Source organism: Bradyrhizobium sp. th-b2, assembly GCF_000426785.1.
In the GTDB taxonomy this organism is placed as follows: Bacteria; Pseudomonadota; Alphaproteobacteria; order Rhizobiales; family Xanthobacteraceae; genus Bradyrhizobium; species Bradyrhizobium septentrionale.
In genome coordinates this window covers 111,882-167,538 of sequence record NZ_AUGA01000015.1, presented here as the reverse complement: position 1 = coordinate 167,538, position 55,657 = coordinate 111,882, and the positions used below count along the sequence as shown (strand labels likewise).

The following is a 55,657-nucleotide window of genomic DNA, read 5'->3' as shown; positions in this document are numbered from 1 at the left end:
GCCTCATCGACGGTCGGCACGTCGGGCGCATTGGCGACCCGCTTGGAATCGGTGACCGCATAGGCGCGGATATTGCCGGCGCGGACCTGGTTGATCGAGTTCGATGTCTGGTCGACGATGATGTCGATCTGGCCGGCGACGAGGTCGTTCAGCGCCGGCCCGGTGCCGCGATACGGCACGTATTGCAGCTTGATGCCGGAGACGTTCTCGAAATAGAGCCCGGCGATATGGCTGCCGCTGCCGGCGCCGGCGGTGCCCGCGGTCGGCGGCGCCGGCCGCGACTTCAGCCACTCCAGCAATTCCTTCAGCGACTTCGCCGGCACGGCGTTCTTGCTGACGATGATCATCGGATTGCTCGGCAGCAGCACCACGGGCTCGAGGTCAGCGACGAGGTCGTAGCCGAGCTTGTAGATCGCGCCGTTCGCGACATGAGTGCCGAGATGGCCGAACGAGACGGTGTAGCCGTCGGGCGCCGCGCGCACCGCGCGGCCGACGCCGATCGAGCCGCCCGCTCCGGTCACGTTCTCGATCAGCAGCACCTCGCCGAGCGACTGCTTCATGCGCTCGCCGAGGATGCGCGCCATCGCATCCGACGGACCGCCGGCGGCGAACGGCACCACGATGGTGATCGGATGCGCCGGATAGGTTTCCGCGAAACTGGCCCCCGTGAACGCCAACATCGCCAACACGGCCAGAACCAGCTTCCGCATCATGCTCTCCCTCAATCTTCTTTGTTCTATCATTTTTGAAGGGCCACCTTTCGACAAGATGGCCCTTCGGATGAGGCGTCAGAACTGCGCGAAGTCGATCGGCTTGTGCCGGTCCAGCGTGCGGGTGACCGGCGGTAGCGGGTATTTCAGGCCGCTGGCGCAATTGAACAGCATCACGCGGTCGCTCTTCGAGACACGGCCGTCGGCGAGGCTCTGCGTGTAGGCGGCATAGGTCGCGGCGCCCTCGGGGCACAGCAACAGCCCCTCCTCGCGCGCGACCTCGTTCAGCGCAGCGGTGATCTTGTCGTCATCGACGGCGATCGCAAATCCCTTGCTGTCACGCACCGCGCGCAAAATGAGGAAGTCGCCGATCGCCTGCGGCACGCGGATGCCGGAAGCGATGGTATGAGCGTCCTCCCAGCGCGCCGCATGCTCGGTGCCCGCCTCATAGGCCCGCACCATCGGCGCGCAGCCGGAGGCCTGCACCGCGACCATGCGCGGGCGCTTTGATCCGATGAAGCCGATCTTCTCGAGCTCGTCGAACGCCTTCCACATCCCGATCAGGCCGGTGCCGCCGCCGGTCGGATAGAAGATCACGTCGGGCACGTCCCAGCCGAGCTGCTCGGCGAGCTCGAGGCCCATCGTCTTCTTGCCCTCGATCCGGTACGGCTCCTTCAAGGTCGAGGTATCGAACCAGCCGACCTTGGCTTTCCCCTCGCCGACGATCTTGCCGCAATCGTCGATATAACCGTTGACGCGATAGACCGTCGCACCCTGCAGCTCGATCTCGCTGACATTGACCTCCGGCGTATCCGCCGGGCAGAAGATCGTGGTCTTGATGCCGCAGGAGGTGGCGTAGGCGGCCAGCGCCGCGCCGGCATTGCCGTTGGTCGGCATGGCCATGTGCTTGATGCCGAGCGCCTTGCCCATCGACACCGCCATCACGAGGCCGCGCGCCTTGAACGAGCCGGTCGGCAGCCGCCCCTCATCCTTGACGATGATCTCGCCGCCGCCAAGCTTGGCAGAAAGCCTCGGCAACCGGATCAGCGGCGTCGTGACTTCGCCGAGGCTGACGATGTCCTTGCATTGGCGCACCGGCAGCAGCTCGCGATAGCGCCACAAATCGGCCGGACGCCCGGCCAGCGCGTCTTTCGTCAGCGCCTTCTTCACGCCGGCCAGATCGTAGCGCACCAGCAGCGGCTTGCCGGCCTTGGACAGGTTGTGCACCTGGTCGGCCGGATAGTGATCGCCCTCCATCGCGCATTCGAGGTGGGTGACGAAGGTCGGACGTTCGATGGTGAGGTTGTCGTTGTCTTTCACTGGATCTCCTCTTTCTTGTTCTTTGTGAATTCTTCACTGCCGGACCCGTCACCCTGAGGAGGCCGCGAAGCGGCCGTCTCGAAGGGCGACAGGCCCCGCCGCTCGATCCGGGCCGTGCATCCTTCGAGGCTCGCTGCGCTCGCACCTCAGGATGACGGGAGTTCCATCTGCGACGCGTCCGCTTGTTAGATATTCAGCACGCGCCCGTAGGCGTCGAGCACCGCTTCCTTCATCATTTCCGACAGGGTCGGATGCGGGAACACAGTGTGCATCAATTCCTCTTCCGTGGTCTCCAGATTCATCGCCACGACATAGCCCTGGATCAGCTCGGTGACTTCGGCGCCGATCATGTGCGCGCCGAGCAGCTGGCCGGTCTTCTTGTCGAACACCACCTTGACGAGGCCCTGGTCCTCGCCGAGCGCGATCGCCTTGCCATTGCCGACGAACGGGAAGCGGCCGACGCGGATCTCGCGGCCGCCTTCCTTGGCCTTGGCTTCGGTCAGGCCGACCGAAGCGACCTGCGGGTTGCAGTAGGTGCAGCCCGGAATCATCAGCTTGTCCATCGGGTGCGGATGCAGGCCCTTGATCGCCTCGATGCAGATCACGCCCTCATGCTCGGCCTTGTGCGCGAGCATCGGCGGTCCCGCGACGTCGCCGATCGCGTAGATGCCGGGGATGTTGGTCTTGCCGAGACCGTCGATCACGATACAGCCGCGGTCGGTTTTGACGCCGAGCTTCTCCAGCCCGAGATTCTCGATATTGCCGACCACGCCGACCGCCGAGATCACGCGCTCGAATTCCTTGGCCTGCGGCGGGCCCTTGCCGTCGTCGATGGTCGCGACCACGCTGTCGGCCTTCTTCTCGAGTTTTGTCACCTTGGTCGAAGACATGATCTTGATGCCCATCTTCTCGAAGCGCTTGCGCGCGAGGCCCGCGATCTCGGCATCCTCGACGGGGAGGATCTGCGGCAGCACCTCGACCACGGTGACGTCGGCGCCCATGGTGTGGAAGAACGAGGCGAATTCGATGCCGATCGCGCCCGAGCCGACCACCAAAAGCGACTTCGGCATCCGCTCCGGCACCATTGCCTCGAAATAGGTCCAGATCAGCTTCTTGTCGGGCTCGAGCCCCGGCAGCACACGCGGCCGCGCGCCGGTCGCGATGATGATGTGCTTGGCCTGATAGCTGCCCTCGCCGCTCGTGCCCTTCGGCGCCTCGACCGCCGACTTCTTCACCGTGATCTTGCCGGGCGCATCGATCGTCGCATCGCCCCAGATTACCGTGACCTTGTTCTTCTTCATCAGGAAGCCGACGCCGTCGTTGAGGCGCTTCGAGACGCCGCGGGAGCGCTGCACCACCGCCTTCGGATCGAACGAGACATTGTCTGCCGACAGCCCGTAATCCTTGGCGTGCTGCATGTAGTGGTAGATCTCGGCCGAGCGCAGCAGCGCCTTGGTCGGGATGCAGCCCCAGTTCAGGCAGATGCCGCCGAGATAGGATTTCTCCACGATCGCGGTCTTGAAGCCGAGTTGCGCGGCGCGGATCGCGGTCACGTAGCCGCCGGGGCCGGAGCCGATGATGATGACGTCGAAAGATGTGTCGGCCATGGCGGCTCCCGTTCAACTCAACCTGTGGCGCCGCGGGCGCGGCTTCTTGCGATCAATGTCCTGACCAGCCATTCGAGCCCGACCACCACGGCCATGATGACCAGGGCCGTCAGCACGATGGGCTGGGCGATGTTCCGCGCCAGCTGTTCGCCGGCGAAGAACGCAGAGTGCAGCAAATCCAGCCCGACCGGATTGAGCACCAGCGCGGCGGACAACAGCAGCGAGATCCAGGGCCAGCGCGTGCGAACCGTGCCGGCCATTCATCTGTACTCCTGCCATACCGCGCCGAGCACAACGGACCACACCAGCGCCAGCACGCCGATGCCGATCATCATGATCCGAAACTGGATCGTCGATATCAGGTCGCGGTTGACCGCGACGAGCAACGCGACGGCGATGGCGGCGAGCAGGACGTACGGACCTGACATCACGTACATGGCTGATGCCCGTTACACCATCATCATCACGGGATTCTCGATCAGCTGCTTGAAGGCGCCGATCAGCTCGGCGCCGAGCGCGCCGTCGATGGCGCGGTGATCGCACGACAGGGTCACGCTCATCATGTGCGCGATCTCGATCTTGCCACCGCGCACCACCGGACGCTCCTCTGAGGTGCCGACCGCGAGGATCGAGGCGTGCGGCGGGTTGATCACCGCGGTGAAGTGGTTGATGCCGTACATGCCGAGGTTGGACACCGCGGTGGTGCCACCCTGATATTCTTCCGGCTTCAGCTTGCGGGCGCGGGCGCGCGCGGCAAAATCCTTCATCTCGTTGGAGATGGTCGAGAGCGTCTTGGTCTCGGCCTTGCGGATGATCGGCGTGATCAGGCCGCCCGGCATCGCCACCGCAACGCCGACGTCGGAATACTTGTGCTTGACCATGCCTCCTTCGGTCCAGCTGACGTTGCAGTTCGGAATCTTCTGCAGCGCGACCGCCATCGCCTTGATGACGAAGTCGTTGACCGAGATCTTGTAGAGCGGCTTCTTCTCCTTGTCCTTCGGTGCTGACGCGTTGATCTCCTCGCGCGCGGCGAGCAGCTTGCCGATGTCGCAGTCGATGGTGAGGTAGAAGTGCGGGACGTTCTGCACCGAGGCGGTCAGACGCTGCGCAATGGTGCGGCGCATGCCGTCATGCGGCACGATTTCGTAGGAGCCCGGCTCGAACAGCGCGAGGATCTGCTTGTCGGACATCGACGGTGCGATGCTCGGCCCTGCGGCGGCGGGCGCGGCCGCCGGCGCCTTCAGGCCCTTGCCGGACTTGGCCTCGTCGACGTCGCGCGCGATGACGCGGCCGTGCGGGCCGGTGCCGGTGATGCGCCCGAGATCGATGCCGGCTTCTTTTGCCAACCGGCGCGCCAGGGGCGACGAGAAGATGCGGGCGTGACCGTTGGCCTGCGCGGCCGGTGCGGCGGGCTGAGGCGCCGCTGCCGGCTGCGGTGCGGACGCAGCCGCCGGTGCGGGAGCCGCGGCAGGCGCGGCAGTTGCCGCAGGCGCGGGCTGGGCGGCGGGCTTCGGCGCCTCGGCAGGCTTGGCCGCCGGGGCCGCGCCACCGCCGGCGCTGGCGGCCGCCTTCACGTCCTCGCCGTCGCCGGCCATCACCGCGATGACGTCGTTGACCGGCACGTCCTGCGTGCCCTCGGGCACCAGGATCCTGGCGATCGTGCCTTCATCGACCGCCTCGACTTCCATCGTCGCCTTGTCGGTCTCGATCTCCGCGATCACGTCGCCGGACTTGACCTTGTCGCCCTCTTTCTTGAGCCACTTGGCGAGATTGCCCTTTTCCATCGTCGGCGACAGCGCGGGCATGAGAATATTGATCGGCATTGTCAGTGACCTTGTTGCGACCGCGGTTTGGTTTGGCCCATGTCGGTCGGCCGGGCGATTTCGGCTTCGAACATCTCGACGATGCGCGCGAGCGCCTCGTCCTCGGTGTATTCGCTCTCGCGCGCATAGGCGCGTGCGGCGTGGCGGGCGATGTCGACGAGCATCAGCCCCCACATGTCCGGCTCCTCGAAGGCGCGCTGGAACGCGATCGACAGGCCGCCGTCGACGACAAAGGCGCGCAGCACCTCGATGGCGTCCTCGCGGCCCATCACGTCAGGCGGCAGCGGCTGCTCCTTGGGACCGGCCATCGGCGTTACCGGTAGGACACGGCCTTGGCGGCCGCGACCACCTCGGCGACGGACGGCAGAGCGAGCTTTTCCAGGTTGTGGGCATAGGGCATCGGCACGTCCTTGCCGGAGACCCGCGCCACCGGCGCGTCGAGATAGTCGAACGCGTGCTCCATGATGCGCGCCGCGACCTCGGAGCCGACGCCGCTCTGCTGCCAGCCCTCCTCCACCGTGACCGCGCGACCGGTCTTCTTCACCGAATTGATGATCGTGTCGGTGTCCATCGGACGGATAGTGCGGAGATCGACGACCTCGGCCTCGATGCCTTCCTTGGCGAGTTCATCGGCGGCCTTCAGCGCATAGGACATGCCCATCGCCCAGGAGACGATGGTGACGTCCTTGCCGGCGCGCGCAATCCGCGCCTTGCCGATCGGCAGCACGAAATCGTCGAGCTTCGGCACCTCGCCGGTGTGGCCGTACAGCATCTCGTTCTCGAGGAAGATCACCGGATTGGGATCGCGGATCGCGGCCTTGAGCAGGCCCTTGTAGTCGGCTGCCGAATACGGCGCGATCACCTTCAGACCCGGGATCTGCGAGTACCAGGCGGCGTAGTCCTGGCTGTGCTGGGCGGCGACGCGCGCGGCGGCGCCGTTCGGACCGCGGAACACGATCGAGCAGCCCATCTGGCCGCCGGACATATAGAGCGTCTTGGCGGCGGAGTTGATGATCTGGTCGATCGCCTGCATCGCGAAATTCCAGGTCATGAATTCGACGATCGGCTTCAGGCCCGCCATCGCCGCGCCGACGCCGATGCCGGCAAAGCCGTGCTCGGTGATCGGGGTGTCGATCACGCGCCGGGCGCCGAACTCCTGCAGCAGGCCCTGCGTCACCTTGTAGGCGCCCTGATACTCCGCGACCTCCTCGCCCATGATGAAGACGTCGCCGTCGCGCCGCATCTCCTCGGCCATCGCATCGCGCAGCGCCTCGCGGATGGTCTGCGTGACCATCTCGGTGCCTGCGGGAATTTCCGGATCGGGCAGCGCCTCGCTGACCGGCGCGGCCGGCGCCTTCGCCGCGGGCTGCGGCGCTTCCGCCCTGGCTTCGGCAGCAGGCGTCGCCTCCGCGGCCTTCGGCTGCGGCGCGGGAGCTGCGGGCACCTTGGCGAGGTCGGCGGCGCTTTCGCCGTCGGCCAGGATGGTGGCGATCGGCGTGTTCACCGCGACGTCGGCGGTGCCTTCCGGAATCAGGATTTTGCCGAGCGTGCCCTCGTCGGTTGCCTCGACCTCCATCGTCGCCTTGTCGGTCTCGATCTCGGCGATGACGTCACCGGACTTGATGGTCTCGCCTTCCTTTTTCAGCCATTTGGCGAGGTTGCCCTTCTCCATGGTGGGCGACAGCGCAGGCATCAGCACTTGAATGGGCATATCGGCTCCCGAAATCGGTCTTGAAATTTAGTCTGCGCGGATGAGGTCAGCGGTAGATGTCGGTGTAGAGCTCGGACGGATCGGGCTCCGGATCGTGCTGCGCGAAGTCGGCGGCTTCGTTGACGATCTCGCGCACCTCGGCGTCGATCGCCTTCAAGTCCTGCTCGCTGACGCCGGCGGCCAGCAAGCGAGTGCGCACCTGCTCGATCGGGTCCTGATCGTGACGGACCTTCTCGACCTCCTCACGGGTGCGGTACTTCGCCGGATCGGACATCGAGTGGCCGCGGTAGCGGTAGGTCTGCATCTCCAAAATCATCGGACCATTGCCGCCGCGACACCAGGCCGTGGCCTCATCGGCGGCGGCCTTCACCGCGCGCACGTCCATGCCGTCGACCTGCTTGCCGGGAATGTTGAAGGAAGCGCCGCGCTTGGAGAAGTCCTGCTGCGCCGATGCGCGCGACACCGCGGTGCCCATCGCATAGCGATTGTTCTCGATGACATAGATCACCGGCAGCTTCCACAGCTCCGCCATGTTGAAGCTTTCATAGACCTGGCCCTGGTTGGCCGCGCCGTCGCCGAAATAGGTCACGCTGACGGCATCGTTGCCGCGATAGCGGTTCGCGAACGCCAAGCCGGTGCCGAGCGACACCTGCGCGCCGACGATGCCGTGACCGCCGTAGAAATTCTTCTCCTTGCTGAACATGTGCATGGAGCCGCCCTTGCCGCGGGAATAGCCGCCGCGGCGTCCGGTCAATTCAGCCATCACGCCCCTGGCTTCCATGTCGCAAGCCAGCATGTGGCCATGGTCCCGGTAGCCGGTGATGACCTCGTCGCCCGGCTTCAGCGCCATCTGCATGCCGACCACAACGGCTTCCTGACCGATATAGAGATGGCAGAAGCCGCCGATCGCACCCATGCCGTAAAGCTGACCGGCCTTCTCCTCGAAGCGCCGGATCAGGAGCATGTCCCGCAGCGCCTTGAGCTCCTGCTCCCTGGTGAATTCGGGCGGCGAGCCAGCCTTCTCCTGCCCTGATTCTTTTGCGACGCTTTTCTTGGGTGCGGCCATGGCAATTCCGGGTGAGAGAAGTCGAAGAACCCTCTCTAACCCAACTCAAATCGCCTTGGAAGGATTGCGTTCGCCGGATGGAATTTTGCTATGCCGCACTGCAACGCAGCGCGACATTTTTGTGATAGCGCGCGGGTGTTTTTGAAATTTGAGAACGCGTCAGTTCGACTTGTTGATCCGAACCAGATCACGCGGATTTGCGTAGTCGAGCTGGAAGCGCGCACGCTCGTCCAGCATATCGGGATCGACCCGGTCCGAGCGCAACAGCGACACCCGCTGCTCGCCCTCGGCCCGCTCCTTCTTCAGTCGCGCCAGCTCCGAGGTCAGCGCGATGATTTCCTGGTCGAGCTCCTGCCGCGCGTTCAGGCCGTATTTGCCGGTGTAGGCGTTGACGCCGAAATAGCCGACCATCAGCGCTGCCAGCGTGTAGAGGGCAAGGCCGGACAGAATCGATTTGAGGCGCGTGCGGGAAACCATGGCCGCGACGATGCGGCCATGGCGGTTAATGGAATGCTAAATTTGATTAGCCGTTCTGCTTCTCGACGAAGGCTGCGAAGGCGACGAGGTACTGCTGCAACACCGTCTTGAGCGCGTCCTTGGTCAGCTCGCCCTGGTCGTCGAAGGCATCGCCGACGCCGTTGAGGTAGGTTTCCGGCTGGCCGAGGATCGGGCCGGAAATGCCCGGCAGGATGTTCTGCAGGTGCTTCGCCGCGCTGACGCCGCCGAGCGTGCCCGGCGAGTTGGAGATGATGCCGGTCGGCTTGCCCTGGAATGAGCTCTTGCCATAGGGCCGCGATGCGACGTCGATGGCGTTCTTCAGCACGCCCGGGACCGAGCGGTTGTATTCAGGGGTCACGAACAGCACGCCGTTCGACTTCTGCAGCTTTTCGCGGAAGGCCAGCCAGTCCGCCGGCGGCGCCGCCTCGAGGTCCTGGTTGAAGAAGGAAATGCCCTCGAGGGTCGTCACGTCGAGCTTCAGCGAGGCCGGCGCGAGCTTGGCCAGCGCATTGGCGATCTTGAGCGAGAAGCTCTGCTTGCGGATGCTGCCGACGATGGTGACGATGTTATAGGCCATAGCTAATCCCCTGGGGTGCACGTGAAACCGGATTGGTGGTCCTCACCTACCGGTGCGGCGAGAAAGATGCAAGTGCATGAAACGCCCAATTCTGGAAACGCAGCGTTTGCAAAACTGACCTGAACACCGGGACCTCGCCCATCCAGGCGGCCCTGAAACGCCGGTCTGGAGCATGTGTAGCAAATTGTCGACATCTTCGTCCGAGCATACTGCCGCGGGTTCCTGCATCACCTGCCTACCGCCGAGAGGCTGAACAATGCCAGAGCGCAAGACACGGGTCGCAATCCTGTTCGGTGGCCGTTCCGCCGAGCACGACGTCTCGCGGGCGTCGGCAGCGAACGTGCTTCGCTCGCTCGACCCGGATCGCTATGACGCCACGGCGATCGGCATCACCCGCGATGGCCGCTGGATTGTCGCCGATGCGGGAAACGGCGCCGGCGCAGGTGGCGGCGCGTTGACTATTCCGGACCATGGACCGCAACTCGCGCTGTTGCCGGGCGGACAGGGCCGCGTCGTGGTGCTTCAGGGACAGGCGGCGGGGCCTGCGGAATTGCCGGCCTTCGATGTCGTCTTCCCGGTCCTGCATGGCCCGAACGGCGAGGATGGCACGGTGCAGGGCGCGCTGGAATTATCCGACGTCGCCTATGTCGGCTCGCGCGTGATGGGCTCGGCGGCCGGAATGGACAAGGACGTCGCCAAGCGCCTGATGCGCGAGGCGGGATTGCCGATCGTCCCCTTTGTCGCGATGTCGGCCGCGGCTCCCATCAGCTACGAAGATGCGGTCCGCGCGCTGGGGTCGCGGGAGGTCTTCGTCAAGCCCGCCAACATGGGATCATCGGTCGGCGTGTCGAAGGCGCGCACCGCGGAGGAGTTCGAGGCGGGCTGCAGCTTGGCATTGCGCTTCGACACGAAGATCCTGATCGAGCGCTGTGTCGCGCCGATCCGGGAGGTCGAATGCTCCGTGCTCGAGGATGCCGAGGGCCGCATCCGTGCCTCCCAGCTCGGCGAGATCGTTCCGTCCGACAAGCACGGCTTCTACTCCTACGACGCGAAGTATCTCGATGCCGATGGCGCGCTGCTTCAGGTGCCGGCCAAAGTGCCGGCTGCCGTCGCCGAAACCATCAGGGAGCTCGCGATCAAGACGTTCGGCGTGCTCGGCTGCGAAGGCATGGCGCGGATCGACTTCTTCCTCCACGGCGAGCAGGCATTCGTGAACGAGGCAAACACCCTGCCCGGCTTCACCAACATCAGCATGTATCCGCGGCTGTGGGAGGCCAGCGGCCTGCCGCAATCCGAGCTGATGGATGTTCTGATCGGCCACGCCCTGGAGCGCCACAAGCGCTCCAGGAAGCTGGCATTCGAGCGCGAATAGACGCCGCTGCGTTACGCACCCTTGTTCGGATTGATCAGGAATTTCTCGCCGGTCGCGCGCTTGCCATAGACCGCGATGTTGTCGAGCTGCAAGGTCTCCTGCAGTGAGACCACCTTGGTGTAGTGGCTGGCGAAAGTGGTCTTCAGCTCCGCCACCACGCGCTGGCGCAGCTTGTTGCCGGCCTCCGGACCGATCTTCATCAGGAACGGGAATAGCAGCCAGCCGCCGACGCCCCAGGCCATGCCGAAGCCCCGCGGCAGCTCGATCGGACGGGTATCGAGGCCGCCATAGACGTAGACCTGCTTGTGCACATTCGAACCGTAGCGGCTGTAGGCCTTGGCGGTCTTGTTGATCGCGGTCTCCATCGCGATAAGGATATCGCCCGCCAGCTTGCCGCCGCCGATCGCATCGAAGGCGATCGTCGCGCCGGTCTCGACCAGCGCGTTGGTGAGCTTATCCATAAAATCGGGCGCACTGGAATCGACGACATGCTTGGCGCCGATCCTGTGCAGGATCTCGGCCTGCTCCCTGTTGCGCACGATGTTGACGAGGCCGATGCCGTCCTTGAGGCAGATCTTGTTGAGCATCTGGCCGAGATTGGATGCGGCGGCCGTGTGCACCAGTGCCTTGTGTCCCTCGCGCCGCATCGTCTCGGTCATGCCGAGCGCTGTCAGCGGATTGACGAAGCAGGACGCGCCTTCCGCCGGCGTGATGCCGTCGGGCAGCGGCAGGCATTCGTTGACGCGCAGCGTGCGGTACTGCGCATACATCGCGCCGCCGATCATCGCGACCGTGCGGCCCATGAGCGCTTTCGCCGCGTCCGACGAGCCGGTCCTGATCACGACGCCGGCACCTTCATTGCCGACCGGCATCGACTCGTCGAGCCGTGCGGCGAGGCCAGACAGCGCCGCTTCCGGCACGCGCGCGGTCACGACAGGCAATTCCCTGCTGCCGGAGGCCTTGGCGGCCGCCATGTCGGCCGGGCCGATCAGGAGCCCGAGGTCGGACGGATTGATCGGGGCCGCCTCGACCCGGACCACGACCTCGTCGGGGCCGGGCTCGGGGGTCGGGACATTGACCAGCGATATCTCGAGTTCGCCATTCTTCTTGAGCAGCGAACGCAGCTGCAGACCGCTCTTGCCGTCACTCATCCCGACCTCCCTTTTTTGCGTTTGTTAGATCCCGATCAAGTTGGGGCGCTAGGCCAGCGCCTTCAAGGCCGCCCTGCCGGCGTATTTCGCCTGGGTGCCGAGCTGCTGCTCGATCCGCAGTAGCTGGTTGTACTTGGCGGTACGGTCGGAGCGCGCCAACGAGCCGGTTTTGATCTGCCCGCAATTGGTCGCGACCGCGAGGTCGGCGATCGTGGAGTCCTCAGTCTCGCCGGAGCGGTGCGACATCACGGCGGTGTACCCGGCCTTGTAGGCCATCTCGATCGCCGCAAGCGTCTCGGTCAGGGTGCCGATCTGGTTGACCTTGACCAGGATCGAATTGCCGCGGCCATTCTTGATGCCGTCGGCAAGCCGCGTCACGTTGGTGACGAACAGGTCGTCGCCGACCAGCTGGCACGTCTTGCCGATCGCATCCGTCAGTTCCTTCCAGCCGTCCATGTCGTCTTCCGACATGCCGTCCTCGATGGTGACGATCGGATAGCGGCTGACGAGATCGGCGAGATATTTCACCTGCTCCGAACGCGAGCGGGTCTTGTTCTCGCCGCCATAGACGTAGGACCCTTCCTTGAAGAATTCGGTGGAGGCGCAGTCGAGGCCGAGCAGGACGTCGCCGCCGGCCTTGTAGCCGGCCTTGCCGATTGCGTTCATGATGAACTCGAGCGCGGCGTCGGCCGACGGCAGGTTCGGCGCAAAACCACCCTCGTCGCCGACATTGGTGTTGTGGCCGGCCTTCTTCAGTTCGCCGCGCAGCGTGTGGAAGATTTCCGAACCGCAACGCAGCGCTTCGGCAAACGACGTGGCGCCGACCGGCAGGATCATGAATTCCTGGAAGTCGATCGGATTGTCGGCATGCACACCGCCATTGATGATGTTCATCATCGGCACCGGCAGCGTCCGCGCCGAGGTGCCGCCGACGTAACGATACAGCGGCATGTCGAAGGACTCGGCGGCCGCCTTGGCGCAGGCGAGCGAAACGCCGAGGATGGCATTGGCCCCAAGCCGGCTCTTGTTCGGCGTGCCGTCGAGATCGATCATGATCTGGTCGATCGCGACTTGCTCCTCGGCGGCCTGGTCGCTAAGTGCCTCGAAGATCTCGCCGTTGATGGCGGCAACCGCCTTCTCGACGCCCTTGCCGAGATAGCGCGACTTGTCGCCGTCGCGCAGTTCCACCGCCTCGTGGGCGCCGGTGGAGGCGCCTGACGGCACCGCCGCGCGACCGATCGACCCGTCCTCCAGCACCACATCGACCTCGACCGTGGGATTACCGCGGCTATCCAGGATTTCGCGGCCGATGATGTCGACGATGTCAGTCATGAGAACCTCTTGTGGCAGTGAGGGGGGCGGATGGCGGTGCTTCTAGCGCAATGCATCGAGGGGGAAAAGGCCGGGTGACGGGGGCGCCATCATTGGCTAAGAGGACGCCACGGAGACCCGAATGGCGAAGAAATCCAGCAAATCAACGACCTCCCCCGGCCTGCAACTCGGCCGTGCGGTGGAATGGCCCGACGCGCCGGAAAAGGCTCAGCTCGACCGCGTGCCCAATCCGCAGGCCGGTACCGATTATCTGGTGCGCTTCACGGTGCCGGAATTCACCTCTATCTGCCCGGTGACGGGACAGCCGGATTTCGCCCATCTGGTGATCGACTATGTGCCGGGCCACTGGCTGCTGGAATCCAAATCGCTGAAGCTGTTTGCGGCGAGTTTCCGCAACCATGGCGCATTCCATGAGGACTGCACTGTCATGATCGGCCGACGGATATCAGACGAGATCAAGCCGAAATGGCTGCGCATCGGCGGCTACTGGTATCCGCGCGGCGGCATCCCGATCGACGTGTTCTTCCAGACCGGCCGGCTGCCCAAGGGCATCTGGGTTCCCGATCAGGGCGTCGCGCCCTATCGCGGGCGAGGCTAGGTCGGGCACACGTTAATTTCGGCACCCCTGCCTGCCCTTGGAAAGGCGACGAGAATGCATGTCGGTCTTGGGCCGGAAGCGGACCTCTCCGCATCATCCGCATCTGATCGAGGTCAGGCGTCGCTGTCGTGGTCGGATACATCGCCGCCGCTGGTCTTAGGCCTGGAAATCGGCGGGATGCAGCTACCGAAGCGCGGATCGAGCGGATCGTAACGCGACCTCGTTCTCGCGACGATATACAGCACCGCCAGCGCGAACGAACCGAGCAGCAGCACGATCCACGCAGGTGGCCGACTTGCGATCAAAAGCACCGTTGCTCCGACCAGTATCAGCGCGACAGTGCCCAAAGACAGCTTTGAAGCCATGACCGGCTCCGCAGTAAGCTCGAGGACGGGACATTACTGTTGAAATCGATACATTTGTCAGAGACCGACTGCGACACTCCAGCGCAGCTATCCGCACGCACGATCGACCAGGTGACTTCGGTCGTTCGCGCACAGGGACGTCACGAACCTCGCGCTCCCAAGCCGCATCCCGCAATCGCAATGATGACGCGGTGGATGTCGGCTTCGGATCAAACGCCGTCGCTCGCGAGCTGACGCTATTGAGTACAGGTCCTGGAGATCGCCATGGCTCGACGTCCTCGCCTCGTCCGGCGTCAACGCCCCTCACCAAATTTCAACTAGATCAGCGAATGCAAAGCCTTGACCGCAGCATCTCGGCTCTCCACCGGAACAAAGAAACTTACGGAATGCGACGACAAAACATACTTGTCGGCGATAATCCCGTGATGTTGCAGAATCTGAATCGCCTTATATGGCAGGTCTGACGAAATGCCGCCGAAGCAAGTGAGGCTCACCGAGCTCAGCGTCTCGCGCTGCTTGCGCAAGTCTTTGCTGCTTTCCAGCGTGCGAAGCAAGGTGTCGAGTGTCTCCGAATCGCAAGTCATCATGATGCGGGTTTTTCCGGCGGTGAAAGCCGAGGCGAGGAGTTGCGGCCAAGGCAAGCCATTCTGCTTGAGATGCTGCGCGAACTTCTCAAAGCCTTGATTGAGGTCCGCCGAATCGATCTCGACATGCTCAATGCGAGCCATCGAATTGACGGCCAAGACTTTTCCGTTCTCCATGTCCGCAACCTCCTGCATCACTTGCGTGCTGTGCCGAGCGCCGCCCCACTTTCTCAAGACCAAAGGGACATTTTGGCTGTGGGCCAGCTCCACGCTGCGAAAATGCAAGACCTTGGCGCCCCAGAAACACATTTCGGATAACGATGCGAAATCCAGCTGACGCAAGGGTTTTGCATCCGAGACGATGCGCGGATCAGCCGAGCAAACTCCGTCGACCTCCTTGATAATTTCACAGCACTCCGCTTTGAGCGCCGCAGCCATGGCGACCGCGGTGGTATCGCTGCCGCCCCGGCCCAGCGTCGTGATTTCTTTGGTCACCGGATTCACGCCCTGAAAGCCTGCCAAAACCACGATGCGTCCGCGATCGAGCTCTTCGATCACGCGAACGGGCCGCACATCCAGAATGCGTGCGGAGGAATGGGATTCGTCGGTCATCACTCCGGCTTGACTGCCGGTAAAGCTGATCGCCGGCACGCCGAGATCAGACAGCGCCATGCTCATCAAGGACATGCTGATGCGCTCGCCGGTGGTCAATAACATATCGAGTTCCCGGCGATTGGGATGCGGGCTGACCTGATAGGCCATCCTGACGAGTTCGTCGGTGGTCTTGCCCATCGCTGAAACGATCGCCACGACACGATGACCACGGCCATGCAAATCGGCGACACTGCTCGCGACTGCGCGGATTTTTGCCGGTGTTTCGAGACAGGCGCCGCCGTATTTTTGCACGATGATGGGATTGCTACGCATTCTTGCCCGCGTCGTGTTGAAAGGCGCAGCTGAACCGGATCAGATCGTTCTCCCCTTCGACACTTTGGCGGTTTTTCGTTGTTTCGCTACGACCCGCAGAGCGACCCGGTTACGCTTCTTGACATCCGCTGCCGCTTGTTGAGCTTTCGTCCCGCCGCGACGGGCGGTGTATTCCTTGCCGTCTATCGGTGCGACATGCGGCGGATCTCGATCGAGATAGGGTCGCCCGATGCCAAAATCCGATCCGCGCGCATCGATCCATTTCCAAAGGGCCTCAGTGGAAACCCAACGCTGCGCCCGTGTCGCGCCGTTGACGCTGACGACATCGGCGGCAAGCCCGTGGCCATAGCCGCCGCGGAAGCTCCCTCCATGGTATGACTTGTCGCTCGCCGCCTTCAGGCCGCTCGCGATCGATTGACGGTAATCATCGCGGAACGCGCTGGTTATGCCGGGCGACAGCCCGGCCTGCTCAGCCGCGTAAAGCGCATGAAAGAGCTTGAGCTTGAAGCTCCGATCCATTCCTCCAATCACGTAGTCGATCATCGGCATGCCCATTCTTTCCGCAGCCTTCGGATCCTTCCACGTGAAATCGTTATCGACGCGCCTGGTGAAGGTCCTGGTGACAGTCACCGTCTTGCGCTTCCTCTTGACCGTCACCTTCCGCCGCTCTTGCACACTGATGGTGTCTTCCTTGGGCGTCCGCTCGTAGAGCGCCCAAAGGTACCGGTCGATGCAGACATCAACGACGAGGCATTCATCGAAAATTTCGAGGCGGCTCGTGGCCTCCTTGGTGTCGCTCGACACTGGAGGCGCGCTCGCTGTCGCCGCCTGCACCGGCGATGTTTCGACCGGCAGCATCTGCGACGAATCCGGCAACGCAGCCACGACAACTGATTTTGGCTCGCTCGAGATCGCCGCCGCATCAGGGGCCGTCGCTGGCATCGATTCGACCGCCATCGCCCCTTCGGCGCTGGCGACAGCGACGGCGTTGCCCATGACGGCTGCCTGCGGCGTGTCCGTCGTGGCGGAGGCCGATCCCGTCACCGGTTCAGCAGCCATCCCCACGTCGGCGTTCAAGTTGGCGACCTTGCCGATTGCGGTTGCCTGTGGCGTATCAACCAGTTCGGCGTCGGCGGTGAGAGATGGTGCGCGGCTGCCCTCGATCGACATTGCCGCGGTGTTCTCGATGCCGACAGAGCCAGCAAGCCAGGCAAAGAGCCAACCTGCGAGAATAACCGTCCCGCACAACTCCGGCGTCACCGTCGCAATTCGCCGCGGGTCCATCATCCCGTAGCCTCCAAACGGCTCGATCCGAGCCCTGCTGCACAGCCAAGCACGCGACAGCATCGATCATTCGGATCAAAATGAAGCCGCGCAATGGCGGAAACCATTGGCCCTGCGCTTTCCAAAAAAGTGTTGCTCGAACGCAACGCACGGCCGCTACGAACCTGTTGTGCATTCTCCGAGGTAAGCGTGTTCAGCCATCGCGCCGACGTCGGGTTGCGCCGCGTTGTCCCAAAAACTGACGTTTATGAGTACATGACCAAAGGGATCGCTTAGGGCTCGACGTCAAGCCGAGCATCGGCATCGGCCGGTCGCCGCTGCTTCAGGAATCTTGCGCAGATGAAGCCGAGCACGACCATCACGGCGGCGGCCGAGACCAGCGTCGCAGTCTTGCCGGCGTGTTGCAGGCCGAAGCCATAGGCGATCGGGCCGACGGTCTGGCCCATGAAGAAGAAGAACGAGTGCAACGACAGCGCGGTGGCGCGCGCCTCGACCGACAATTCGCTCGCAAACACCTGCAGGCAGCCGTGGATCATGTAGAAGCCGAGGCCCATCACCAAGAGGCTCGCCATCTGCAGCTTCCAGTGCAGCCCGAAGGCCGCGCCGGCCAGTTGCATGGCGACTAGCGTCGCGCCTGCGATCATCATGCCCCTCACGCCGAGCCACGGCAGCATGCGCGACACCGTCAGCGTGTAGAGCAATCCGCCGATGGCGAATCCCGCGATCACGATGCCGGCGATCGACAGCGAGGTCTCACCGAGCTCGAACAGGAACGCGGCGACGAAGGGAAACAGCCCGAGCACGCAGCAGCCTTCGATGAAGACAGCCGAATAGCAGATGCGCGCGTTCGGATTGGTGAAGATGGTGCGATAGCCGTGGCGCAGCGCCTTCAGGCTGGTGCGCGGCGGACGGTTCAGCTCAGCACCGCGGAAGCCGGCCGCGACCGCGAGCGCGACGATGATCACGAGACCGCCGAGCACCGCGAGCACGCCGCGCCAGCCGAGCAGATCGCCGATCAGGCCGGAGGCCGTGGCGCCGAGCAGATTGCCGGTCATCGAGCCCGCCAGCGTTCGCCCGATCGCGAGCTGCCGCTTGTCCGGACCGACCAGATCGCTGGTCAAGGACAGCGCCACCGGAAACACACCGCCCGAACCGATGCCGGCAAGGATGCGGGTCACGAATAGCATCGGGAACGAGGTCGAGAACGCGCCGAGGATGTTGGCGATGCCGAGCAGCCCGAGGCAGATCGTCATCAGCCGCGCCTTGCCGAACAGATCGGCGGCGGCGCCGATCGCCGGCTGGACCGCGGCAAAGGTGAAGGCGAACACCGCGGCAAAGCTCGCCGCAGTCGCGATGCTGACACCGAAATCCTCCGCGACATGCGGCAGCACCGGATCGAGCGCACGCACCGACAGGCTCGCCGCGAACGTCGCCAGCGTGATGACATTGAGGGCCGGCGGCATGCCGCTGGTTGCGGTCATGTCGTTGTCCGCCGGTCAGGCAGCCGTCTTGGCGAGCGCGTCGAACTGCATCAGCCGCTTGACGAGGGATTCGAATTCGCGGAGCGGCACCATGTTGGGGCCGTCGGACGGCGCGTGATCCGGATCGGGATGGGTCTCGATGAACACGCCGGCGATGCCGACCGCGACCGCGGCGCGCGCCAGCACCGGGACGAATTCGCGCTCGCCGCCCGACGAGGCGCCTTTGCCGCCCGGCTGCTGCACCGAATGGGTGGCGTCGAAGATGACCGGCGCACCGGTCGTGCGCGCCAGGATCGGCAGCGCGCGCATATCTGACACCAGCGTGTTGTAACCGAACGACGCGCCGCGCTCGGTGACCAGCACCTTGGCGTTGCCGGCGCCGGTGATCTTGCTGACCACATTCGTCATGTCCCACGGCGCCAGGAACTGGCCCTTCTTGACGTTGACGACCTTGCCGGTCGCGGCCGCCGCCAGCAAGAGATCGGTCTGCCGGCACAGGAAGGCCGGGATCTGCAGCACATCGACCGCCTGCGCCACGTCGGCACACTGGTCAGGTTCATGCACGTCGGTCAGCACTGGCAACCCGAGCGAGGACCGAATCTCGGCGAAGATCGGCAGCGCCTGCTTCAGCCCGATGCCGCGCTGGGCCGACGCGCTGGTGCGGTTCGCCTTGTCGAACGAGGTCTTGTACACCAGACCGATCTTGAGCCTGATAGCGATCTCCTTCAGCGCCGACGCCACCTCAAGCGCGTGTGCACGGCTCTCGAGCTGGCAGGGACCTGCGATGATGGAAATGGGCAAGGCGTTGCCGAACTTGGCTGATCCGACGGCAACGATCGGCGCGGCGGCGGGCGCGGAAACCTGATTGGTCAAAATGCTGCATCCTTTTGGCGGCGACCATGCAATCCCGCGCCGGATGGATCAAGCCATCCAGCACGATGAGGGGGTTGCGCTGACGCCGTGGGTGCGCCGTGCTATCACAATCCTGCCCCAGCCGCCCCTTCTAGAGTGTTTTCGAGCGAAGTGGGTACCGGTTCACGTGAAGAAAACGCGTCAAAACAACAAATCCAGAGCCCGTTCCGATTCAATCGAAGGGGAAAAGGCTCTAGACTGGGCCGGAATAGATTCCCAAGGGGAACGACGAGAGGACGACATGCGCATTTCGCTGATGATCGGAGCCGTGGCCGCCCTGTCGGCGACGTCGGGCCTTTCGCACGGTCAGGCCAGCAGCCAGCCCGGGGTCGTCACCAGCGGCGCCGCAGGCGTCACCATCAACGGCAAGCCGGCGGCGCGCAGCGGCGACACCACCAGCAACGGCGGCCCGCTGGTCGAAGGCGTGCCCAACGTCCTGATCAACGGCAAGCCGGCGGTCGTGATCGGCGACCGCACGCATTGCGGCGGCAAGACCACCTCGGGCAGCCACGGCGTTTTCATCAACGGCAAGCCGATGGTCCGCGAAGGCGACCAGACCTCGGGCTGCGCGGACTAGGCGTCCCGCGGTCAGGCGCGACGAGATGTCGTCATCACGCCCCTCACCCCCGCACTGGCCTCATTTGACCGCCGAAAACGACGTCGGCACCAGCAGCTGGTTGACGATGTTGAGAACGATCTGGCCGTCCTCCTCGGTCTTGGCGCGCGCGGTGATCCATTCCGGATCGCTCTGGAACGCGGTCCACTTCTTCTCGCGCTCGGCGAGCGATTCCCATGCGAGCAGATAGGTCAGTTCCTGGTTGGATTCCCCGACCAGCGTCGTGAAGAAGCCGGCCTGCTTGATGCCGTGCTTCTCCCACAGCTTCAGCGTGATGGTCTCAAAGCGCTTGAGCAGCGCCGGCAGCCGGCCCGGCAGGCAGCGATAGACGCGGGTCTCGTAGATCATTGGCGGTCCTCCCAGATTTGTTGTGCGGGGGGTTATAGCCAGCCGGTTCCGGGCTGTCTTGAGGGGGTGACAACATGGCAGCGTTGCCGACCCCAATCGATGACCGCCTTTGCCCCCCAACGAGCATCAACCGTGGCCTTTTTGTCCAAGCCAGTGGTTTGACCTAGCTCAAAGTCGGTCCGCTCAATGCGATTATTCTATCGAACACGCGACCTGTTGTTTTGCAAAGGCCAGCTTCCAACCGGAGGTTTCCGCCATGAAAATCAGTCATCGCATCTTTGCGAGCGTTAGTCTTCTCGCACTCAGTTGTACCTCGGCACTGGCTCAACAGATCACCGGTGTCCCGGGTACGCCCGGCGCCACCACTACGATCACTGGACAACAACTTCCGCCGCCCGACCCGAAATTCGGTGGCGTGATCAGGGAAAAGGCCTCGGAATCTACTGCGTGGTGGGCGCCGCGCGTCGTGCCGCCGAAGGGCGCGCCCAATGTCCTGCTCATCATGACGGACGACCAGGGCTTCGGTGCACCGAGCACCTTTGGCGGCGTCATTCCTACGCCCGCGATGGACCGCATCGCCGCGCAGGGGCTGCGCTACACCAATTTTCATTCTACCTCGCTCTGCTCACCGACGCGGGCGGCGATCATCACCGGCCGCAATCACCATTCGGTCGGCTTCGGCGTGGTCGGCGAAATATCGACGGGATTCCCGGGTTACGACTCCATCATCCCGATCGAGAAGGGCACCGTCGGCACCATCCTGAAGGCGAACGGGTACGCCACCTCGTGGTTCGGCAAGGACCACAACACACCTTCGTTCCAGTCGAGTCAGGCAGGGCCTTTCAATCAATGGCCCAACGGCATGGGATTCGAGTATTTTTACGGTTTTGTCGGCGGCGACGCCAGCCAGTGGCAGCCGAACCTGTTTCGCAACACGACGGCCATCTATCCCTTCCAGGGCAATCCTAGCTGGAACCTGGAGACCGCCATGGCCGACGAGGCCATCCAACACATGAAGCAACTCAAGGAGATTGCGCCCGGCAAGCCGTTCTTTGTCTATTACGTTCCCGGCGCCACCCATGCCCCACATAATCCCACGCCGGAGTGGATCAAGAAGATCAGCGATATGCACTTGTTCGATGATGGATGGATCAAGGTGCGCGAGAAGATCTTCGCTAACCAGAAGCGCCTGGGCATCATGCCCGAAAACGCCAAGCTGACGCCGTGGCCGAAAGAATTGCCGCAGTGGGACTCACTCGGTTTGCTGGAGAAGAAGCTCTTCATCAGGCAAGCCGATGTCTACGGCGCTTACCTCGCTTACGCCGACAATGAGATCGGCCGGGTCATCCAGGCGGTAGAAGACCTCGGAGAGCTTGACAACACCTTGATCATTTACATCGGCGGTGACAACGGCGCGAGCGCCGAAGGCATGATCAACGGTACTCCCAACGAGTTCACGACCTTCAATGGCGTCCCGGTGCCGGTAAAGGCTCAGTACCTCTGGTACCCGTTTTGGGGCTCGGACAAGACCTTCCCGCATTTTGCCGCACCTTGGGCGTGGGCGATGGACACCCCGTTCAAATGGGTCAAGCAAGTGCCGTCACATTTCGGCGGGACTGCCCAAGGCGTCGTGATGTCCTGGCCTGGCCATATCAACGATGTGGGAGGCATCCGCCGCCAGTTCCATCACGTCATCGACATCGCCCCGACCATCCTCGAGGCAACCGGCATTTCGCAGCCCGATTCAATCGACGGCGTCAAGCAGAGCCCCATGGAAGGGGTGAGTATGGCGTACACATGGGACAAGGCGAATGCCAATGCCAAGTCGACGCACACGACCCAATATTTCGAGATGCTCGGCAATCGCTCGATTTATAGCGACGGCTGGATTGCGTGCACGACGCCGATCACGCTTCCCTGGGAACTGAGCAGCGCGCCCCCGCCGGATGTGATCACGGGATACAAGTGGGAACTCTATAACGTCCAGGAAGACCCGACTCAATTCAATGACCTTGCCGCGCAGATGCCGGAAAAGGTCAAGGAAATGCAGGTCCTCTTCGATGTCGAGGCGAAGAAGTACAACGTGCTGCCGCTCGACAACACGACCCTCCTGCGATGGAATACACCGCGACCGAGCCTTACGGCAGGGCAAACGACCTTCAATTATTCGGGTGAGTTAACCGGCGTGCCGGCCAGCGCGGCGCCGAGCATCCTCAACAAGTCCTACACGATCACTGCCGAATTCGAGATTCCGAAGGGCGGCGCGGAAGGCATGATCGTTACCGAAGGCGGACGCTTCGGCGGCTACGGGCTTTTCCTGAGCAAGGGTATTGCGGGCATCCGCGGGGGCAAACCGGTCTTCATCTACAACCTGCTCAACCTCAAGCGCACGATCTGGTCCGGGTCCGAATTGGGCGCGGGCAAGCACACCATCGTCTTCGACTTCAAGTCTGATGGTCCGGGCCTTGGCAAGGGGGGCACAGGCATACTCTCGGTGGACGGCAAGGAAGTAGACCGGAAATCCATCGAACACGGCACGCCGATCACGTTTCCGGAGGACGAGACATTCGACATCGGCCAGGACACCCGCACCGGAGTGGCGATGATCGAGTATCGCTACGATCCACCGTTCAAGTTCACCGGCAAGATCAACAAGCTGAGGTTCAAGCTCGAACCGGAAACCAAGGCCGTAACTGAGCCGAGGGCAGAATTGGCGCCAATGGCAGCGCCGGAACCGGATCCGATTGAAGCACCGAAGGGCACCATGCAAGGAGCCAGTGGCGGAAAGCGATGAAAAGGGCGTTGACCTTCGCGGCCATCGGCGAGGCCGCTACGGGGTTGTCGTTGCTGATCGTTCCCTCATTCGTCGGGCAGTTGTTGCTGGGCGAGCAAATTACCGGCGTCGGAGTGCCCGTAGCACGCGTGGCTGGCATCGCTCTGATTGCCTTGGGGATCGCCTGCTGGCCTGGTCCGCCGCTTATCGGCATGCTGAGCTACAGCGTGTTGTGCACGCTGTATCTGGCCTACCTGGGTTTCGCAGGTAGTTTGACCGGTGTCCTTCTGTGGCCAGTGGTTGTTCTACACGTGATCCTGACTGCGCTCCTCATACGTGACGTCACGCGACCGCGACGCGACTTGCGCTAAGGGGCGATGAGGACCAGTCTTGCGAGCCATCAACGTTGGCCACGCCTGCGAAGTAATCGAAAGAGGTCGCCGATTGCTGCGGTGCATGAGTCCGGTTGTGGCCCCATTGCTGAAATCGCCGTCAAAGCGGACGCATAGCGGAAATGAACAGTTCCAATTCGGCCGGATAAGCTGTTTGATACATCTCGCGCCGTAGAACCTCAAATTTCCGGCTGCTTTTCGCGTATTTGCTGACAACATGGCCCCCTGCTCGCGGCAGGCGGACCATTTCCGCAATGTTGTTGCAATGTTACTCGGCCAAAGCATGATCCGGAAAAGTGCGAAGCGGCTTTCCCTCGCGACAAACGCGAAGCGTTTGCGTGGAGATCATGCTCAACAAGAGGCTAAAGCGCGATGACCTCATCGTGCTTTAGCACCGACCGTTCCGGTGCAGGACTGAGAGGACATGCGGATACTGCTGGTTGAAGACGAGACCGAAATGGCGGCCGCGCTGTCGCAGGCGCTGAAGGGCTATGACATGGTGGTCGACCATGTGCCGAACCTTGCCGAGGCCGAGGAGGCGATTTGCGCCGAGGTGCATGGCGCAGTGCTGCTCGACCGCCAGCTGCCGGACGGCGACGGCCTGACGCTGATCCCGAAGCTGCGCGCCAAGGCCGACGGCGTCCCGATCATCGTGCTGACCGCGCGCGGCGACCTCGCCGACCGCATCACCGGCCTCGACAGCGGCGCCGACGACTATCTGGCCAAGCCGTTTGCCGTCGAGGAGCTGCTGGCGCGGCTGCGCGCCGTGCTGCGCCGTCCCGCCGGGCTGCAGCTCGAGATCATCAGGGCCGGACGCGTGGCGTTCGACTGCGCCCATCGCGAGGCCAGCGTCGACGGCCACCCGCTCGAGCTGCCGCGACGCGAGCTGCTGGTGCTGGAGACGCTGCTGCGCCGCATGGGCCGCACCGTGCTGCGCGCGACGCTGGAGGAAGCGGTCTACAATTTCGAGGACGAGATCCAGTCGAACGCACTCGATGCCCATGTCTCGCGCCTCAGGCGCAAGCTCGCCGACAGCGGCGCCGGTGTCGAGATCCACAGCATCCGCGGCGTCGGCTATCTGCTGAAGCAGGTATCATGAGCGAAGCGGCGGATCACTATTGCCTGCGTTCGAAGTTGAGCTGGCGGCTGGTGACGCTGCAGGCCACGTTGTTGATTGCCATCATCGCACTGGTGGTCGGCGCGCTGTGGGCCTGCGGCCTGCCCGTCATCGAGCGCGACGAGGACCGCGTGGTGGACGTCGTGCAATGGGCGCTCGGGCGCGACGCTAACGGCAGACTGGTGCTGCGTCCGACCGCGGAGCTGAAGCAGCTGCGCGAGGAAGCGCCCGACCTCTGGTTCTTGGTGCGCGACCGCCAGGGCGAAACGCTCTCCGAGGCCAAGGTCCCGGACGAGTTCAGCAAGATCGGCAGGGCGCTCGACCATATCAGCCAGGCGCGGCTCGGCTGGCAGATGTTCGAGGACGATCCGCGCAAGCCGCCGGCGCGCATGAAGCGCGTCAACACCGATGCCGGCAATGTGCAGATCATCACCGCGACGCAGGGACGGATGACCGGCGCCAAGGCGCTGTTCGCGGCCTCCCTCACCTTCCTCGTCGTCACCGTGCCCGGCTTGCTGCTGATGGCCGCCGCGACCTTCGTGGCCACGCCGATGGTGATCAAGCGCGCCCTCTCGGGCCTCGACACCGCCGCCGACGAGGCACGCCGGATCGATTTCCGCCAGCGCGGCAGCCGGCTGTCGGCGGACCATTTGCCGCTCGAGGTCGCGCCGCTGGTGACCGCCGTCAACGATGCGCTGAAGCGGCTCGACGACGGCTATTCGCGCCACCAGCGCTTCGTCGCGGACGCGGCACATGAATTGCGCACGCCGATCGCGATCCTCAACACGCGGCTGGAATCGCTGCCGCCGGGGCCTGAGAAAACCCGCCTGCTCAAGGACTCCGCGCGTCTTGCGACGCTCGCCGAGCAACTGCTCGACATCCAGCGCTTCGACCAGTGTCGCAATCCGTTCGTCCGCGTTGATCTCGTCGCCGCCGCGCGCAACGTAGCAGCCGACCTCGCGCCGCTCGCGATTGCGGCCGGCTATGAACTGTCGCTCGATACTGCAACCGATCGGGTCGAAACGTTTGGCGACCGCGCTGCGCTGGAGCGCGCGCTGACCAATCTGGTACAGAACGCCATCCAGCATGGCGGCCGCCGCGGCACCATCACGATCCATGTCGGCAGCGCCGCGACCATCGACGTATCAGATGAAGGCGACGGCATTCCCTGGGACCAGCGCACGCGGATCTTCGATCCGTTCTACCGGCTTGCGCCGCTCGACCGCGGCGCCGGTCTCGGGCTCAACATGGTGCGCGAGATCGCAAGGCTGCACGGCGGTCACGTCTCCGTGCTTGACGGACCGAAAGGCGGCGCGTGCTTCCGCATGACATTACCGCCGGCTCCGTTCGCGTCGTGACACCAGAGCGTTTTCGAGCAAAGTGGGTACCGGTTCGCGTGAAGAAAAACGCGTCAAGATAAGAATCTAGAGCCCCGTTCCGATTCAATCGGAACGGGGCTCTGGCAACATCGCGCAATGTTGTCGCAATGCAGACCCCGTAAACAAGACAACACGCTTCGCAACTGAACAGAAGCGTGATGTCACTTTGCTGGGAATCCTAATGTCACATGATCTCATCTCTTTCTTCACGGCGTGGATGGCGGCCCCCGGCCGCGTCGGCGCCATCGCGCCGTCGGGTGCCGCGCTCGCCGAACTGATCACGCGCGACATCAGCGCCAACAGCGGTCCGATTCTGGAGCTCGGTCCGGGCACGGGCGCCTTCACCTATCAGCTGTTGAAGCGCGGCGTGCGCCAGCAGGATCTCACGCTGATCGAATACGGCTCGGATTTCATGCGGCTGTTGCAGCTGCGTTTTCCTGGCGCGCGCGTGCTGTGGATGGACGCGGCGCGGCTGGCCTCGGAACGGCTCTACCACGGCGCGCCGGTCGGCGCCGTGGTCAGCGGACTGCCGCTGCTCAACATGTCGCCGCGCAAGGTGATCTCGATCGTCGGCGGCGCGTTCAGCTACATGCGTCCCGGCGGCGCGTTCTATCAATTCACCTACGGGATGCGCTGCCCGGTGCCGCGGCCGATCCTCGACCGGCTCGGCGTGCGCGCCACGCTGGTTGATCGCGCCATCCTCAACGTGCCGCCCGCCGCGGTGTACCGGCTGACGCGACGACCGCAATACAGACTGATCACGCGCGACGCCGCGCCGGCGGCCGATGCAGGCGTTTCACCGATCACCAAGCAGCGCCGGACGAGCGAGGCCACCCCTGCCTGAGCGCCGCGGTCACGGCCTGCGCCGGCTTAGACCAGCCGGCTCTGCTTCGCCGCCGCCTCGATGAAGGACGCGAACAGCGGGTGCGGCTCGAACGGCCGCGACTTCAGCTCGGGGTGGAACTGGACGCCGATGAACCAGGGATGGTCCTCGTACTCGACGATCTCCGGCAGCACGCCGTCGGGCGACATGCCGGAGAACCGCAGCCCGTGCTGCTCGAGGCGATCCTTGTAGGCGGTGTTGACCTCGTAGCGATGACGGTGCCGCTCGGATATCTCGGTCGCGCCGCCATAGACCTGCGAGACGCGGCTGCCGCGGTTCAGCGCCGCGGGAAAGGCGCCTAGCCGCATGGTGCCGCCGAGGTCGCCGCTCTGCGAGCGCTTCTCGAGCTCATTGCCGCGCAGCCATTCGGTCATCAAGCCGACCAGCGGCTCCTTGGTCGGGCCGAACTCGGTCGAGTTGGCCTCCTCAATGCCGACCAGATTGCGCGCCGCCTCGATCACGGCCATCTGCATGCCGAAGCAGATGCCGAAATACGGCACGTTACGCTCACGCGCGAACTGTGCCGCGCGGATCTTGCCTTCGGCGCCGCGCTGGCCGAAGCCGCCGGGCACCAGGATGCCGTTGACGTGCTCGAGGAACGGCGCCGGATCCTCGTTCTCGAACACCTCGCTCTCGATCCAGTCGAGATTGACCTTCACCTTGTTGGCGATGCCGCCATGGGAGAGCGCCTCGATCAGCGATTTGTAGGCGTCCTTCATGCCGGTGTACTTGCCGACGATCGCGATCGTCACCGCGCCTTCCGGATTGCGGACGCGCTCGTTGATGACGTTCCAGCTCTGCAGCGCCGGCGGAATCTTCGCGGTGATGCCGAACGCGGCCAGCACCTCGTCGTCGAGGCCGGCGGCGTGATAGGCCTCCGGCACCGCGTAGATGTTGTCGACGTCGCGCGCCTCGATCACGGCGCTTTCGCGCACGTTGCAGAACAGGCCGAGCTTGCGGCGCTCTTCCTTGGGGATTTCGCGGTCGGTGCGGCACAGCAGGATGTCGGGCTGGATGCCGATCGAGCGCAGCTCCTTCACCGAATGCTGCGTCGGCTTTGTCTTGAGTTCACCGGCACTTGGAATGTACGGCAAAAGCGTCAGGTGAATGTAGACGGCATGATCCCGCGGCAGCTCGTTCTTGAGCTGGCGGATTGCCTCGAAGAACGGCAGGCCTTCGATGTCGCCCACGGTGCCGCCGATCTCCACCAGCACGAAATCGTACTCGTCATTGCCCGACAGCACGAATTCCTTGATCGCGTTGGTGACGTGCGGGACCACCTGGATGGTGGCGCCGAGATAATCGCCCCGGCGTTCCTTGGAGATGATGTCCTGATAGATGCGCCCGGTCGTGATGTTGTCCGCCTTGGTGGCGGGACGACCGGTGAAGCGTTCGTAATGGCCGAGATCGAGATCGGTCTCAGCGCCGTCGTCGGTCACGAACACTTCGCCGTGCTGATACGGCGACATCGTTCCGGGATCGAGGTTGAGATAGGGGTCGAGTTTGCGAAGGCGGACTTTGTAGCCCCGGGCCTGCAGCAAAGCGCCGAGCGCTGCTGATGCCAGACCCTTTCCGAGCGAGGAGACCACGCCGCCGGTGATGAATATGTACCGCGCCATGGGACCTTACCTTTAATCCGACTCCAGCGATTCGCAAAACGAATCGGCCATTCCCGGCAAACAAATCACCGGGCTGTGGGTTGCGTTAAATTGAAAGCGATTTCAGAGCACTAATGGGGATTTCTGATGCAGGATACCAGCGCTGTATCCTGCATGGCCACCCTGCTTTATTGCGACCGTGGCGCCTGCGGGCCGCTCGGGGCCGGCTGGCCCTGCTGCTCGTCGGCCTTCTTCAGCGAATCGAGGACACCGCCGGAGGTCGGCGCAGTGATCGGCGTGCCGCTGGCCGGCTGGGTCTGCGCCGGTGCGCCGGTGCCGATGATCGAACTCGGCTTGCGGTCGTAGCCCGCGTACCAGGACAGGAACAGGCTGGTGAGGAAGAAGCCGGCCGCGAGGATCGCGGTGGTCCGCGACAACAGATTTGCGGTGCCACGGCTCGACATGAAGCCGGCGCCGCCGCCCATGCCGAGGCCGCCGCCTTCGGATTTCTGTAACAGCACCGCGCCGATCATGACGGCAACGATCATGAGATGAATAATGATAACGACAGTCTGCATCGCAAGCCTTCCGTCATAAGCCGCCAAGCGGCCAGACAAACGGCGCTATCGGCTTTGCGGGTTTTCGTGAAGTCGCGCCCTGTTACACGATTGCACCGGGCATTGTCACCCCCGAGATAGTCGCAATGGCGATGATCGCAAGCGGTGCGGATTGCGCTCGGCGGAGCCTTGATCGGAACCGAATGATTCCACTATAATAGACAAATGGATACTTTGGTAGACGATCTAAGCCAGCGCCTGGCGCAGCGCATCCGGCTCGAACGCGACGGCCGGGGCTGGTCACTTGCCGACCTCGCCGAACGCTCCGGCGTCTCGAAGGCGACGATCAGCAAGATCGAGCGCGCCGAAGTCAGCCCCACCGCCGTCGTGCTGGTGCGCCTTGCCTCGGCCTTCGACCTCACGCTGGCCGGGTTGATGCTGCGCGCCGAGGGCCAGGGCGAACGGCTGTCGCGCGGCGCCATGCAGCCGGTCTGGCGCGATCCGGAAACCGGCTATCTGCGCCGTCAGGTGTTCAGCCGCCCCGATCATCCGGTCGAGCTGGTGCGGGTCGAGCTGCCGCCCAAGCAGTCCATCACCCTTCCCGCCTCGTCCTACGCCCATATCCGCCAGCTGGTCTGGGTCCTGAACGGCAGCCTTGTCATCACCGAAAGCGGCACGCGCCATGTGCTCGCTGCCGGCGATTGCCTCGGCTTCGGCCCGCCGGCGGAGACCACCTTCGGCAACGAAACCAACGCCTCCTGCACCTATGTGGTCGCCCTCGCCCGGAGCTGATGCATGTCACCCTTTGCCATCAAGCCGCTTCAGGATGCGCCGGAGATTCGCAGCGCACTCTGCGCGCTGTTGATCGAGACCGTCGCAAGCGGCGGCTCGGTCAGCTTCATGCATCCGCTGTCGCCGGGTGACGCCGACGCATTCTGGCAGGACTCGCTCGGTGCAGCCGCGCGCGGCGAGCGAATCGCGCTCGGCGCGTTCGACGGCGGTGATTTGATTGGCACCGTGATGCTGCTGTTGAGGCTGCCGCCGAACCAGCCGCACCGCGCCGAGATCGCCAAGATGATGACGCGCCTCACCCACCGCCATCGCGGCGTCGCCACCGCACTGCTGCGCGCCGCCGAGCAGCTTGCGATCGACCGCGGACGCACGCTGCTGGTGCTCGACACCGCCGTCGATGACGGCGCCGCGCCGCTCTACGAGAAGCAGGGATTTCAGCTCAGCGGCATCATCCCGGACTACGCGCTGAAGCCGCATGGCGGCCTCACCGGCACGATGATCTACTGGAAGCGGATCGGCGCCGCGGCCGGCCAGATTACGTAGCGTAGCAAGATGCCGATGGCTCCCGACTTCGCAACACTGCCAATCCCGTCATCCTGAGGAGCGCGCTCTTGCGCGCGTCTCGAAGGATGCACGGCCACCAGCCGGGCCGTCGATCCTTCGAGACGGCCGCGTTGCGGCCTCCTCAGGATGACGGTGTAAAAGCTCGGCGTGGATGGGCAGCTGGACTAACACCCCGCGGCGATCGCGAGGAAGTCCGAGGCCTTCAGGCTGGCGCCGCCGACCAGTGCGCCGTTGACATTGGCGACCGCCATCAGTTCGGCCGCGTTCGACGGCTTCACCGAGCCGCCATAGAGAATCCTGATCTTGTTTCCCTCGGCCTTGAAGCGATCGGTGAGCTGACCACGGATAAACCTGTGAACTTCCTCGACATCCCTAGCGGTCGGGGTCAGGCCGGTGCCGATCGCCCAGACCGGCTCATAGGCCACCACAAGATTGGCCGCGGTCGAACCGTCGGGCAGCGAACCCGCAAGCTGGGTGCCGCAGACATCCAGCGTCTTACCGGCGTCGCGCTGCTCGCGCGTCTCGCCGATGCAGACGATCGCGGTCAGGTGGGCGCGCCAGACCGCCTCCGCCTTCTGCCGAATCAACGCGTCGGTCTCGCTATGGTCGGCGCGCCGCTCGGAGTGGCCGACGATGATGGCGACCGCGCCGAGATCCCCAAACATTTCCGCGGAGAGATCGCCGGTGTGGGCGCCCGACGCCTTCGGATGGCAATCCTGGGCGCCGACGGCGACCTTCGAGCCGCGCGCCTTGTCGGCAAAGGCCCCGACCAGCGTCGCCGGCGGACAGACCAAGAGATCGGCCTTCCCGGCGACATCGCCGGCGCCGGCCAGCATCGCGTCGAACTCGACAGAGGAGGATTTCAGGCCGTTCATTTTCCAGTTGCCGGCGATCAGCGGCCGGATGGCGTCGGTCATGTCGGATTTCCCATCGTTCAAGCGTACCCTTGCGCTATCAGAGCCGGGCGGCGACTTCCAGATACCGCCCTCGCCCATCCCGTGCGGCGTCCAGAGCGCTTTCGAGCGAAGTGGCCACCGGTTCGCGTGAAGAAAACGCGTCAAAACAGGACTCTACCCGCTTCAATCCGCCCGCGCGGGCGAGGTTGCGGGGGGACACGAGCCACTTTATAAGCATTTTCAATTCGGTGACGCCCTGCTGCCGGACAAAAGGTCCCGACTTTTTGCTCCCACTTGGGCACGACCCGGTTCCCCACCTGCAAAACAAGTTGGACCCATGCTTCGAGGAATGCGGAAAGCCTCATCAAACTGGCTCGGCAAGACGATTATGGCCGTTGTGATGGGCGTTTTGATCGTCAGTTTCGGAATTTGGGGCATTGCCGACATTTTCAAGGGGTTTGGCCAGTCGACCTTCGCCAAGGTCGGCGGGACCGAGATTTCGGCCGAGCAGTTCCGCCAGATCTATACCGACCGGTTGCAGCAGCTTGGCCGCCAGTTCGGCCGTCCGTTGACGCCTGACCAGGCGCGCGCCTTCGGCATTGACCGCCAGGTGCTGCAGCAGACGCTCGCCGAGGCCGCGATGGACGAGGAAGCGCGCCGGATGGGTCTCAACGTGTCCGACGCCGAGGTGCTGCGCCAGATCTACAATGATCCGAACTTCAAGGGTCTCAACAATCAGTTCGACCCGCAGCGCTTCCAGGCCGTGATCCGCAACTACGGCTATACCGAGGGCCGCTACATCGCCGAGCAGCGCCGCGTCGGGCTGCGGCGGCAGATCGCCGGCACCATCTCGTCCGGGATCGAGCCGCCGAAATCGCTGGTCGAGGCGCTGACCCGCTTCCAGAACGAGCAGCGCTCGATCGACTACATCACGCTCGGCGCCGCGCAAGCCGGCACCATCGACCCGCCCTCGCCCGAGGCGCTCGCCGCCTATTTCGAGGACCACAAGGTCCAGTTCCGCGCGCCCGAATACCGCAAGATCTCCTTCGTCGCGATCACGCCCGAGGAAATCGGCAAGTGGGAGACGGTGTCGGACGAGGACGCCAGGAAGATCTTCGACGAGCGCAAGGATCGGCTCAGCACGCCGGAGAAGCGCGAAGTCTCGCAGATCGTGTTTCCGGACGCCGGCGAGGCGCAGGCCGCGCGCGGCCGGATCGCGTCGGGCACCTCGTTCGACGACATCGCCAAGGAGCGCAACCTCAATCCGGCCGACGTCAATCTCGGGCTGGTCGCGAAGTCGGCGATCCTCGATCCGGCCGTCGGCGATGCCGCCTTCGCGCTTCCCTCAGGCGACGTCAGCCAGCCGGTCCAGGGTCGCTTCGGCGTGGCGCTGGTCAAGGTCGGCAAGATCGAGCCCGGCGTGACCCCGAGCTATGAGAGCCTCGCGCAACAGGTCAAGAACGAGATCGCCTCCGAGCGCGCCCGCAGCAAGGTCGCCGAGCTGCGCGACAAGATGGAAGACGAGCGCGGCGGCGGCTCCAGCGTCATCGACGCGGCGCAGAAGCTGAAATTGACCCCCGTCACCATCGACGCGATCGATCGCTCGGGGCGTCTGCCGAACGGCCAGCTCGCGACCAACATTCCGCGCGGCCTCGACGTGGTGTCGCAGGCCTTCAACAGCGACGTCGGCGTCGACAACGACCCGATCCAGTTCAACAACGGCTATGTCTGGTACGACGTGCTGGGCATCACGCCGTCGCGTGAGCGCAGCCTCGACGAGGTCCGCGACCAGGTCGAGGCGAAGTGGCGCGAGGACCAGATCTCCGCCAAGCTGCGCGCCAAGGCGACCGAGATCGTCCAAAAGCTCGACGGCGGCGCCAAGCTCGCCGACGAGGCCGCTTCTGCCGGCGTCAAGGTCGAGACCGCTGCGAACTTCAACCGCGAGGCCTCGCTGCCAGCCGTGCCGGCCGGCGTGATTGCGGCGGCGTTCCGCACCGCCAAGGACGGCGACGGACAGACCTCGACCGCCGGCGGCAGCCAGTGGGTCGTGTTCCGCGTCACCAACGTGACCGTGCCGCCGGTCGACTTCACGTCCGATGCGGCCAAGCAGCTCACCGAGGCGCTGCGGCGCTCGCTGAGCGACGAGCAGGTCGCGCAATACGTCACCAAGATCGAGTCCGATATCGGCGTAACCATCAACGAGGCAGCCTTCGCACAGGTGACAGGCGCAAATAATTGAGCATGATCTAGGCCGCAGACGCTTTCCACGTTTGTCGCAGCGACAGCCGGTTCTCCGCGCCACCACGCGACGCGCGGAGATCAAGCTCCAACAACAGACCCTGAGCCAGCGAATGGACGACCTGAAATCGATCATCGGAAAAGTCGCCACCGGCGCCACGCTGACGCGTGAAGAAGCGGCGTCTGCGTTCGACAGCATGATGTCGGGCGAAGCCACGCCCTCGCAGATGGGCGGGCTGTTGATGGCGCTGCGGGTGCGCGGCGAGACCGTCGACGAGATCACCGGCGCCGTCAGCGCGATGCGCGGCAAGATGCTGCCGGTCAAGGCGCCGGTGGAGGCCGTCGACATCGTCGGCACCGGCGGCGACGGCTCCGGCTCGGTCAACGTTTCGACCTGCGCCGCCTTCATCGTGGCCGGCGCCGGCGTGCCCGTCGCCAAGCACGGCAACCGCGCGCTGTCGTCGCGCTCGGGCTCGGCCGACGTGCTGGCCTCGCTCGGGGTCAAGATCGATCTGACACCGGAGCGCGTCGGACGCTGCATCTCTGAAGCCGGCATTGGCTTCATGTTCGCGCCCGCACATCATCCGGCGATGAAGAATGTCGGTCCGACCCGGGTCGAGCTCGCCACCCGCACCATCTTCAACCTGCTCGGGCCGCTGTCGAACCCGGCCGGCGTCAAGCGGCAGATGGTCGGCGTGTTCTCGCGGCAATGGGTGCAGCCGCTGGCGCAGGTGCTGAAGAACCTCGGCTCGGACAAGGTCTGGGTGGTGCACGGCTCCGACGGCCTCGACGAGATCACCCTCACCGGCCCGACCTTCGTTGCAACGCTGGAGAACGGCGAGATCAGGACATCGGAAGTGACGCCGGAAGACGCCGGACTCGGCCGTGTCGGCGGCGAGGCGCTGAAGGGCGGCGATGCCGATGCCAATGCGATTGCGCTGTCGAGCGTGCTCCAGGGCAAGCCGAGCGCCTATCGCGACGTCGCCCTGCTCAACGCCGCCGCCGCGCTGATCGTGGCCGGCCGCGCCAAGGACCTCAAGGAAGGCGTCGCGATCGGCGCGCAGTCGCTCGACAGCGGCGCGGCCGCGGCGCGGCTCAAGCATCTGGTCGCGGTTTCCAACGGCTGAGCATGATCCGAAAAAGTGGGAACCGGTTTTTCGAATCAGATCATGCGCAAGTAAGGCGGTAAGCGATGTCCGACATCCTGACCAAGATCGAGGCCTACAAGCGCGAGGAGATCGTCGCCGCGAAGCGCGCGCATTCGCTCGCTGAGGTCGAGGCGCAGGCGAAATCGGCCTCAGCCCCGCGCGGCTTCGTCCGCGCGCTGAAGGACAAGCACGCAAACGGCGACTACGCATTGATCGCGGAAGTGAAGAAGGCCTCGCCCTCGAAGGGGCTGATCCGGGCCGACTTCGATCCGCCGGTGCTCGCGAAGGCCTATGAGGCCGGCGGCGCGGCCTGCCTGTCGGTGCTGACGGACGCGCCGTCGTTCCAGGGCCATCTCGACTTCATGGTCGCGGCCCGCGCGGCGACCAATCTGCCGGTGCTGCGCAAGGATTTCATGTTCGACACCTACCAGGTGGCGGAAGCGCGCGCCCATGGCGCCGACTGCATCCTGATCATCATGGCCGCGCTCGACGATGCCGCGGCCAAGGACATCGAGGATGCCGCGCTCGGCTACGGCATGGACGTGCTGGTCGAGATCCACGACCGCACCGAGCTCGACCGGGCCCTGAAACTCCGCTCGCCGATGATCGGCGTCAACAACCGCAATCTGCGCACCTTCGAGACCACGCTTGCGACCAGCGAGGCGCTGGCGCCGTTGATCCCGCGCGACCGCCTGATGGTCGGCGAGAGCGGCATCTTCACGCCTGAGGATCTGGCCCGCCTCGAGCGCGTCGGGATGTCGACCTTTCTGGTCGGCGAGAGCCTGATGCGCCAGCAGGACGTCACCGCGGCCACCCGCGCATTGCTGACGCGGCAGCCCGCATCGCGCGCCACCGGTACGCGCTGACGCGATGGCGCGGAAGAGCAAGGCCACAAAAGCCGAGCCGTCCGGGTCCGGCACCGCCCTCACCCATATCGATGCCAAGGGCGATGCGCGCATGGTCGACGTCTCGGCCAAGCCCGCCACTGAGCGGACTGCCGTCGCCGAGGGCCGCGTGCTGATGAGCAAGGCCACGCTCGCGCTGATCGAGCAAGGCCAGGCCAAGAAGGGCGACGTGCTGGCGACCGCGCGGATCGCCGGCATCATGGCGGCGAAGCGGACCTCGGAACTGATCCCGCTCTGCCACCCGCTGGCGCTGACCAAAGTCACGATCGATATCGCAACCGATGCCAAGCTGCCCGGCTGCATCGTCCGCGCCAGCGTCAAGGTGACCGGGCCGACCGGCGTCGAGATGGAGGCGCTGACCGCGGTTTCGGTCGCGTGCCTGACGATCTACGACATGGTCAAGGCGGTCGACCGTGGCATCCGCATCGAAGGCATTCATCTGATCGAGAAGATCGGCGGCAAGTCCGGGCACTATCGCGCCGGCGACTGAGCTAGCGGTGCGCTCGATTACTTCAGTGAGCCGCTGATCGAATTGAAGGTGCCCGACAGTTTTGTGCCGACGCCCTTCACCGCGGCAATGATGGCGATCGCAATGCCGGTTGCGATCAAGCCGTATTCGATCGCGGTGGCTCCGGTCTCGTCGGCGCAAAAATTCTGTACAAGCTTCTTCACGATGACACCCCTCACGCACTGAACTTCGCGGAACGACACGCAAACTACGTGCCGACGGTCAGTTTGAGCATCGTCATGGAGTTAGATGGTAAACAGATGATTACATCGGTCTCGCACGCGGCAAGAGATTCCGCGCTGCGCGTGTTGACCGGCAAAATCTGCAGTTCCATCTCGGGAACCGGCGCCCTGACAGCAACCATTCGTTAACCAACCTCGCTAACCGCAACTCCATCTCGTTTCGATACGACTTTCGCGGGCCGGAGGTGCACAGACCTACCTCCGGGTGAAACGCCTGGAAGCGATAGCGTCAGATGAATCCAAACGGTAGCGCCTCGTTCAACGTCGCCTCGGTGATCGGCCGCGGTCCGATCCGCTGGCTGATCCTCGGCGGCGCCGTGCTGATGGCCGCGATCGCGATCGGCGCGACCCTGATGGCCGAGAATTTCCGCGAGCGCGCTTTGCACAACAGCGAGCGCGAGCTCGAGAACACGGTGCTGCTGCTGGCGCGGCATTTCGACCAGCAGCTCGACGATCTCGAGGTGGTCCAGCGCGACCTGATCGCGTTCATGCGCGACAACGGGATCGCGACGCCGGAGAACTACCGGCGGCGGATGTCGGCCGCCGACATCCATGCGATGCTCAAGTCCAAGATGGACGCGCTGTCCAATGTCGGCAGCCTCAACGTGTTCGATGCCGACGGCGTGCTGATCAACAGCTCGGGCGCCTGGCCGCTGCCGCAGGCCAGCATTGCCGATCGCAGCTACTTCCAGATCTTCAAGTCGAGCCCCTACTCGCCCGACATGCAGGTCGCACCGGTGATTAGCCGCATCAGCGGGCTGTGGACGACCGTCATCGTCCGCAAGGTCACCGGGCCGCGTGGCGAGTTCCTCGGCGTGGTCGGCCGCGGCATCGAGCCGGCGACCTTCGAAAAATTCTTCTCCACGGTGGCGCTCGGCGAAGGTTCGGCGATCTCGATGCACCATCGCGACGGCACGCTGCTGGCGCGCTACCCCCATGTCGAGGAGCTGATCGGGAAGAATCTCCGCACCGGGCCGGTCAACCAGCAGCGGGTGTTCGAGCTGCCGCAGAGCACCACGCGGTTGGCCAGTCCGGTCGACGGCAAGGACCGCCTGGTATCGTCGCGGGCGCTGACCAAATTCCCGATCGTCGTCGTCGCGACCACCACGACGGAAGCGGCGCTCGCCAACTGGCGCGAGCAGATCGCCATCCTGATCGCGGTGACCAGCATTTCCGTGCTGGCGATCGCGATCCTGCTGACGCTGGTGGTGCGCAAGCTCGTGCAGCAGCATCGCGCCCAGCAGCAGCGCCTGACGCTGGAAAAACTCCGGCTCGACACCGCCGTCAACAACATGACGCAGGGGCTGCTGCTGTTCGACGCCGCGCAGCGCCTGGTGATCTGCAACAAGCGCTATGTCGAGATGTACGGGCTGTCGGCCGACATCATCAAGCCCGGCTGCAGCTTCCGCGACGTCATCGTGCATCGCCACCAGACCGGCTCGTTCCAGGGCGACGTCGAACGCTACGTCAACATCGTGCTGCGCGACGTCGCTGTCCGCAACACCATGGTGATCACGACGCCCGACGGGCGCTCGATCCAGGTCGTCAACGAGCCGCTGGCCGACGGCGGCTGGCTTGCGACCCACGAGGACGTCACCGAGCGCCGCCGCGCCGAGGAGCGCATCACACATCTTGCCCACTACGATGCTCTCACCGACCTGCCGAACCGCGCGCTGTTCCACGAGGAGATCAAGCGCGAGCTGCCGCATGTCGCGCCCGACAGCCAGCTGGCGGTGCTCTATATCGACATCGACGAATTCAAGGGCGTCAATGACTCGCTCGGCCACATGGTCGGCGACGAACTGTTGAAGTCCGTTGCACGGACCCTGAGCGGCGTGATCGGCGACGGCGATTTCGTCGCCCGGCTCGGTGGCGACGAATTCGCGATCGTGCAGACCGGGGTGAAGAACGAGATCGAGGTCACAGACCTCGTCGCGCGCATCTACGAGGCGATCCGCTTGCCCTATCAATGCCTCGGCCACCAGGTCACCACCGACGCCAGCATCGGCATCGCGCTGGCGCCGAAGGACGGCACCGATGTCGATCAGATCCTGAAAAACGCCGACCTCGCGATGTATGCGGCGAAGTCGGCCGGCCGCCGCGTCTCGCGCTTCTTCGAGCCGGCGATGGATGCCGACGCCCGCGCCCGCCGCGAGCTCGAGATGGAATTGCGCCAGACCATCGCCGCGGGCCACGGGCTCGAAGTGCATTACCAGCCTTGCGTCGACCTGCGCAGCAACGAGATCACCGGCTGCGAGGCGCTGGTGCGCTGGCGCCATCCGCAGCGCGGCATGATCTCGCCGGCCGACTTCGTGCCGGTCGCGGAAGAGACCGGCCTGATCAACCAGCTCGGCGAATGGGTTTTGTTGACGGCCTGCAAGGAGGCCGTCAACTGGCCCGATCATGTCAGGCTCGCGGTCAACGTCTCGCCGGTGCAATTCCCCAGCGGCACGCTGGCGCTCAAGGTGATCGCGGCGCTCGCGGCGTCGGGGCTGTCAGCGGGCCGGCTGGAGCTCGAGATCACCGAGGCCGTGCTGATCCGCGACGACGAGACCGCGCTGGCGGCGCTGCACCAGCTCCGCGCCATCGGGATCCGGATCGCGCTCGACGATTTCGGCACCGGCTATTCGTCGCTGAGCTACCTGAAGCGCTTCCCGTTCGACAAGATCAAGATCGACCGCTGCTTCGTCACCGACATCGCCGATCCGCAAGGCTCGGCCGGCATCGTCGAGGCCGTCGTCAACATCGCCGCCGAGCGCAGCATGACCACGACCGCGGAAGGCGTCGAGACCGCGCAGCAGCAGCAATTGCTGCGTGAGCTCGGCTGCTCGGAAATGCAGGGCTATCTGTTCAGCCCGCCGAAGCCGGCGGCGCAAATTCGCGAGCTATTGGCCGGGCACCGCCAGGGTCCTGCCGCGGGCGCTGGCCAAACAGGCAGGCGCCGGCCGATCGTTCGCACGGCCTGAGTTTCGGAAGCACTGAACTACCCATGACTCGTCATGCCCGGGCTTGACCCAGGCATCCATCACATCAAGAAGGCGTGGATGGCCGGGTCAAGCCCGGCCATGACGTGAGGAAACGTCAGCGGCCTAGTTCGGCACCGGCCGCTTCTGCGTGGCCTTGGTGTCGGCGTTCTTGGCGTCGGCGTTCACGGTGACGCCGCGCAGCTGATTGAAGGCCGCGGCCAGCGCCTTGTCGTTCTTTTCGTCCGGCGGCACGTAGGATTGCGAGCCGGTCTGCTCGGCGCCCTCAGCTGCAAGATGACCGCGCATCTTGGCCTCGCTCATGATCTCGGAGCGGGTCTTGAACTCGTCGGGCACGTCCTGCAGCACCTCGATGTCGGGCTTAATGCCCAGCGCCTGGATCGAATGACCCGACGGCGTGAAGTAGCGCGCCGTGGTCAGGGCCAGCGCACCGTTGCCGGTGCCGAGCGGAATGATCGTCTGCACCGAGCCCTTGCCGAACGAGCGGGTGCCGATCAGGGTCGCGCGCTTGTGGTCGTGCAGCGCGCCGGCGACGATCTCGGAGGCCGAGGCCGAGCCGCCGTTGATCAGGACGACGAGCGGCTTGCCCTTGGTCATGTCGCCGCCATGCGCGGTGAAGCGCTGGGTCTCTTCCGGATTGCGGCCGCGGGTCGAGACCACCTCGCCCCGCTGCATCAGGGTCGAGGTCACCGACACCGCCTGGTCGAGCAGGCCGCCCGGATTGTTGCGGAGGTCGACGACATAGCCGGCGAGCTTGTCCTGCGGAACCTGCTTCTGGATCTCGGCGATCGCCTTGCGCAGGCCCTCGGTGGTCTGCTCATTGAACGAGGTGATCCTGATGTAACCGATGTCGCCGCCCTCGACGTGATACTTCACCGGGCGGACGCGGATGATCTCTCTGACGATCGAGACCTCGATCGGCTTGTCGGCGTCCTTGCGGATGATCTTCAGCCGGATCGAGCTGTTGGGCGCGCCCTTCATCTTGTTGACGGCCTGGTCGAGCGTCATGCCCTGGATCTGGTCATCGTCGATCGTGGTGATGACGTCGCCCGACATGATACCGGCGCGCGAGGCCGGCGTGTCGTCGATCGGCGCCACCACCTTGACGAAACCGTCCTCCATCGTGACCTCGATGCCGAGCCCGCCGAACTCGCCATGCGTGGTCTCCTGCATCTCCGACCAGCCCTTCTCGTTCATGTAGCGGGAGTGCGGATCGAGCGAGGAGATCATGCCGTTGATCGCCCCTTCGACGAGCTTGGAGTCCTCGGGCTTCTCGACGTAGTCGCTCTTGATCTTCTCGAACACCTCGCCGAACAGATTGAGCTGCGAATAGGTATTGGTGTTGTCCGAATGCGCGGCGGCATTGGCGGCGGCGAACAGATGCGCCCCCTGCGGCGAGGCCACGAGCAGGGTGAGACACGCACCCGCAACCGTCCCGAGGAAGAAGCCAACATGTTTGCGCATTATCCGCGATCCTTTTTCGCTACCGGCAGGCAACGTTCCGCAACGTTCGCCTGCCCCACCCCGACGGGGGCACCACACAACGGCTTTTTGGTCGGATCAAGGCCGCCTTGTCACCAGACCATTACGGTCCTGTCACGCTGCCTTGGTCAGCTCCAAATCAGCACTTAATCACCCCAAAGCCGGCCTCAAGTCAGCTCACGGTCGGCCTCTGGCCCAGCCTCCCGCAACCCGTTCTGCCAGGTCGACGGCTGGGTACCGAATCCGCGCTTGGCCCGCGTGCCCAACCAATAGCCAAACTGCGGAGGAACATTGCGAAATGGCCCTTCAACCCCGAGTTTTAGCGCGGCGTCCATCGGCCAGTTGGGGTTATTGAGGATTTCCCGGCCGACCGCGATCAAATCTGCTTGTTTGTCACGCAGAATCTGCTCGGCCTGGTCACCATGAATGATCAGGCCGACCGCCATGGTCATGATATCGGCATGCCCGCGGACATATTCCGACAGCGGCACCTGGTAGTTGTACTTGATCTCCTTGCCGAGAATCGGTGCCATCTCGCTGATTCCGCCCGACGAGCAGTCGATCACGTCGACGCCCCCGGCTTTCAGAATCGTCGCCAGCCGCGCGCTCTGCTCCGGCCCCCAGCCGGCATTGTCCTCGACCGACAGCCGCACGAACAACGGTTTGTGATCCGGCCAGTGCGCGCGCACGGCCTCCGTCACCTCGATCAGGAAGCGCATCCGGTTGGATTCCGAGCCGCCATAGTGATCGCTGCGCTTGTTGGAACGCTCGGAGAGGAATTCATGCACGAGATAGCCATGGGCGCCGTGCAGTTCCACCACCTCGAAACCGGCCTCATGCGCGCGCCGCGCCGCCTGCCCCCAGGCTGCGACGAGATCCTTCACCTCATGCGTTTCCAGCGCCCGCGGCACCGGCCAACGCTCGCTATGGGCAATCGCGCTCGGCGCCACTGGCGTCCAGGCGTCCCAATCCTCGATCTCGGCGGTGCGCTCCAGCGGGCGATCCCCCTCCCAAGGGCGGCTCGCACGCGCCTTGCGGCCGGAATGGCCGAGCTGGATGCCGGCGACCGCGTTCTGCTGCTTGATGAAGCGTGCGAGGCGGCTGAGCGGCGCGATGAACTTGTCGTCCCAGATGCCGAGATCGCCGATCGTCCCGCAGCCGCGCCGCTCGACCTTGGTCGATTCGACGATCACGAGACCCGCGCCGCCGGCGGCGAACTTCCCGGCGTTCATCAGATGCCAGTCGGTCGGAAAGCCCTTCTCGGCGGAATATTGGTGCATCGGCGGCACCACGATGCGGTTCTTCAGCGTGACGCCGCGGATGGTGATCGGCGAAAACAGCAGCGTGTCCGACATGGCTTCCTCATCTGGCGTCGTTACCCGGCGCGCCGGGCCGATATTTTGGCCGATCTTGTATTTGGCGCCGACGATATACGCACCGCGCAATAGCCGATAGGGGTGCGACGCGCGCCAAGCACGCGGGAGTAGCAATTTGAAAGCCGCTTCGCTACGCTGTGGAACCCACCGCTCCTGGCTGTCATCATGGCCACCTACCGCGCAAATCCCGGCTTCTTCGAAATCCCTCACGCGGCGGTCTACGCGCTGATGACGGTGACCGTTCTGGCGTCGGGGTTTTGCTTTGTCCAAGCCGGCGGCGCAGCGGCGCCGGCTGAGTTGCTGTTCCGTTATGGTGGGATGTACTCGACCGCGCTGGCACGGCACGATTACTGGCGGCTGTTCGCCTACGGTTTCCTGCACGTCAACTTCATCCACCTCGCCACCAACATGCTGTGTCTCGTGCTGTGGGGCGGGCATCTCGAGCGGCGGGTTGGGCCGGCCTACTTCGTCATCATCTATTTCTGCGCGATGGTGTTCGGCGCCATCGTCGGCAATGCAACCCACGCCACGCCCTATCTGACGGTCGGCGCATCAGGCGCCACCTCGGGCATTCTGGGCGCGCGCTGCTGTGCTTGTGGATCCTCGGCAAGCTCGATGTCCGCTTCGACTTCTTCGCCATCAATATCGGGCTGAACATCGCGTTCGCGATCAGCAATTCGCGGATCGACTGGGGCGTGCATCTCGGCGGGTTCGCGGCGGGCCTGATCAGCTGCGCGCTGCTCGACCTTGTCGAGAAACTCAACGGCTACGTGCTGCGCTGCCGATTTCCGGAGGCCGTGAAGGTCAATCTCGCGCTGCTCGCCGGCGTGACCGGGCTCTGGTTGTGGGCCGGTCAGGCGCAGACCCTGGTGGCACCGGCATGGATCGTCGCCGCAGGCTTTGTCGTCGTATGTTGCGCCGTGATCAAGCTGGTTGATCTCGCGCTGTCGATCAGGAAAGGCCTCGCCGCCGTCATCATCGCGCTCGCCGGTGCCAACGCGGCCTGCGTGGCACTCGGCGGCTGGGCGCTGGCAGCAACGTCGGCCTGTGTTGCGCGCCGATCAAGCGGGCCCGGGCCGTTCGAGAATCTGCTCAATGCATTCTGCGGCAATCCCCTGCTCGTGACCGCGCTGGTCGCGGTCGTCGCCGTCACGCTGACGCTGCTGCTCTGCTCAAAGGACATCTACCGCGGGATCGAGGACGTCGGCTTCGTCGGCAGTTCGCTACGCGCCGAGCGCAACCGCCGTCACGGGCTGTGAACCGCGAGCAGCCACGCTGGCCAGGCAGGCCGTCAACCGAAGCGGGGCCGGCTTGAAAAATGCTGGTGATCGGAGCCGTTCTGATCCTATTGAGCGGGTTTCCGGTTCGCGGACACGTCCGTCGGGCAGTTGGCCCCGCATTCAATCGGCTTCTTCTGATCGGCAACCCGCCACACGAGCAGCGCGACCAGGACAATGATGGTGACGGTGAGCTTGGCCAATGCGTCGTGATTCAATTTCAGCTCCGCAGAACAATCGGCATAGCTAAGACAATCAGTTGCATGCGAAATCGGGAGGTGTTGGAGGCCGGCGTCGTCGACCAGTCCTGACCTCGAGTCGGGTTGGTCGACGTCATCATGATACAGTCTTGGTGCGGCCCGCAACCTTTTCAGTCTGCATGGCAGCACGGCACAGCCGGCCGCGGTCGTGCTGCAACACCACCTCCAAAAGCTGCAGCCGTCACGCTGGGGTCGCAAATGACTGGAGTTCCACGCGAAGTGGAATCGGTCGGCGGAGAGCACAGCGCTCGGCGGGAACCCGCACGCCGGTGACGCGGCGGCTGCCCGCTTGCCGCCTCGCCCATATGGGCTATGTCGTTGCGGCGATCAGGACCTCGCAAGCCTGGCCGCGCCGGCGGCGATCGCCTCGTTGAAGCTCGTGTCCCAGAATTGTCCAACCTCCGCGCGCGCGTCGAGCACGCCGAGCTTGAGGAAGGTGTCGGCGACCTTCTGATGCGTCACCGGCACATCAGGCGACACGCCGGCGAGCGAGAAGTCGTCGCTCCGGCGGGCGAACTGGTCGAGGATGTCCTGCAGTGGCAGATGGGTCTCCGCCACCTGCGCCGCCGCATAGACGGGAAAGTTCTTGTTGGCGAACGCATAGGCGCGCTGGATGCGCAGCAGGAAATCGGTCACGGCGGCGTGGCGCAGCGGATCGTCGACCGCCTTCGGATTGGCGTAGATCGGGAAATTGCCGGAGAGATAGCCGACGCCGGTCTTGAGCAGGCGCGCGCCCTGCTTGGCGATGGCGAGCTGCCCGTTATAGCCGTAGATCGCCCAGGCATCGAGCTTGCCGGACGCGAACGCCGTGTACCCATCCGACGGCGTCAGGTTGATAGCCTCGATATCGCCGAAGGAAAGCCCGGCTTCCTCGAGCTGCTTGGCGAGGAAGTAATGCGCCGTTGTCGCGCGCACGTAGCCGACGCGCTTTCCCTTGAGGTCGGCAATGGAATGGATCGGCGCGTCCTTTGCCGCGACCGTGACCTGGATGTTGAGATCCTCATGGGTGACGGCGATGAAGCGCGCCTTGGCGTTCTGGCGCGCGGCGAACATCGCGGGAATCTCGCTGCCCGATCCGATATCGAGCGCATCGCCGTTCAGTGCCTCGATGTGGAGCACGCCGTTGTTGAGCTCCTTCCACTCGATCCTGTACGGCGTCTTGTCCTCGCCCGCCGCCTGCAGCAGCGGACGCCAGCCGCCCTTGTAATACGCAACCCGCAGCGTCACGCCGCCGAGATCGAGACCCCGGCCCGCCCCGCTTTCCGCGCGAGAGGTGCTCGCAATCAGACTTCCGGCGAGCACGCCGAGCGCGGAACGTCGAGGTAGAGAAAATGGCGTGGTCACCGGCGTGGGCTCCTGATCAGCAATTGCAACGTTGCAAGCTTAGGAGAAAACCGGCCGAAGTATATGAGACGCTATTTCGTTTTTCGCATCGGCTGCAAAAGACCATTCCAAGGATTGCGGTCCCTGCGCGGCAAACTGCTTTTCGGCGCCGCAAAACCTGACCCGGATCAGCGAAAGTGATATCCGCCGCCGCCCTGTCCGTGCCATCTTGTTGATCTAGGTCAATGGGCAGGTGCGGAAGGAACCGAATCTAGGAATCGGTGGCTGCCTCGCGCGAGCTCTTCCCATGGGTATCTTGATCCGAACTCTGCTGGCCGGCGCCGTCGCGCTGGTGTCGCTCGGCGCCATCACGCAGCAACTGCGCGACCAGGGCGTTTCCGACACCGAAATCCGGATCGGCAATGTGATGCCCTATAGCGGCACGCTGGAAATTTTCGGCCAGATCGGCAAGGCGGAAGCCGCCTATTTCGACATCGTCAACGAACGCGGCGGAATCGGCGGCCGCAAGATCCGCTTCATGTCCTATGACGATCTGTCCGATCCTTCCAACGCCATGGACCTCACGCGCATTCTCGTCGAGACCGACAATGTGCTCCTGATGTTCGGTTCGTTCGGAACGCCGGGGAACCTGGCCGTGCGGAAGTACCTCAACGAACGGCAGGTCCCGCAACTCTTCGTTGCCTCCGGCGACCAGCAGCTGAGCGATCCGTCGGTCTATCCGTGGACCATGGGCTGGCAGCCCTCCTACCGCGAGGAGGGTCGCATCTACGCCAATTACATCCAGGCGTTTTATCCCGGGAAGAAGATCGTGGCGCTCTGGCAGAACGACCAATTCGGGCGGGATCTGTTCAAGGGGTTGGAGCAAGGACTGGGTGATGTCGCCCATAACATCAGGGTCGACATCGCCTATGATGTCGACGATCAGCATCTCGACGGCCACGTATCGGTCCTGAAGCGATCGGGGGCCGAGATCTTCGTGTTTGCCGGGGTGCCGGAGAATGCCGCCAAGGTGATCCGGGCCGCGGCCGAACACGGCTGGCGGCCAGTGTTCATCGTCAACCAGATGGCGGCATCGATTGAGACGGTGCTCAAGCCGGCCGGCACGGAGAACGCGACCGGCGTCATCACCGCCGCCTTCCTGAAGGATGCGAGCGATCCGGCCTGGAAGGAGGAGCTCGGCAGCGGCGCCTGGCGCAGCTTCATTGAGAAGTACACGAAAGCCGGCGGCAAGGATGACGCTGCCGCCGTCTATGGCTATGCCGCCGCCGAAACGCTGGTCCAGGTGCTCACCCAATGCGGCAACGACCTGTCGCGGGAAAACGTCATGAAGCAGGCCGCCACGCTCAGGGATTATCAGGCGTCCGCGTTGCTCCCCGGCATCAAGATCAACACCGGTCAATCCGACTTCCGGCCCGTCAAGCAGTTGCGTTTGTTTCAGTTCGATGGCCGCAGCTGGCAGTCGATCGGCGATGTGCTCGATACAGCGTTCGTCGACCCAGGCAAGAAATAACGACGCGGATTTTTCCAATCCGCTCGCGCGACCCGCAGGCCCGAGCTACTTCGCGACCTCATAAACGTCGGGATCGAAACTCGAGCTCGGATGGGCGAACGCATTGCGCAGCGCCGGCGAGATCGGGACGTTGTAGTTGATGCCGTTCGGCGGGGTCGGCTGCTCCAGCCACCTCTTGTACATGACCTCGATCTCCGGGCTCGCGTAGAGCTCCGCCGTCGCGCGGTCGGCCAGCGCCTTGAACGGCGCGTCCTCCCGGCGCAGCATGATCCCGAACGGCTCGGCCTTCGAGAAAGCCTCCTCGCTGATCATGTAGAGCGCCGGCTGCTTCGACCGCGCGATCGCCACGGCGAGCTGGACGTCGTCGAGCGCGTAGGCCTGGGCGCGATCGGTCTCCAGCATCAAGAACGCTTCGGCCTGATCCTTGGCCGGCAGAACGGTGATGCCGAGCTTGCGCTCGGTATTGACCTTGATGAGCTGGGTGAGGTTCACCGAGCCTGCAACGGCGGTGACCGACTTGCCCTTGAGGTCGTCGATCGTGTTGATGCCTGCCGATTTCTTGGCGGCAAAGCGCGTCGCGCTCAGGAAGTGCGAGTTGGTGAAGGTCACCTGCTTCTGGCGCTCCGCGCTGTTGGTGGTCGCCGAACAGTGCAGGTCGATCGTGCCGTTGACCATCAAGGGAATACGGTTCGACGAGGTCACCGGGAGATAGTCGACCGCGATGTCCGAGATGCCGAGCTCCTTCTTCACGGCATCGACGATCTTGAGGCAGATATCGAGCGCAAAGCCGATCGGCCGCTGATTGTCGTCGAGATAGCTGAAGGGAACGGAGGCTTCCTGAAAGCCGAGCGTGACCTTCCTGGTCTCCTTGATCTTCTGCAGCGTGCCCGACAGCTCTTCGGCGGCCACGGGGCTCGCGGCGAACGTGAGAGCGAAAAGGACGGCGGGCAAACGCATCGGCGGCTCCTGTGCGGGGATAGGTGGCGGTGATAGCCCACGCACAGGCCCGGAGATAGATGACGATGTGTCTAGCAGCTATTGCGCTTTGCGATGGTCCGACTGACTAGCTAGCGCTGCGCCCCGCCCTCGAGCAGGCGGTCGCCGACCAGACGGACCGCGCCGCGGGTCCAGGAATAATCGGCGCCCATCCGCAGGCCGCTGTCGCCGCGCGAGACGACCGCGCCGCTGCGGGCGTCGCGCAGCTGGAAGCCGACCGTGTATTCGGTCCGGCTGACCCGCCTGATCACGCCGATCAGCGCTTGATCCGCGCCGAGCTTCTGCGCAATCGCGGCCTCGCAGCCGTCGCAGTCGCGCAGCACACGCGCCTTGACGGGCTCTGCGGTCGCGCCGCCGGTATCGACCAGGCGGTAGCGGCCCGACTGCGCCAGCCGGTCACGCACACCCCTGGTCACATCGGCCAGATAGGCTGCATCGGAGCCGGCAAGGCCGGACGCCGGTGCCGCGGTGGTGTCCTCGAGCTCGAACTCGAACACCGCAAGCCCGATAGGCGCAGCAGTGGCGGCCTGTGCCGGCGGCAGCGCGGCCGCAAGGGCGCCACGCACCTCGCGCGACAAGAACATCGCCGCGTGGTCCCATGCCTCGTCATTGTCGCCACGAAACGTGTAGAGCCTTTCGTACAGCACACGGGTCGCGCCGGCATCGATGACGGCGACCTTGGCCCATTGCACCAGCGTGCTCGTCTTCTGCACGCCGCCGATAACCTTGATCCGCGCCTCGTCCGCGGGCGAAACCAGGCGATAGCGGGGCTCCGCGGCGACATCGGCGCGCAGCCTCCGCATCAACGCATCCAGCCGCCGCTGGTGCGCAGCGGTCTGGTCGATCACCTCGCCCGAGGTGTCGACGTAGCTGAAATCGTCGATGCTGACGCTGAGCGGGGACGCCGCCGCTGCGCCGGTCTCGGCGCGCAGAGGACAGCTTCCGGCGAGCAGGCCGATCAGGGCAAGGGCGTGCAAAGCGAGACGGGACTGGCGCATGTATCCGGGCCTTTCGGGTGCTGGTGCGGCGGGTCGGTCGCAGCCTAGGCCGGCTGGCCTCTGCGCCGCAGCGGAGCGGCTCCCGGCCGGTGCCGGGAAAATTTCACGACGATGGTCCGCAGCCAGAGAACACCCAAGCCAGCGCTTCTCGACGCTCCCGTTCTGCCGTTTAATGTGCGTGACGGCCCGGCCCGCCACCGGGCGCCGAGGGCCGTCTGCGACACGAGGATGCGCCGATGTGGATTTGGTCCGGAAGCGATCTGAAGCTGCGCCTGACGTTGCGCGTGGCCGCCGTGTCGACGCTGTGCTTTGCCGCCATCTCAGGCTACTTCCTGATCGACGCCGACCGCGCGGCGCGCGCCAGGATCGCTGCCGTTGCCGATGTCGCCGCCAGGACTCTGGAGCTGCAGCAGAGCAAGATCCAGTGGCTGAACAATCCGCGCGCCGAATTTCCCGATCTCGACAGCATTGCCGCAACGGTCATGACGCCGGGGCTCTGCCTGGCATTTCGCGGCCAAAGCGGCGAGATCAGCCAGCGCTTCTGCGGCGGCGCGCAGACCGACACGGCGGCGCCGCCGCTGGCCTTTGCGGCGCTCTATCGCCGCCTGTTCGATCCCGGCCGCGAGGCCGTGCGCCCGGTGATGTCGCGCGGCAACGCGATCGGCGAGGCTGTGGCCTGGGTCGATCCGGCGGTGCCGACCGCCGAAGCCTGGCACGATGCCGGCCGGCTGATGGCGGCCTTCATGATCGCGCTGCCGCTGCTCTGCGCCCTGGTCTATGCGGCGCTGTCGCGCGCACTGCGTCCGACGCTATTGATCCGCGACGGGCTGGAGCGGATCGCCGCGGGCGACCTCGCCGCGCGGCTGCCGCCGTTCGATCTCGCCGAACTGTCGGCGATCGGCGACGTCTTCAACCAGCTCGCCGAGCGCCTCGCCACCGCACTCTCCGACCGCAACGCGCTGACGCAACAACTGATCCTGGTGCAGGACGAGGAGCGCCGGCATCTCGCGCGCGAGCTGCATGACGAGTTCGGGCAGTCGCTGGCCGCCATCCGCGCGCTGGCCGCCTCGGCGCGCCAGACCGCTGCCCAGGATTGCCCAGCCCTGCTCGCCGAATGCGACGGCATTGCGCGGACCGCGACCGACATGATGGAGACATTGCGCGGCGCCCTCTTCAGGTTGCGGCCGCCCGATGTCGACGAACTCGGACTTGCGGCGAGCCTGGAAGGCCTGATCGCTGGCTGGAACGGCCGCAGCCGGGGGCAACCGCGGTTCGAGATCGCCATATCGGGATCGTTCGAGCGCCTTCCCTCCTCCGTCAGCGCCAATCTCTACCGCATCGTCCAGGAGGCGCTCACCAACGCGGCCAAGCACGCCGGCGCCACGCGCGTGATGCTGCGGCTTCAGATGCGCGAGGCGGCGCCTAGCGACGACAGTGAAATCACGCTCGCGATCGACGATGATGGCCGGCCCGGCGATCCCCAAGGGAATCCCCAAGTCGATCTCAAAGGCGATCCTCAGTTCAAGTCCGGCTTGGGCCTGCTCGGCATGCGCGAGCGGGTCGCCGCGCTCGGTGGGCGGCTGAGCTTCGAGGCCGGACAGCCCAACGGCTCTGCACTCCGCGTCATCGTTCCCGTCGTTGCCAGCCGGGAGGCCGCACCCGTGGAGCGCGCGGCATGAGCAATCCGGTGCGAACCATCATGCTGGTCGACGACCACGCCGTCGTTCGCGAGGGCTACCGGTCGATGCTGCAGAAGCAGCCGGGCCTCTCCGTCGTCGCCGAAGCCTCCGACGGCGTCGAGGCCTACCGCCTCTACAAGGAGACCGAACCCGACCTCGTGATCATGGACCTGTCGATGCCCGGCATCGGCGGCATCGAGGCGATCCGGCGCCTCAGGCAGTGGGACAAGCGCGCAAAGATCCTGGTGTTCACCATGCACCAGAACGCGGCCTTTGCCGTGCAGGCAATCCGCGCCGGCGCCAGCGGCTATGTCACCAAGACCAGCCCGCCGGAGACGCTGGTGCACGCCGTGATGGACGCGCTGTCGGGCAAGATCGCGATCAGCCCGGATATCGACCACGAGCTCGCGCTCAGCCACCTCGCCGGCGAGACCGCAGCCGCCGACCTGCTGACCGCGCGCGAATTCGAGGTGATGCGCATGCTGCTCGCGGAAAAGACCACGGACGAGATCGCCGCGGCGCTGCACGTCAGCCCCAAGACGGTCGCCAACCTGCATTCCCTGATCAAGGACAAGCTCGGCGTCGGCACCGATATCGAGCTGGTCCGCCTCGCGCTGCGGCAAGGCATCCTGACGCAGATCGATCTGGCCGAACGCTGAGCCCGCGGCGGCGGTCACTCCGCGGGTGCGGATGCACGTGCCGAAGATGTGCGCGGCAGCATGGCCAGGGCGATCAGCGCCGACAGGCTGAGCCCTGCCGACACCACGACCACCGCCCGTCCCATCGGCTCGATCAAGAGCCCAAACGCCAGCGGAGCCAGCGCCTGGCAGATGCGGGACGGTGCCCCGATCAATCCGAGCCGGTAGGCATAGTTCTCCGATCCGAAGATCGCGAGCGGCAGCGTTCCCCGCGCAATCGTCAGAATGCCGTTGCCGGCGCCGTGCAGCAGCGCGAACGCGGCGGCAGCACCGCCGCCGAAGATGCCGATCACGCAGGCCCCGATCGGATGGGTGATGCAGGCCAGCCGCGTCGAGAGCAGCGGATGGAATCGGCTGAGCAGGCTCGCCTCGAGAATGCGCGCACCTACCTGCGCCGGACCGATCATCATCCCGGCGAATACGGCCTGCGCCGGCGTCGCTCCGAAGGTTTCCACGATCCGCGGCAGATGCGCCGCCATCGCCGACGTCACCGTCCAGGCGGCGGCGAATGCGAAAGAAAGCACCACCATGGTCCGGTCGATCGGAATATGCGGTTTTACGGGCGTGCCCTGCGAAGATACCGCACGTAGCGTGCGCGGCAGCAGCAGATTGAGCGGCAGTCCGATGACGAGATGCGCAATCGCCCAGGCAAAGCAGGTCTCCCGCCAGCCGATCGTGGCGAGGCCAAGCGAGCTCAGCGGCCAGCCAACCGTGCTGGCGAATCCGGCAATCAGCGTAATGCCCGTGATCGAGGCACGCGCATCGCTGCCATAGATGCGTCCGAGCGTGCCGAACGCTGCATCGTAGAGCCCGAGCCCCATGCCGATGCCGAGCAGCAGCCACGCCGCCGACATCGTCCACACCGACCCGGACGCGCCGAGCAGAGCGAGCCCGGCAGCGAGGACAACGTTCGAGGCGCAGAGCACCTGCCGCCCACCGACGCGATCGATCTGCCGGCCGACCCGCGGGCCGAGCAACCCGGAGATGACCAGAGATGCGGAGAACGCCGCAAAGAACCAGTTGCTGGAAATCCCGAGGTCGTGCGCGATCGGATCGGCGAGGATCGCGGGCAGATAGTAGCTCGACCCCCAGGCCAGTGTCTGGGCCGTGCCAAGCGCGGCAATGATGGTCAGTCGGCTGCGGTCCATCAGGAGCAGCCACAACCGGCGCGACCCGCCGCCTTGGCGGCTACGTCATCCGCGCAGCAAGCGTCGGCTTGAACAGGAGCCGGACCGCCGCAGCAGCTGCCCCCAGCGCCAGCGCCTTCGACACCCCCGCGCGTACAGACGCCGGTCTCGGGCAGTTCCAGCTCCACGCGTTCGGCCGCTTCGCGATCTCCCGCGATATCGGCGGCGATCGAGCGCACCTGTTCGTAGCCCGTGATCATCAGAAAGGTCGGCGCGCGGCCGTAACTCTTGATGCCGGCGAGATAGAGGCCGGGATCGTCCTGAACCAGTTCGCGCGCGCCATGCGGCCGCACCGTTCCGCAGGAGTGCTCGTTCGGATCGATCAGGGGCGCCAACGCCATCGGCGCTTCGATTGCCGGATCGAGGCGCAGACGGACCTCGCCGAGGAACGACAGGTCGGGACGAAATCCGGTGGCGACGATCAATTCGTCAACAACGATGCTGCGTCCGCAACAGGCCGCGGATGTCGCGATCCGGAGCCGGCCATCCAAGCTGCCGATCGCGGCGACCGGAAAGCCCGCCTCGACCTGAACACGGCCCGAGGAAACCAGCGAAGCAAAGTGCGCGCCCAATTCGCCCCGGGCGGCCAATTTGTCATTCGCGCCGCCACCAAAGGCCTTTGCAGGGTTAGTGCCGCGAAGCAGCCAGATCGGACGCGTGTCCGGCTCCTGCTCCGCCAGCGTCGTCAGATCGGTCAGCGTGCCGATCGCGGAATGCCCGGCCCCCAGCACGGCAACCGCCCTGCCCGCATATCGGTACCGGTCCGTGCCGAGCACGTCAGGCATTCCGTAGGTGATATTCCCTTGGGCCTCGCGCTCCCCGATCGCGGCAAGCCCGTTTGCACCGGCCGGGTTCGGCGACGCCCAGGTGCCGGAGCTGTCGATCACGGCGTCGGCGCGCAGCGTCTCCGGACCTCTGCCATTCTGATAGCGAATTTCGAACGGCGCCTTTTCGCGGTCCTTCGTCTTGGCCTTGTCAAAGCCGGCGCGCGACACCGCGGTGACACGGCTCGACGTCCGGATCACGTCCTTGAGCGGCGTCCGGGTCGCGAGCGGAATGAGATACTGATCGAGCAGTTCGCCGCCGGTCGGGTACACCTTGGGATCGGGCCGATTCCAGCCGACGTCGGCAAGCAGCCGCGCGGCGGCTTGATCCACATTGTATTCCCAGGGCGAGAACAGCTGAACATGCTGCCATTGCCGAACCGCATGGCCGGCCTCGGCTCCCGCCTCCAGCACCACCGGCGTCATGCCGCGCTCCATCACATGCGCCGCCGCCGCAAGGCCGACCGGACCCGCTCCGATGATCGCGACCGTCTTTGCTGGCATCTGCTCATCCCGTCTTTCTGGAATTATCGAATGACCCGACAAAAAAATCAGGCCGCCGTCTGCGCCGCGTTGCATTGCGATTCCTCGACGCAACACTCCGCCACGAGGAAATCCACCAAGGCTTGCATCGTGGCGTATTCGGCATGGCAGACCAGCGTGGTCCCCTCGCGCAGTTGCGAGATCAGGCCAACGGAGACCAGTGCCTTGACGTGATGCGACAGCGTCGACGCCGGAATCTTCAGCCGCTCCTGCAGGCGCCCCACCGGCATGCCGGCATGTCCAGCGCGGACAAGGGCTCGGTAAATCTTGAGCCGGGTCGGATTGCCCAGCGCTTCCAGGCGTGCAGCTGCGTCGTCGATCTTCATCCGCAAAACATGCGTCCTCGCCCGACCTCCGTCAATCGATATTTCTAGAATATTCGAAATATATGATGCAGCCGCTTGAGGCGAATCCCGCTTGACCTCCATGTGATATTTCCATAAATCTGGATATATGGAAACTGAAGAAGCAGTACTGGCTCTCGCCGCACTTTCGCAACCGACCCGGCTGGAGGCGTTTCGGGCGCTCGTCAAACACGAGCCCGAGGGACTCGCGGCCGGCGACCTCGCCCGCCTGCTGGAGGTGCCGCAAAACACCCTGTCGGCGCATTTGTCGATCCTCACCCGCGCACGCCTGGTCACCTCCGAAAGGCGAAGCCGATCGATCGTCTATCGCGCCAACCTCGACGAGTTTCGCAACGTCGCGGTGTTCCTGCTCCGCGATTGCTGTGACGGACGGCCGGAGATTTGCGCGCCGGTCGTCGAGAGCTTGCAGCCATGTTGCCCACCGCAGCGAAAGGAGCGGACGCGTGGCTGAGCAAGGCGCGATCGATTTCGCCGGCCGGGCAATTCATCCAGAGCCCAGGGCCGGCTGATGGACACGTTCGACCTTCCCCGGCGCCTTGCCGCCGAAGCGCTCGGCACCGGCATTCTCGTTGCGACCGTGGTCGGATCCGGCATCATGGCCGAAACTCTGACCAAGGATGTCGCTCTTGCGCTTCTCTGCAACACGTTGCCGACCGGGGCGATCCTCGTCGTCCTGATCACCGTGCTCGGTCCGATTTCCGGTGCCCATTTCAACCCGGCCGTTACGCTCGTCTTTACCGGCCGGCGCGAGTTGCCGGTGAACGAGGCCGTGCTCTACATCGCAGCGCAGATCGCAGGCGGCGCCGTCGGCACGATGGCGGCGCATCTGATGTTCGCTCATCCCTTGATCGACGTGTCGATGAAGGTCCGGACCGGCGGACCGCAGTGGTTTGCGGAAGCCGTGGCCGCCTTCGGCCTGGTCGCCACCATTCTGGCCGGTATCCGTTTTCAGCGCGCGGCCGTTCCCTGGCTGGTCGGGCTCTACATCACGGCCGCCTACTGGTTCACGGCATCGACGTCGTTCGCCAATCCCGCCGTTGCGATCGCACGCTCCCTCACCAACACGTTCGCCGGTATTCGCCCCATCGACCTTCCCGGGTTCATTCTCGCCGAGCTCTGCGGCGCGATGGCCGGCATGTTACTGATGAACTGGCTGCTCGGACGTCCCAAACTGTCCGGCCCCGTTGCCATTGCGGAGACACGACCATGACCGTCACGATCTATCACAACCCGGATTGCGGCACCTCGCGCAACACGCTCGCGATGATCCGCCAGAGTGGCACCGAGCCCGTCGTCATTGAATATCTCAAGACGCCGCCGGCGCGCGAAACACTCAAGGAGCTGATTGCCGCGATGGGAATCTCCGTGCGCGCCCTGCTGCGCGAAAAGGGAACGCCTCACAAGGAGTTCGGCCTGGACGATCCGAAATGGACGGACGACGAACTGCTCGATGTCATGCTGGCGCATCCCATTCTCATCAACCGGCCGATCGTGGTGACGTCGAAGGGTGTGCGGTTGTGCCGGCCGTCCGAGGCCGTCATCGATCTTCTGGACTCGCCGGTTGGACGGTTCGTGAAGGAAGACGGCGAAGTGGTCGCGGCGCGATGAAGTGACGATGCGGCCAATGGAGCGACCGATGCTTTGGACCGCGACCAACCTCTACATCCAGATCGTTGCCGGATTCATTGGCGCTCATCTCGTCGCCGCGGTGGTGCGCGACCACGCATTCGGGTTCTGGGGCCACAGCGCCGCGGGCCTGATCGCTGGTGCGCTGGGAGGTTACTTTCTGCAAAGCTATGCAGCGACCGTGGTGATGGGCAATGGCGCTCTCAACGAGTTGCGACCTGCCGACAACTTCTT

At 64.6% G+C, this 55,657-nt stretch carries 58 protein-coding genes (2 of these 58 only partly in view); 25 read left to right on the top strand and 33 right to left on the bottom strand.

What is annotated here, in order from left to right; all coding sequences use genetic code 11:
• The 11 genes from K359_RS0119610 to K359_RS0119560 form a co-directional block, all read right to left on the bottom strand.
• Positions 1-710, bottom strand: partial view of a tripartite tricarboxylate transporter substrate binding protein BugD gene (locus K359_RS0119610; protein ID WP_029080878.1) — the 5' portion only. 259 nt of this gene lie to the left of the window's left edge; 710 of the gene's 969 nt are visible here — the first part of the coding sequence; it begins with the start codon at positions 708-710; the stop codon falls past the left edge of the window.
• A gap of 78 nt (positions 711-788) precedes the next feature.
• Positions 789-2,030, bottom strand: coding sequence for a threonine synthase (locus K359_RS0119605; RefSeq protein WP_029080877.1), 1,242 nt, complete (start codon positions 2,028-2,030; stop codon positions 789-791).
• 185 nt (positions 2,031-2,215) lie between these two features.
• Positions 2,216-3,637: a dihydrolipoyl dehydrogenase gene (lpdA, locus tag K359_RS0119600; protein WP_029080876.1), complete on the bottom strand. Its 1,422-nt coding sequence runs from the start codon at positions 3,635-3,637 to the stop codon at positions 2,216-2,218.
• 17 nt (positions 3,638-3,654) lie between these two features.
• Complete coding sequence (locus K359_RS0119595) at positions 3,655-3,897, bottom strand: hypothetical protein (protein ID WP_029080875.1); 243 nt, start codon at positions 3,895-3,897, stop codon at positions 3,655-3,657.
• Positions 3,898-4,074 carry a hypothetical protein gene (locus tag K359_RS63320; protein WP_165123727.1) on the bottom strand — a complete coding sequence of 59 codons (177 nt, stop codon included), beginning with the start codon at positions 4,072-4,074 and terminating at the stop codon, positions 3,898-3,900.
• A 12-nt stretch (positions 4,075-4,086) separates the two neighbouring features.
• Complete coding sequence (locus K359_RS0119585) at positions 4,087-5,460, bottom strand: pyruvate dehydrogenase complex dihydrolipoamide acetyltransferase (RefSeq protein ID WP_029080874.1); 1,374 nt, start codon at positions 5,458-5,460, stop codon at positions 4,087-4,089.
• Between the two features lie 2 nt (positions 5,461-5,462).
• A complete protein-coding gene (locus tag K359_RS0119580) occupies positions 5,463-5,768 on the bottom strand; it encodes a DUF5076 domain-containing protein (protein WP_029080873.1) in 306 nt (101 codons plus the stop codon).
• A 5-nt stretch (positions 5,769-5,773) separates the two neighbouring features.
• Positions 5,774-7,171 carry a pyruvate dehydrogenase complex E1 component subunit beta gene (locus tag K359_RS0119575; RefSeq protein WP_029080872.1) on the bottom strand — a complete coding sequence of 466 codons (1,398 nt, stop codon included), beginning with the start codon at positions 7,169-7,171 and terminating at the stop codon, positions 5,774-5,776.
• Positions 7,172-7,217: 46 nt separating this feature from the next.
• Positions 7,218-8,237, bottom strand: coding sequence for a pyruvate dehydrogenase (acetyl-transferring) E1 component subunit alpha (gene pdhA / locus K359_RS0119570; RefSeq protein WP_029080871.1), 1,020 nt, complete (start codon positions 8,235-8,237; stop codon positions 7,218-7,220).
• 159 nt (positions 8,238-8,396) lie between these two features.
• On the bottom strand, positions 8,397-8,714 hold the full coding sequence (locus K359_RS0119565; RefSeq protein WP_029080870.1) for a septum formation initiator family protein: 318 nt from the start codon (positions 8,712-8,714) through the stop codon (positions 8,397-8,399).
• 46 nt (positions 8,715-8,760) lie between these two features.
• Complete coding sequence (locus tag K359_RS0119560) at positions 8,761-9,312, bottom strand: NADPH-dependent FMN reductase (RefSeq protein WP_029080869.1); 552 nt, start codon at positions 9,310-9,312, stop codon at positions 8,761-8,763.
• A 256-nt stretch (positions 9,313-9,568) separates the two neighbouring features.
• Between K359_RS0119560 and K359_RS0119555 the strand changes: the two genes are divergently transcribed.
• The gene (locus K359_RS0119555; RefSeq protein ID WP_029080868.1) at positions 9,569-10,684 is read left to right on the top strand and encodes a D-alanine--D-alanine ligase family protein; all 1,116 of its coding nucleotides are present in this window, start codon (positions 9,569-9,571) and stop codon (positions 10,682-10,684) included.
• Between the two features lie 11 nt (positions 10,685-10,695).
• Here K359_RS0119555 and K359_RS0119550 read toward each other — a convergent pair whose 3' ends face one another.
• Together K359_RS0119550 and eno are read right to left on the bottom strand one after the other, a co-directional pair.
• On the bottom strand, positions 10,696-11,835 hold the full coding sequence (locus K359_RS0119550; RefSeq protein ID WP_029080867.1) for a zinc-binding dehydrogenase: 1,140 nt from the start codon (positions 11,833-11,835) through the stop codon (positions 10,696-10,698).
• A 48-nt stretch (positions 11,836-11,883) separates the two neighbouring features.
• Positions 11,884-13,167, bottom strand: a complete 1,284-nt coding sequence (gene eno, locus K359_RS0119545; protein ID WP_029080866.1) for a phosphopyruvate hydratase — start codon at positions 13,165-13,167, stop codon at positions 11,884-11,886.
• A gap of 121 nt (positions 13,168-13,288) precedes the next feature.
• Here eno and queF point away from each other — a divergent pair, with 121 nt between their 5' ends.
• Positions 13,289-13,765, top strand: coding sequence for a preQ(1) synthase (gene queF, locus K359_RS0119540; protein ID WP_029080865.1), 477 nt, complete (start codon positions 13,289-13,291; stop codon positions 13,763-13,765).
• A gap of 113 nt (positions 13,766-13,878) precedes the next feature.
• Here the strand turns inward: queF and K359_RS61330 are convergent, their stop codons facing one another.
• From K359_RS61330 to K359_RS52420, 3 genes are all read right to left on the bottom strand, one after another.
• A complete protein-coding gene (locus K359_RS61330) occupies positions 13,879-14,130 on the bottom strand; it encodes a hypothetical protein (RefSeq protein ID WP_156928571.1) in 252 nt (83 codons plus the stop codon).
• A gap of 317 nt (positions 14,131-14,447) precedes the next feature.
• Positions 14,448-15,641: an aspartate kinase gene (locus K359_RS0119530; RefSeq protein ID WP_029080864.1), complete on the bottom strand. Its 1,194-nt coding sequence runs from the start codon at positions 15,639-15,641 to the stop codon at positions 14,448-14,450.
• 39 nt (positions 15,642-15,680) lie between these two features.
• Positions 15,681-16,928, bottom strand: coding sequence for a hypothetical protein (locus K359_RS52420; protein ID WP_084518453.1), 1,248 nt, complete (start codon positions 16,926-16,928; stop codon positions 15,681-15,683).
• Between the two features lie 90 nt (positions 16,929-17,018).
• On the opposite strand from K359_RS52420, the gene K359_RS64470 reads away from it, so the two are divergent.
• Positions 17,019-17,201: a hypothetical protein gene (locus tag K359_RS64470; RefSeq protein ID WP_245284664.1), complete on the top strand. Its 183-nt coding sequence runs from the start codon at positions 17,019-17,021 to the stop codon at positions 17,199-17,201.
• On the opposite strand, the gene K359_RS0119520 is transcribed toward K359_RS64470, so the two are convergent.
• Entirely contained in the window at positions 17,198-18,406 is a 1,209-nt protein-coding gene (locus K359_RS0119520; protein ID WP_029080863.1) for an MFS transporter, read from the bottom strand. The two genes, K359_RS64470 and K359_RS0119520, sit on opposite strands and share 4 nt — an antisense overlap.
• A 15-nt stretch (positions 18,407-18,421) precedes the next feature.
• A complete protein-coding gene (gene kdsA, locus K359_RS0119515) occupies positions 18,422-19,279 on the bottom strand; it encodes a 3-deoxy-8-phosphooctulonate synthase (protein WP_029080862.1) in 858 nt (285 codons plus the stop codon).
• Between the two features lie 280 nt (positions 19,280-19,559).
• Here kdsA and K359_RS0119510 point away from each other — a divergent pair, with 280 nt between their 5' ends.
• Positions 19,560-19,895: a PAAR domain-containing protein gene (locus tag K359_RS0119510; protein ID WP_029080861.1), complete on the top strand. Its 336-nt coding sequence runs from the start codon at positions 19,560-19,562 to the stop codon at positions 19,893-19,895.
• 60 nt (positions 19,896-19,955) lie between these two features.
• On the opposite strand, the gene K359_RS0119505 is transcribed toward K359_RS0119510, so the two are convergent.
• Positions 19,956-20,282, bottom strand: a complete 327-nt coding sequence (locus tag K359_RS0119505) for an NIPSNAP family protein (protein WP_029080860.1) — start codon at positions 20,280-20,282, stop codon at positions 19,956-19,958.
• 256 nt (positions 20,283-20,538) lie between these two features.
• Between K359_RS0119505 and K359_RS0119500 the strand changes: the two genes are divergently transcribed.
• The 5 genes from K359_RS0119500 (at position 20,539) to K359_RS0119480 (ending at position 26,787) form a co-directional block, all read left to right on the top strand.
• Positions 20,539-23,076 carry an arylsulfatase gene (locus tag K359_RS0119500; protein WP_029080859.1) on the top strand — a complete coding sequence of 846 codons (2,538 nt, stop codon included), beginning with the start codon at positions 20,539-20,541 and terminating at the stop codon, positions 23,074-23,076.
• Positions 23,073-23,426 (top strand): hypothetical protein, encoded by a 354-nt coding sequence (locus K359_RS0119495; protein ID WP_029080858.1) that lies wholly within the window; start codon positions 23,073-23,075, stop codon positions 23,424-23,426. The genes K359_RS0119500 and K359_RS0119495 overlap by 4 nt, the downstream gene beginning before the upstream one ends.
• Positions 23,427-23,871: 445 nt before the next feature.
• Positions 23,872-24,546, top strand: coding sequence for a response regulator transcription factor (locus K359_RS0119490; protein WP_029080857.1), 675 nt, complete (start codon positions 23,872-23,874; stop codon positions 24,544-24,546).
• Positions 24,543-25,922 (top strand): HAMP domain-containing sensor histidine kinase, encoded by a 1,380-nt coding sequence (locus K359_RS0119485; protein ID WP_029080856.1) that lies wholly within the window; start codon positions 24,543-24,545, stop codon positions 25,920-25,922. The genes K359_RS0119490 and K359_RS0119485 overlap by 4 nt, the downstream gene beginning before the upstream one ends.
• A gap of 202 nt (positions 25,923-26,124) precedes the next feature.
• Positions 26,125-26,787 (top strand): class I SAM-dependent methyltransferase, encoded by a 663-nt coding sequence (locus K359_RS0119480; RefSeq protein WP_029080855.1) that lies wholly within the window; start codon positions 26,125-26,127, stop codon positions 26,785-26,787.
• Positions 26,788-26,813: 26 nt separating this feature from the next.
• Here K359_RS0119480 and K359_RS0119475 read toward each other — a convergent pair whose 3' ends face one another.
• Both K359_RS0119475 and secG read right to left on the bottom strand, forming a co-directional pair.
• Positions 26,814-28,445 (bottom strand): CTP synthase, encoded by a 1,632-nt coding sequence (locus K359_RS0119475; protein WP_029080854.1) that lies wholly within the window; start codon positions 28,443-28,445, stop codon positions 26,814-26,816.
• Between the two features lie 167 nt (positions 28,446-28,612).
• Positions 28,613-29,002: a preprotein translocase subunit SecG gene (gene secG / locus K359_RS0119470; protein ID WP_029080853.1), complete on the bottom strand. Its 390-nt coding sequence runs from the start codon at positions 29,000-29,002 to the stop codon at positions 28,613-28,615.
• 204 nt (positions 29,003-29,206) lie between these two features.
• Between secG and K359_RS0119465 the strand changes: the two genes are divergently transcribed.
• Positions 29,207-29,773 carry an XRE family transcriptional regulator gene (locus tag K359_RS0119465; protein WP_029080852.1) on the top strand — a complete coding sequence of 189 codons (567 nt, stop codon included), beginning with the start codon at positions 29,207-29,209 and terminating at the stop codon, positions 29,771-29,773.
• 3 nt (positions 29,774-29,776) lie between these two features.
• The gene (locus K359_RS0119460; RefSeq protein ID WP_029080851.1) at positions 29,777-30,316 is read left to right on the top strand and encodes a GNAT family N-acetyltransferase; all 540 of its coding nucleotides are present in this window, start codon (positions 29,777-29,779) and stop codon (positions 30,314-30,316) included.
• 185 nt (positions 30,317-30,501) lie between these two features.
• Here the strand turns inward: K359_RS0119460 and tpiA are convergent, their stop codons facing one another.
• Positions 30,502-31,254, bottom strand: coding sequence for a triose-phosphate isomerase (gene tpiA, locus K359_RS0119455; protein WP_029080850.1), 753 nt, complete (start codon positions 31,252-31,254; stop codon positions 30,502-30,504).
• A 316-nt stretch (positions 31,255-31,570) separates the two neighbouring features.
• Here tpiA and K359_RS0119450 point away from each other — a divergent pair, with 316 nt between their 5' ends.
• The 4 genes from K359_RS0119450 to moaC all read left to right on the top strand — a co-directional run bounded on the left by K359_RS0119450 (position 31,571) and on the right by moaC (position 36,014).
• Positions 31,571-33,472 (top strand): peptidylprolyl isomerase, encoded by a 1,902-nt coding sequence (locus K359_RS0119450; protein ID WP_029080849.1) that lies wholly within the window; start codon positions 31,571-31,573, stop codon positions 33,470-33,472.
• 112 nt (positions 33,473-33,584) lie between these two features.
• The gene (gene trpD / locus K359_RS0119445; protein ID WP_029080848.1) at positions 33,585-34,598 is read left to right on the top strand and encodes an anthranilate phosphoribosyltransferase; all 1,014 of its coding nucleotides are present in this window, start codon (positions 33,585-33,587) and stop codon (positions 34,596-34,598) included.
• Positions 34,599-34,663: 65 nt separating this feature from the next.
• Positions 34,664-35,485: an indole-3-glycerol phosphate synthase TrpC gene (gene trpC, locus K359_RS0119440; protein WP_029080847.1), complete on the top strand. Its 822-nt coding sequence runs from the start codon at positions 34,664-34,666 to the stop codon at positions 35,483-35,485.
• A gap of 4 nt (positions 35,486-35,489) precedes the next feature.
• Positions 35,490-36,014 carry a cyclic pyranopterin monophosphate synthase MoaC gene (gene moaC / locus K359_RS0119435; protein ID WP_029080846.1) on the top strand — a complete coding sequence of 175 codons (525 nt, stop codon included), beginning with the start codon at positions 35,490-35,492 and terminating at the stop codon, positions 36,012-36,014.
• Between the two features lie 17 nt (positions 36,015-36,031).
• On the opposite strand, the gene K359_RS0119430 is transcribed toward moaC, so the two are convergent.
• Positions 36,032-36,196 (bottom strand): Flp family type IVb pilin, encoded by a 165-nt coding sequence (locus K359_RS0119430; RefSeq protein WP_029080845.1) that lies wholly within the window; start codon positions 36,194-36,196, stop codon positions 36,032-36,034.
• 44 nt (positions 36,197-36,240) lie between these two features.
• Positions 36,241-36,366, bottom strand: a complete 126-nt coding sequence (locus K359_RS65815) for a hypothetical protein (protein WP_256375166.1) — start codon at positions 36,364-36,366, stop codon at positions 36,241-36,243.
• Positions 36,367-36,507: 141 nt separating this feature from the next.
• On the opposite strand from K359_RS65815, the gene K359_RS0119420 reads away from it, so the two are divergent.
• Positions 36,508-39,240, top strand: coding sequence for an EAL domain-containing protein (locus K359_RS0119420; protein WP_029080844.1), 2,733 nt, complete (start codon positions 36,508-36,510; stop codon positions 39,238-39,240).
• A 123-nt stretch (positions 39,241-39,363) separates the two neighbouring features.
• Here K359_RS0119420 and K359_RS52415 read toward each other — a convergent pair whose 3' ends face one another.
• Positions 39,364-40,722 (bottom strand): S41 family peptidase, encoded by a 1,359-nt coding sequence (locus K359_RS52415; protein WP_035976772.1) that lies wholly within the window; start codon positions 40,720-40,722, stop codon positions 39,364-39,366.
• Between the two features lie 185 nt (positions 40,723-40,907).
• On the bottom strand, positions 40,908-42,095 hold the full coding sequence (locus K359_RS52410) for an NADH:flavin oxidoreductase/NADH oxidase (protein ID WP_051346215.1): 1,188 nt from the start codon (positions 42,093-42,095) through the stop codon (positions 40,908-40,910).
• Positions 42,096-42,281: 186 nt separating this feature from the next.
• Here K359_RS52410 and K359_RS64465 point away from each other — a divergent pair, with 186 nt between their 5' ends.
• Entirely contained in the window at positions 42,282-42,770 is a 489-nt protein-coding gene (locus tag K359_RS64465; protein ID WP_245284663.1) for a rhomboid family intramembrane serine protease, read from the top strand.
• Positions 42,710-43,375 (top strand): hypothetical protein, encoded by a 666-nt coding sequence (locus K359_RS64460; RefSeq protein ID WP_245284662.1) that lies wholly within the window; start codon positions 42,710-42,712, stop codon positions 43,373-43,375. Before K359_RS64465 ends, K359_RS64460 begins: the two co-directional genes overlap by 61 nt.
• A gap of 86 nt (positions 43,376-43,461) precedes the next feature.
• On the opposite strand, the gene K359_RS61325 is transcribed toward K359_RS64460, so the two are convergent.
• A complete protein-coding gene (locus tag K359_RS61325; RefSeq protein WP_156928568.1) occupies positions 43,462-43,611 on the bottom strand; it encodes a hypothetical protein in 150 nt (49 codons plus the stop codon).
• A 369-nt stretch (positions 43,612-43,980) separates the two neighbouring features.
• Positions 43,981-44,997, bottom strand: coding sequence for an ABC transporter substrate-binding protein (locus tag K359_RS0119395; RefSeq protein WP_029080843.1), 1,017 nt, complete (start codon positions 44,995-44,997; stop codon positions 43,981-43,983).
• A gap of 286 nt (positions 44,998-45,283) precedes the next feature.
• On the opposite strand from K359_RS0119395, the gene K359_RS0119390 reads away from it, so the two are divergent.
• On the top strand, positions 45,284-46,507 hold the full coding sequence (locus K359_RS0119390) for an ABC transporter substrate-binding protein (RefSeq protein ID WP_029080842.1): 1,224 nt from the start codon (positions 45,284-45,286) through the stop codon (positions 46,505-46,507).
• A gap of 45 nt (positions 46,508-46,552) precedes the next feature.
• Here the strand turns inward: K359_RS0119390 and K359_RS0119385 are convergent, their stop codons facing one another.
• Positions 46,553-47,464, bottom strand: coding sequence for an amino acid ABC transporter substrate-binding protein (locus K359_RS0119385; protein ID WP_029080841.1), 912 nt, complete (start codon positions 47,462-47,464; stop codon positions 46,553-46,555).
• A gap of 110 nt (positions 47,465-47,574) precedes the next feature.
• Entirely contained in the window at positions 47,575-48,501 is a 927-nt protein-coding gene (locus K359_RS0119380) for a DUF3280 domain-containing protein (protein WP_029080840.1), read from the bottom strand.
• Positions 48,502-48,737: 236 nt separating this feature from the next.
• On the opposite strand from K359_RS0119380, the gene K359_RS0119375 reads away from it, so the two are divergent.
• Both K359_RS0119375 and K359_RS0119370 read left to right on the top strand, forming a co-directional pair.
• Positions 48,738-50,180: a sensor histidine kinase gene (locus K359_RS0119375; RefSeq protein WP_029080839.1), complete on the top strand. Its 1,443-nt coding sequence runs from the start codon at positions 48,738-48,740 to the stop codon at positions 50,178-50,180.
• Positions 50,177-50,839, top strand: a complete 663-nt coding sequence (locus K359_RS0119370) for a response regulator transcription factor (RefSeq protein ID WP_029080838.1) — start codon at positions 50,177-50,179, stop codon at positions 50,837-50,839. The genes K359_RS0119375 and K359_RS0119370 overlap by 4 nt, the downstream gene beginning before the upstream one ends.
• 14 nt (positions 50,840-50,853) lie before the next feature.
• On the opposite strand, the gene K359_RS0119365 is transcribed toward K359_RS0119370, so the two are convergent.
• Genes K359_RS0119365 through K359_RS0119355 form a run of 3 tightly spaced genes read right to left on the bottom strand, consistent with a single transcriptional unit; the run spans position 50,854 to position 53,758 of the window.
• A complete protein-coding gene (locus K359_RS0119365) occupies positions 50,854-52,026 on the bottom strand; it encodes an MFS transporter (RefSeq protein WP_029080837.1) in 1,173 nt (390 codons plus the stop codon).
• Entirely contained in the window at positions 52,026-53,393 is a 1,368-nt protein-coding gene (locus tag K359_RS0119360) for an NAD(P)-binding domain-containing protein (RefSeq protein ID WP_029080836.1), read from the bottom strand. The genes K359_RS0119365 and K359_RS0119360 overlap by 1 nt, the downstream gene beginning before the upstream one ends.
• A gap of 47 nt (positions 53,394-53,440) precedes the next feature.
• On the bottom strand, positions 53,441-53,758 hold the full coding sequence (locus K359_RS0119355; RefSeq protein ID WP_029080835.1) for a helix-turn-helix transcriptional regulator: 318 nt from the start codon (positions 53,756-53,758) through the stop codon (positions 53,441-53,443).
• 127 nt (positions 53,759-53,885) lie between these two features.
• Between K359_RS0119355 and K359_RS0119350 the strand changes: the two genes are divergently transcribed.
• The 4 genes in view from K359_RS0119350 to K359_RS0119335 are tightly spaced (at most 57 nt apart) and all read left to right on the top strand, a layout consistent with a single transcriptional unit that may run on beyond the window.
• Entirely contained in the window at positions 53,886-54,248 is a 363-nt protein-coding gene (locus K359_RS0119350) for a helix-turn-helix transcriptional regulator (RefSeq protein ID WP_029080834.1), read from the top strand.
• Between the two features lie 57 nt (positions 54,249-54,305).
• Complete coding sequence (locus K359_RS0119345) at positions 54,306-55,007, top strand: MIP/aquaporin family protein (protein WP_029080833.1); 702 nt, start codon at positions 54,306-54,308, stop codon at positions 55,005-55,007.
• Positions 55,004-55,405, top strand: a complete 402-nt coding sequence (arsC, locus tag K359_RS0119340) for an arsenate reductase (glutaredoxin) (RefSeq protein WP_029080832.1) — start codon at positions 55,004-55,006, stop codon at positions 55,403-55,405. The genes K359_RS0119345 and arsC overlap by 4 nt, the downstream gene beginning before the upstream one ends.
• 28 nt (positions 55,406-55,433) lie before the next feature.
• Positions 55,434-55,657, top strand: partial view of a hypothetical protein gene (locus K359_RS0119335; protein WP_029080831.1) — the 5' portion only. The gene runs 85 nt beyond the window's last position; only the first 224 of its 309 coding nucleotides appear in the window; it begins with the start codon at positions 55,434-55,436; its stop codon lies off the right edge, out of view.

Coding starts and splice junctions, on each gene's coding strand:
- K359_RS0119505 (WP_029080860.1), bottom strand. CDS start 20,282: ATGATCTACGAGACCCGCGTCTATCGCTGCCTGCCGGGCCGGCTGCCG.
- K359_RS63320 (WP_165123727.1), bottom strand. CDS start 4,074: ATGTACGTGATGTCAGGTCCGTACGTCCTGCTCGCCGCCATCGCCGTC.
- arsC (WP_029080832.1), top strand. CDS start 55,004: ATGACCGTCACGATCTATCACAACCCGGATTGCGGCACCTCGCGCAAC.
- K359_RS0119530 (WP_029080864.1), bottom strand. CDS start 15,641: ATGCGTAGCAATCCCATCATCGTGCAAAAATACGGCGGCGCCTGTCTC.
- K359_RS0119360 (WP_029080836.1), bottom strand. CDS start 53,393: ATGCCAGCAAAGACGGTCGCGATCATCGGAGCGGGTCCGGTCGGCCTT.
- K359_RS0119365 (WP_029080837.1), bottom strand. CDS start 52,026: ATGGACCGCAGCCGACTGACCATCATTGCCGCGCTTGGCACGGCCCAG.
- eno (WP_029080866.1), bottom strand. CDS start 13,167: ATGACTGACATCGTCGACATCATCGGCCGCGAAATCCTGGATAGCCGC.
- K359_RS0119550 (WP_029080867.1), bottom strand. CDS start 11,835: ATGAGTGACGGCAAGAGCGGTCTGCAGCTGCGTTCGCTGCTCAAGAAG.
- lpdA (WP_029080876.1), bottom strand. CDS start 3,637: ATGGCCGACACATCTTTCGACGTCATCATCATCGGCTCCGGCCCCGGC.
- K359_RS0119345 (WP_029080833.1), top strand. CDS start 54,306: ATGGACACGTTCGACCTTCCCCGGCGCCTTGCCGCCGAAGCGCTCGGC.
- K359_RS0119390 (WP_029080842.1), top strand. CDS start 45,284: ATGGGTATCTTGATCCGAACTCTGCTGGCCGGCGCCGTCGCGCTGGTG.
- K359_RS0119460 (WP_029080851.1), top strand. CDS start 29,777: ATGTCACCCTTTGCCATCAAGCCGCTTCAGGATGCGCCGGAGATTCGC.
- K359_RS0119370 (WP_029080838.1), top strand. CDS start 50,177: ATGAGCAATCCGGTGCGAACCATCATGCTGGTCGACGACCACGCCGTC.
- K359_RS0119385 (WP_029080841.1), bottom strand. CDS start 47,464: ATGCGTTTGCCCGCCGTCCTTTTCGCTCTCACGTTCGCCGCGAGCCCC.
- K359_RS0119450 (WP_029080849.1), top strand. CDS start 31,571: ATGCTTCGAGGAATGCGGAAAGCCTCATCAAACTGGCTCGGCAAGACG.
- K359_RS0119585 (WP_029080874.1), bottom strand. CDS start 5,460: ATGCCGATCAATATTCTCATGCCCGCGCTGTCGCCGACGATGGAAAAG.
- K359_RS0119355 (WP_029080835.1), bottom strand. CDS start 53,758: ATGAAGATCGACGACGCAGCTGCACGCCTGGAAGCGCTGGGCAATCCG.
- K359_RS65815 (WP_256375166.1), bottom strand. CDS start 36,366: ATGGAACTGCAGATTTTGCCGGTCAACACGCGCAGCGCGGAATCTCTT.
- K359_RS52410 (WP_051346215.1), bottom strand. CDS start 42,095: ATGTCGGACACGCTGCTGTTTTCGCCGATCACCATCCGCGGCGTCACG.
- K359_RS0119495 (WP_029080858.1), top strand. CDS start 23,073: ATGAAAAGGGCGTTGACCTTCGCGGCCATCGGCGAGGCCGCTACGGGG.
- K359_RS52420 (WP_084518453.1), bottom strand. CDS start 16,928: ATGATGGACCCGCGGCGAATTGCGACGGTGACGCCGGAGTTGTGCGGG.
- K359_RS0119595 (WP_029080875.1), bottom strand. CDS start 3,897: ATGGCCGGCACGGTTCGCACGCGCTGGCCCTGGATCTCGCTGCTGTTG.
- K359_RS0119480 (WP_029080855.1), top strand. CDS start 26,125: ATGTCACATGATCTCATCTCTTTCTTCACGGCGTGGATGGCGGCCCCC.
- K359_RS64465 (WP_245284663.1), top strand. CDS start 42,282: ATGGCCACCTACCGCGCAAATCCCGGCTTCTTCGAAATCCCTCACGCG.
- K359_RS52415 (WP_035976772.1), bottom strand. CDS start 40,722: ATGCGCAAACATGTTGGCTTCTTCCTCGGGACGGTTGCGGGTGCGTGT.
- trpD (WP_029080848.1), top strand. CDS start 33,585: ATGGACGACCTGAAATCGATCATCGGAAAAGTCGCCACCGGCGCCACG.
- K359_RS0119575 (WP_029080872.1), bottom strand. CDS start 7,171: ATGCCCATTCAAGTGCTGATGCCTGCGCTGTCGCCCACCATGGAGAAG.
- pdhA (WP_029080871.1), bottom strand. CDS start 8,237: ATGGCCGCACCCAAGAAAAGCGTCGCAAAAGAATCAGGGCAGGAGAAG.
- moaC (WP_029080846.1), top strand. CDS start 35,490: ATGGCGCGGAAGAGCAAGGCCACAAAAGCCGAGCCGTCCGGGTCCGGC.
- K359_RS0119465 (WP_029080852.1), top strand. CDS start 29,207: ATGGATACTTTGGTAGACGATCTAAGCCAGCGCCTGGCGCAGCGCATC.
- K359_RS0119485 (WP_029080856.1), top strand. CDS start 24,543: ATGAGCGAAGCGGCGGATCACTATTGCCTGCGTTCGAAGTTGAGCTGG.
- K359_RS0119555 (WP_029080868.1), top strand. CDS start 9,569: ATGCCAGAGCGCAAGACACGGGTCGCAATCCTGTTCGGTGGCCGTTCC.
- K359_RS0119500 (WP_029080859.1), top strand. CDS start 20,539: ATGAAAATCAGTCATCGCATCTTTGCGAGCGTTAGTCTTCTCGCACTC.
- tpiA (WP_029080850.1), bottom strand. CDS start 31,254: ATGACCGACGCCATCCGGCCGCTGATCGCCGGCAACTGGAAAATGAAC.
- secG (WP_029080853.1), bottom strand. CDS start 29,002: ATGCAGACTGTCGTTATCATTATTCATCTCATGATCGTTGCCGTCATG.
- queF (WP_029080865.1), top strand. CDS start 13,289: ATGGCGAAGAAATCCAGCAAATCAACGACCTCCCCCGGCCTGCAACTC.
- K359_RS0119475 (WP_029080854.1), bottom strand. CDS start 28,445: ATGGCGCGGTACATATTCATCACCGGCGGCGTGGTCTCCTCGCTCGGA.
- K359_RS61330 (WP_156928571.1), bottom strand. CDS start 14,130: ATGGCTTCAAAGCTGTCTTTGGGCACTGTCGCGCTGATACTGGTCGGA.
- K359_RS64470 (WP_245284664.1), top strand. CDS start 17,019: ATGGCGGAAACCATTGGCCCTGCGCTTTCCAAAAAAGTGTTGCTCGAA.
- K359_RS0119375 (WP_029080839.1), top strand. CDS start 48,738: ATGTGGATTTGGTCCGGAAGCGATCTGAAGCTGCGCCTGACGTTGCGC.
- K359_RS0119490 (WP_029080857.1), top strand. CDS start 23,872: ATGCGGATACTGCTGGTTGAAGACGAGACCGAAATGGCGGCCGCGCTG.
- K359_RS0119560 (WP_029080869.1), bottom strand. CDS start 9,312: ATGGCCTATAACATCGTCACCATCGTCGGCAGCATCCGCAAGCAGAGC.
- trpC (WP_029080847.1), top strand. CDS start 34,664: ATGTCCGACATCCTGACCAAGATCGAGGCCTACAAGCGCGAGGAGATC.
- K359_RS0119520 (WP_029080863.1), bottom strand. CDS start 18,406: ATGACCGCAACCAGCGGCATGCCGCCGGCCCTCAATGTCATCACGCTG.
- K359_RS0119565 (WP_029080870.1), bottom strand. CDS start 8,714: ATGGTTTCCCGCACGCGCCTCAAATCGATTCTGTCCGGCCTTGCCCTC.
- K359_RS0119510 (WP_029080861.1), top strand. CDS start 19,560: ATGCGCATTTCGCTGATGATCGGAGCCGTGGCCGCCCTGTCGGCGACG.
- K359_RS0119380 (WP_029080840.1), bottom strand. CDS start 48,501: ATGCGCCAGTCCCGTCTCGCTTTGCACGCCCTTGCCCTGATCGGCCTG.
- K359_RS0119350 (WP_029080834.1), top strand. CDS start 53,886: ATGGAAACTGAAGAAGCAGTACTGGCTCTCGCCGCACTTTCGCAACCG.
- K359_RS0119580 (WP_029080873.1), bottom strand. CDS start 5,768: ATGGCCGGTCCCAAGGAGCAGCCGCTGCCGCCTGACGTGATGGGCCGC.
- K359_RS0119420 (WP_029080844.1), top strand. CDS start 36,508: ATGAATCCAAACGGTAGCGCCTCGTTCAACGTCGCCTCGGTGATCGGC.